27 protein-coding genes and 4 pseudogenes (1 of these 31 running past the window's edge) are annotated in these 57,671 nt (G+C 42.9%); 8 read left to right on the top strand and 23 right to left on the bottom strand.

Features of this window, described 5'->3' with window-relative positions; translation table 11 throughout:
• A pseudogene (locus tag DXZ20_RS37325) lies at positions 1-343 on the top strand (phosphotransferase); the annotation flags it as partial.
• A 113-nt stretch (positions 344-456) separates the two neighbouring features.
• Here the strand turns inward: DXZ20_RS37325 and DXZ20_RS09125 are convergent.
• From DXZ20_RS09125 to DXZ20_RS09230, 22 genes are all read right to left on the bottom strand, one after another.
• On the bottom strand, positions 457-915 hold the full coding sequence (locus DXZ20_RS09125) for a GlxA family transcriptional regulator (RefSeq protein WP_163697742.1): 459 nt from the start codon (positions 913-915) through the stop codon (positions 457-459).
• Positions 916-1,033: 118 nt separating this feature from the next.
• Positions 1,034-1,862 (bottom strand): IS1 family transposase gene (locus DXZ20_RS09130; protein ID WP_250565688.1). Its coding sequence is split into 2 segments (ribosomal slippage): positions 1,034-1,520 and positions 1,519-1,862, totalling 831 coding nucleotides; the frame shifts between segments, so codons are not numbered across the junction.
• 323 nt (positions 1,863-2,185) lie between these two features.
• Positions 2,186-3,928, bottom strand: coding sequence for an ABC transporter ATP-binding protein (locus tag DXZ20_RS09135; protein ID WP_163666368.1), 1,743 nt, complete (start codon positions 3,926-3,928; stop codon positions 2,186-2,188).
• An 11-nt stretch (positions 3,929-3,939) separates the two neighbouring features.
• Entirely contained in the window at positions 3,940-4,524 is a 585-nt protein-coding gene (locus DXZ20_RS09140; RefSeq protein ID WP_250565034.1) for a protein-S-isoprenylcysteine O-methyltransferase, read from the bottom strand.
• Positions 4,491-6,287, bottom strand: coding sequence for an ABC transporter ATP-binding protein (locus tag DXZ20_RS09145; RefSeq protein ID WP_163666366.1), 1,797 nt, complete (start codon positions 6,285-6,287; stop codon positions 4,491-4,493). Before DXZ20_RS09145 ends, DXZ20_RS09140 begins: the two co-directional genes overlap by 34 nt.
• Positions 6,288-6,680: 393 nt before the next feature.
• Entirely contained in the window at positions 6,681-8,777 is a 2,097-nt protein-coding gene (locus DXZ20_RS09150) for a TonB-dependent receptor (protein WP_163666364.1), read from the bottom strand.
• Positions 8,778-9,013: 236 nt separating this feature from the next.
• Positions 9,014-10,030, bottom strand: coding sequence for a helix-turn-helix transcriptional regulator (locus DXZ20_RS09155; RefSeq protein WP_163666362.1), 1,017 nt, complete (start codon positions 10,028-10,030; stop codon positions 9,014-9,016).
• A 284-nt stretch (positions 10,031-10,314) separates the two neighbouring features.
• A complete protein-coding gene (locus tag DXZ20_RS09160; RefSeq protein ID WP_163697743.1) occupies positions 10,315-12,786 on the bottom strand; it encodes a TIGR03118 family protein in 2,472 nt (823 codons plus the stop codon).
• Between the two features lie 359 nt (positions 12,787-13,145).
• Entirely contained in the window at positions 13,146-14,126 is a 981-nt protein-coding gene (locus DXZ20_RS09165) for a sulfite exporter TauE/SafE family protein (protein WP_163666358.1), read from the bottom strand.
• Between the two features lie 131 nt (positions 14,127-14,257).
• Complete coding sequence (locus tag DXZ20_RS09170; protein WP_163697745.1) at positions 14,258-15,790, bottom strand: 3-oxoacyl-[acyl-carrier-protein] synthase III C-terminal domain-containing protein; 1,533 nt, start codon at positions 15,788-15,790, stop codon at positions 14,258-14,260.
• Between the two features lie 850 nt (positions 15,791-16,640).
• Positions 16,641-18,053: an alpha/beta hydrolase family protein gene (locus tag DXZ20_RS09175; RefSeq protein ID WP_163697748.1), complete on the bottom strand. Its 1,413-nt coding sequence runs from the start codon at positions 18,051-18,053 to the stop codon at positions 16,641-16,643.
• A gap of 325 nt (positions 18,054-18,378) precedes the next feature.
• A complete protein-coding gene (locus DXZ20_RS09180) occupies positions 18,379-19,167 on the bottom strand; it encodes a 4'-phosphopantetheinyl transferase family protein (RefSeq protein WP_163697750.1) in 789 nt (262 codons plus the stop codon).
• Positions 19,151-19,900, bottom strand: a complete 750-nt coding sequence (locus DXZ20_RS09185; RefSeq protein ID WP_250565689.1) for a thioesterase II family protein — start codon at positions 19,898-19,900, stop codon at positions 19,151-19,153. Before DXZ20_RS09185 ends, DXZ20_RS09180 begins: the two co-directional genes overlap by 17 nt.
• Positions 19,901-19,958: 58 nt before the next feature.
• Complete coding sequence (locus DXZ20_RS09190; RefSeq protein ID WP_163697754.1) at positions 19,959-22,043, bottom strand: amino acid adenylation domain-containing protein; 2,085 nt, start codon at positions 22,041-22,043, stop codon at positions 19,959-19,961.
• A 510-nt stretch (positions 22,044-22,553) separates the two neighbouring features.
• Positions 22,554-23,708, bottom strand: a complete 1,155-nt coding sequence (locus DXZ20_RS09195) for an acyl-CoA dehydrogenase family protein (protein ID WP_250565690.1) — start codon at positions 23,706-23,708, stop codon at positions 22,554-22,556.
• A 107-nt stretch (positions 23,709-23,815) separates the two neighbouring features.
• Complete coding sequence (locus tag DXZ20_RS09200) at positions 23,816-24,067, bottom strand: acyl carrier protein (protein ID WP_163697756.1); 252 nt, start codon at positions 24,065-24,067, stop codon at positions 23,816-23,818.
• A gap of 62 nt (positions 24,068-24,129) precedes the next feature.
• The gene (locus DXZ20_RS09205) at positions 24,130-25,017 is read right to left on the bottom strand and encodes a 3-hydroxyacyl-CoA dehydrogenase family protein (RefSeq protein ID WP_163697758.1); all 888 of its coding nucleotides are present in this window, start codon (positions 25,015-25,017) and stop codon (positions 24,130-24,132) included.
• A 622-nt stretch (positions 25,018-25,639) separates the two neighbouring features.
• A complete protein-coding gene (locus DXZ20_RS09210; RefSeq protein ID WP_163697761.1) occupies positions 25,640-26,962 on the bottom strand; it encodes a salicylate synthase in 1,323 nt (440 codons plus the stop codon).
• A 62-nt stretch (positions 26,963-27,024) separates the two neighbouring features.
• Positions 27,025-28,590 (bottom strand): benzoate-CoA ligase family protein, encoded by a 1,566-nt coding sequence (locus DXZ20_RS09215; protein ID WP_163697763.1) that lies wholly within the window; start codon positions 28,588-28,590, stop codon positions 27,025-27,027.
• Positions 28,591-28,676: 86 nt separating this feature from the next.
• Entirely contained in the window at positions 28,677-30,389 is a 1,713-nt protein-coding gene (locus DXZ20_RS09220; RefSeq protein WP_163666338.1) for an NAD(P)-binding domain-containing protein, read from the bottom strand.
• A gap of 491 nt (positions 30,390-30,880) precedes the next feature.
• On the bottom strand, positions 30,881-31,069 hold the full coding sequence (locus DXZ20_RS09225; RefSeq protein WP_163666336.1) for a hypothetical protein: 189 nt from the start codon (positions 31,067-31,069) through the stop codon (positions 30,881-30,883).
• A 618-nt stretch (positions 31,070-31,687) separates the two neighbouring features.
• Positions 31,688-31,945 (bottom strand): acyl carrier protein, encoded by a 258-nt coding sequence (locus DXZ20_RS09230; RefSeq protein ID WP_163666334.1) that lies wholly within the window; start codon positions 31,943-31,945, stop codon positions 31,688-31,690.
• A 2,128-nt stretch (positions 31,946-34,073) separates the two neighbouring features.
• Between DXZ20_RS09230 and DXZ20_RS09235 the strand changes: the two genes are divergently transcribed.
• Positions 34,074-35,078: a helix-turn-helix transcriptional regulator gene (locus DXZ20_RS09235; protein ID WP_163659773.1), complete on the top strand. Its 1,005-nt coding sequence runs from the start codon at positions 34,074-34,076 to the stop codon at positions 35,076-35,078.
• Between the two features lie 544 nt (positions 35,079-35,622).
• Here DXZ20_RS09235 and DXZ20_RS38705 read toward each other — a convergent pair.
• A pseudogene (locus tag DXZ20_RS38705) lies at positions 35,623-35,760 on the bottom strand (ISAzo13-like element transposase-related protein); the annotation flags it as partial.
• 1,268 nt (positions 35,761-37,028) lie between these two features.
• Here DXZ20_RS38705 and DXZ20_RS37330 point away from each other — a divergent pair.
• From DXZ20_RS37330 to DXZ20_RS09260, 6 genes and pseudogenes are all read left to right on the top strand, one after another.
• Positions 37,029-37,250, top strand: a complete 222-nt coding sequence (locus tag DXZ20_RS37330; RefSeq protein WP_163659769.1) for a hypothetical protein — start codon at positions 37,029-37,031, stop codon at positions 37,248-37,250.
• 173 nt (positions 37,251-37,423) lie between these two features.
• A pseudogene (locus tag DXZ20_RS38710) lies at positions 37,424-40,378 on the top strand (non-ribosomal peptide synthetase); the annotation flags it as partial.
• 612 nt (positions 40,379-40,990) lie between these two features.
• Positions 40,991-42,040: pseudogene (locus tag DXZ20_RS38715) on the top strand (class I SAM-dependent methyltransferase); the annotation flags it as partial.
• Positions 42,037-48,693 carry a non-ribosomal peptide synthetase gene (locus DXZ20_RS09250; RefSeq protein WP_163697767.1) on the top strand — a complete coding sequence of 2,219 codons (6,657 nt, stop codon included), beginning with the start codon at positions 42,037-42,039 and terminating at the stop codon, positions 48,691-48,693. The pseudogene DXZ20_RS38715 and the gene DXZ20_RS09250, both read left to right, overlap by 4 nt.
• Positions 48,694-48,735: 42 nt before the next feature.
• Positions 48,736-54,672 carry a type I polyketide synthase gene (locus DXZ20_RS09255; RefSeq protein WP_163697769.1) on the top strand — a complete coding sequence of 1,979 codons (5,937 nt, stop codon included), beginning with the start codon at positions 48,736-48,738 and terminating at the stop codon, positions 54,670-54,672.
• A 51-nt stretch (positions 54,673-54,723) separates the two neighbouring features.
• Positions 54,724-57,671, top strand: partial view of a non-ribosomal peptide synthetase gene (locus tag DXZ20_RS09260; protein WP_250565691.1) — the 5' portion only. 469 nt of this gene lie beyond the right edge of the window; the window shows 2,948 of its 3,417 coding nt (coding positions 1-2,948); it begins with the start codon at positions 54,724-54,726; the stop codon falls past the right edge of the window.

Genomic DNA, 57,671 nt, shown 5'->3' on the forward strand with positions numbered 1-57,671 from the left:
CTTACACCAAGGTAATTACGTCTTCTACGATGAAGACGTTCGTCCAATAGACTTTTCACTCTGTGGTTTTGGTTTTTACCTCTACGATATCGCGTCAACGCTAGGAGATATTGAAGCATCATTTTGTTTGCATTTCTTCGAAGGTTACACAAGTTTTAAGTCATTACCAACAAATTATCAAAGCATTGTTGAAGCATTTTTTGTAAGTTCAACAGTAGAAAACTATGCTTTTCCCAGTGCCAACCCACAGGAGCACGAATGGCTTTCTCATGCTGTACCTTATGTTGTCAAGAACCATTTTCATTCATATTTGAATGGCGAGACCTTTTTGTTCTTGAAGTGAAGCAGTTAACCCTGGCATGTTTAGAAAGGAATGCAGGTTTGAAGGGAGTCGAAAAGCTGCAAATAGTGTTATTGGAATTCTAATCTTCAATCACAAAGCTGTGAACCAAAGGCTTAACTTGAGGTAAAGCGTGCACGGTAGTCACTTGGATTAATTCCTAACACTTTCTGAAAGCTGCGTCGCATCGATAGCTCGTTACCAAAGCCGCAAGCGTGTGCGATCTCATCTATCGACCTCTTGGTTTGCTCTAAATACTGACGGGCGATTTCAACCCGAAGCTGTTGCACATATTTTCCAGGGCTGGTTCCTACTTCAGCCATAAACACACGCGAAAAATTTCTTTCGTTCATACGAACATGACGTGCTAAAGCTGCCACCGAAAGGTCTGCCTCAGGGTGCTCGACCATCCATAGTTGCAGTTCACGTATGGAGGCATCTCGAATATCTTGGCGTCTAGATGCCACGCTAAACTGTGACTGCCCACCCGGTCGATGCAAAAACACAACTAAATCTTGTGCTACTTGAGTTGCTACACTGTGGCCATAATTTTGCTCAACAATGGCAAGCGCCATATCAATACCAGCAGTGCAGGGCTATTTCATTCTAGACATAATAGGACGAAAGTCTCTAAAGTAAAGGAGTGTGTCGATTGAGGTCGTGCCTCGCATGAGTGCGTTAGCGGGTCGTGCCTCAGAAAAAAGTGGGATAGGCAGCAATGTCATTCCAGGACCAAGGTTTCGTGGTTATCTCTGCTCTCTGAGCAGCCGTATCACCTGTGCGACTGTGCTGCCATATCCAGTTGAAATAGGTCACGACCAGTCGAGTAATACTCTCGGTCGTCTGCCAGACTTTCGCAAACTTATTCTGTCGTCGATGCCAACGACCGGTCTGTTGGCGAATGATACCATTGGTTCGTTCTAACCGTTGGGTGTTCTCTTTGCCAACCACATGGACTACCTCAGGCGGCAATACTCGCCCATAGCCAGCGCAATCATTGGTATACCAGACCTTACAATCTGTTTTGCCTTCGGTGCAGGTGATGAGTTCTTCTAAGACTGCATCCGTGTGCTTGCCCACTCGGGCAGTCAGGATGAGTCCACTTTGCTTGGCTAAACTTACCCCTATCCAGCAGTCTCCCAGATTGATATCCTCAGGCCCGCATCGTTTCTGTTTTTTTTACAAATGACCACATCTCATCGGCAATCACTTGCTCTGTCTCAATCTCCTTAACTTCTTCGTTATGAACCAACTGAGCTCGGTAAGCCGCCGCATGGACGATACTCACGACGGTATTGTAGGCGCGTTTATTGATTCGACTAATGCCCCGTAAACTGCTCCCTTCTGCTTGCGATTGAAGGATGCTCTCCACTTCATCGGCACTGACCTGACGCCAATAGTAGAAAGTATCAAAGGTTTCGACGAAGGTACGCGTACAGTGGGCGCATTTGTAGCGTTGAGTTCCTTTGCTGGTTTTACCGTGTTTGTGAGTCTTCGGATAGTCGCAATAGGGGCAATCCATTGGTTTCGGGTAGATAGCATCCCTTTACAGGACGTTTCCCACACTTCTTTGGTTCACGACCAAACAAAAAAAGAGATGACGAACTTTAAAGTACCCCAGCTGTAGAATGCGGTATATCCGGGATTTAATGCTGTGCAGCTGCCCAATCGCGGCGGTTTCTCTAGGTGATAGTGTACGATGCTCATTTTAGAGAGAACCCCGATGTGATGAAAGTCGCAGGCCTATGCTTAACCTAAGCCCATGACTGACAAGTGTGTTTCTTAAGAGGTATTCAAACATTCGCTAGATAGGTATTCTTGTAGAGTTCACCTCCCATACCTACCTCAAGCCATAATTCGCCACCCCAGGGATTGCTGCTGCACAGTCCACATCGTTGCATATCGCTCCTGCTGCTCTAACAATTCCCGATGGGTACCTTGTTCAACCACCTGGCCATCTGCCAAAACAAGAATTAAATCTGCCCCAACCACCGTTGAAAGTCGATGGGCAATCACAATGACTGTTTTATTCTCCACTAGTCGATTGATGGCAGTCTGAACCGCCACTTCACTTTCCGTATCCAATGCTGAGGTAGGCTCATCCAACACAACAATGGGCGCATCCTTAAGAATCGCGCGGGCAATAGAGATACGCTGACGTTCGCCCCCTGATAGGGCACCGCCAATTTCACCAATGCGAGTTTCATACCCATGGGCTAATCGAGTAATAAACGCATGACAGTTAGCCGCACGGGCCGCTGCCTCTACCTCAGCATTGGTGGCATTTGGTTTAGCCATACGAATGTTGTTAAGAATCGTATCGTCAAACAAATACACATCCTGGAACACCACCGAGATACACCGCATTAACTCAGCCGGTTGTACCTGTTGTACATCAACACCGCCAATGCGAATAGAGCCATTTTGAACATCGGCAAAACGACTAATCAGGCGCGTAATTGTAGTTTTACCACTGCCAGAGGGACCCACCAAAGCCGTTAGCGATCGCATCGGCAGTTGAAACGACACATCTCGCAGAGTCCATTCAGTGTGCTCAGCATAGCGAAAATATACCTGATCAAATTCAATATCAAAACAAGCCAGCTGGGCTAGAGGCTCCTGCACCGGCAAAGACGGAATCGCCATCACCGTCTCAATTCGCTCCAGGGCAATTTCCATCAGGTCAAACACACCCGCAAAGACGATGAGCAGCGATAGGGGTTCGCTAAATCTCATGGTAATTACCACCAGGGCAAACAAAGCTGCTACAGACAGACTGCCTTGCAAAATAAACAGAGCACCCAAACCAATAACAACCATCAGCCCCACTTCCACCAACGTTGCAATGGCCATTGAGGGTAAATTAGCCAACCGTTGTCCCTGTGCCTGTACCTGTCGCTGACGCTTAAGGGCCGTTTGTAAATGTTGTGATCTCACTCCCACCTGTTTTGTCGCCCGGAGTACTGGCAACCCCTGAGCATATTCCACTACCCGGGAAGCGGTATCTGCATTCGCCGCTGAAACAGCTTTTAAACTTCTCTTTCTCAGAGTTCGCATGTAGCGATAAATAGGTATTGCCAGAGGAAAACTCACCAATAATGTCAGTGCCAGCCGCCAGTCCACAAACAGCGTCACCACCACCACTACCAACGGCGTCACCAGGGTCTGAATCACCAGGGTACTTAGACTACCGATCCAGATTACACATTCGCTGACATTGCCACTCATCACCACATTGAGATCCCCTGCTCGCCGCCGATTTAGTTCCTGCAAAGGCATCTGCCGTAGCTGTTTTGCCAAGCGCAAACGAGTGTCATGAGCCACCTCACTAGAGGTAATCCAACCAAAATGCAGCTCTTGCCACCGAATGTATCCCTCAATAAGGATAAGTAGCCCCAAAATCACCAGTAGCGTCCATACACGCTGAGTATTGATAGGTTGGGCTATCAATGCTGAGAGCAACGGAAAGAACAAGGCGAAAATAATACCTTGAATGACAGATGCAATGGCAGATAAACAGAGAGTCTTTTGTAGTTGCGGTTTGTAAGGACCGGCAACGGTCATCATGTGGGAGTAGGTTTTGAACATGTTTTTGGCAGTTAAAAAAGAAACGGTACTAACCGCTTCGTCCTCTGTCGATATTCTCGATATTGCTCACCAAATTGTTCTAGCATCATTGCCTCCTCATTGCCTATTCTGAGAATGTACAGCGTACCAAAAGCAATGATGCCTGAGAGACCAGCAATCCAATTGGTTAATAACAACGCTTGAGCAATCGCCCATAGCCAAATAGATGTATACATCGGATGGCGAATGCTTTGATAAATACCGTTGGTAATCAAGCTATGGTCTTCTCGGACTTGTAATGTAGGTGACCAGTTTTTGCCGAGATCATGGTGAGAACGCCAAAATAGGTAGAGTGAGATCGCAAACATCACAATCCCTAAACTATTTGCCCAAATCGGTAGCGAATAATTAGCAAAATCAAACAATGGCGTAACTATATAAATCAGAGGTAAAACAAACATCCCCACAAGAACAAATGCTAACAAGCTATTCTCTAGAGGTGTTTTACGATTGTCGATGATGTTATTATCCTTAACCTCTCGCTGATAGGGTTTGCGGATAATTCCCGTTAATACGAAGCAAACTAAGAAGATGATTTTGAGAGTGAGGGTGTCCATGATTGACCTCTTACTTGCCAATTTTGAGCGGTTTGATGGTGTGACCAAAGTCTGGCGTATAGGCCATTAGCAGTCACTAACTGGTCGTGTTGCCCCAATTCTACTAATTGTCCCCGATCTAGAACGACAATTTGATCGGCTCCCATGATAGTGGCCAAACGATGGGCTACAACAATTAAGGTTTTACCTTGGGTGAGGGCGGCAATGGCCTGTTGAATTAAGGCCTCATTTTCAGGATCGGCAAAGGCAGTGGCCTCGTCTAACACAACAATGGGAGTATCTTGCAAGATAGCGCGGGCAATGGTGATACGCTGGCGTTGACCACCGGACAGTCGTGCACCCCGTTCGCCAACAACGGTGTCATATCCCTGGGGCAATGAGAGAATAAAATCATGGGCCTGGGCTGCACAAGCAGCTGTTTCTACCTCAGTTTGGGTGGCATCAGATTTGCCCAATTTAATATTGTTGTAGATCGTGTCATGGAGCAAAAACGTATCTTGAAATACGAATGACACCCAGGACATCAGCGTATCAGACGTTATCTGGCGAACATCAACACCGCCGATTTGCATCGAACCGGTGGTCACATCCCAAAATCGGGGAATTAACCGAGCCAGGGTCGTTTTGCCTGCGCCAGAAGGGCCTACTAAAGCAGTGACAGTACCAGCGGGAATGGTTAACGACACATTTTGTAAGGCAGAGCGATCACCATAGTAAGTAAATGTAACATTGTCTAGGACGATCGAAGCATTCTGAGGTTGTTGCGGCTGGCTCGGCTGGGGAAGTATGGGTTCCGCCAGTACTGAGCCGATGCGTAAGGCCCCGGCATTAGACTGATTGATAAAAGAAGACAGGGTAAGTATAGGTTTAAAGCCTCCACATAGTCGCGGTGCTAACAACAAAAATACCAACAGTCGTGGAAATGTTAGCGTGCCCTGCGCCATAAATCCTGTGCCCGCTGCTAGAACGATGAGTAATGTTGGCAACGGCTCAAACAACAGTGAGCCTAAGCTACCAGAAGTCCTTGTTTTTCGATTCCAAGCCCGCAGATTACGGGTAAAATCATCCAGGGCCTGTTGAAAGCGAGCAAAGGAACTACTGCCATCATCGAAGGTACGTACCACCTGCATCCCTTGTACAAACTCAATGATCACGCCGTTAATGGCCTCATTGGCACGATTATAGGCATCTCGCTGGTGGGCATAGTCTTTTAAGGCCAAACGAATAAAAATCATACCTACAGGCAACACCCCCAGGGTAATTAACCCCAAACGCCAGTCGGCAACAAATAAGGTCACCAGGGTTAGCAGCGGAATCGTATAGGCCTGGCCGATCAGGGGAGTACTATCGGCGACAAACGCATGTAGCGCCTTAACATCATCCTGCACCAGTTTCTTCACTGCTCCTGAACCCATCGTAATCACATAGCCCAGGGGAACTCGAGCCAGATGTTCTGTCAGTGCAGTGCGCAGAATTACCTCCAGCTTGAAGGCCGCCATATGAGAAATATTAAATGCCAGAACGCGCGAGGTAAAGGCAACAATTACTAGTCCTATGGCAACGGCCAGCCAGCGCCAAATCAAATCAGGCTGGGGGGAATCAGAAAGCAGGTTGGCAGCAATGGGCGGAAAAGCAAGCAGAGCTCCAAGACTGGTGAGAGAACTCAGAGCTGCAAGGATGATTGCGATCGCAATCTTGCCCTTAACCGGAGCCACGATGCTCCAGAGTCCCGTTGGCGGTTTAGTAAAAGGGCGATTTTTCATAAGAATACCAGTAATAAATTACCGGAAAGAATGGTGAAAGTTACGGTTAGTCTTTTGATTGGATATGAATTTTCGTACTAAATTATTTTTTATCCCTCCCTTAGACACAAGGCTTATTCAAAAATTTAGATAATAATGGTTCGTAAAACAGCTCCAAGCAGTATTCTTTAAGGCCCCTCTGGTATTTTCAGACTTCTAAATCTTCTAATGAGGTTGATTTTAGGGCCTTTGGGTTAATGCTAAACTTTTTCTTAAAGGTAGCGGCAAATTTACCGAGATGAGCATATCCAACCAAAGGAAATGATTGACGGAGACGCGACTTGTTAAACCCTCCCCCTCTTTCCGTATCTTCCTGTCTCCGCTTCCCCCTCACCCCTTATTCTCGACCACCACTCAAAATTGCGTCCTCACCTGTACCCCATAATTTGCTGGCATTCCATAGGATGCCAACGTACCGAAAGGAGGAAAGGCAAAGGCCTGATTGATATACTCTTGATCAAAGATATTATTGCCAAAGAGATAGATGCCAGTATTGTCAAACTCATATCCCAGACGAGCATTGAAAATGGCGTAGGGCTCTTGCTTTATGGTATTGGCATCATCAAAAAACGTAGTCCCCAATCCCTGAAGCTCTAACCGCCCAAACAGTCCCTGGGGGCTGCGATACTGGAGGGCAAGATTATAGGTAACATCAGGAGAAAACTGAAGATTATTTCCCTCCGCATCGTCTCCCGTAAAGGGATTGGTAAAGTTAGTAAATTCAGCATCGGTCAAACCCAGACCAGCAATAATATCAAACCCTGGTACAGGGGTAGCCCTAGCCTCTAGCTCAAAGCCCGTAATGCTCACATCGGCATTGTCAGTAAACGAGTTGCCGATTAGATCAAACTGTAGTATCTGAAAATCATCCACCGGAGTATGAAACAGGGCAAGATTAACCGCTAGACGATCATCTAGCCAGGAGGATTTCAAACCCACTTCATAGTTCCAGGAACGCTCCGCATCAAAGGTGGCAGAATCCTCACCACCGGGACCTAAATTGACACCCGAAGGGCGATAGCCTCGGGTAATACTGCCGTAGGCCATCAGGTCCGGAGAGAAACGATACTCAACTGCAAAGCGAGGTAATAATTCATCCCCATTTTGTTCAATCTCATCTAGAGAGATAAAAGGCATATCTGGCAGACCAGGAATCGCAATCGATCGATCGAACCTTTCCAGGGTGCTATTAGTTGACTCATAGCGGAGGCCCGTGGTGAGGGTAAGGGCATCAATGGGGCGATAGCTCATCTGACCAAAAATAGCAAATGTGTCGCTATTGACCTCAGCGTTGGCTACATTGATACTGCCAGGAGGGAGAGGAAATGTGGGGCCAAATATCGTCGCGATATCATCACCATTGATCAGACCATTATTAATTGAGTCAGTGTGATTTGATTCATAATATCCCCCCAGGATCCACTCAAATCGTTCTGCAGTTTCAGGAGACTGAAGCCGTAATTCTTGACTAAATATGGTGTTGGTTAGTTCTTCTATGGTCACCACAAAAGCATCTGCGGCTGTATAGTCTCCATCAAATTCAACATCATTTTTAGAAAAGCGACGGTTGGTAATGGAGGTGAAACGAAAGTCAGGATGGGTATAGGCAACGCGTAACGACTGGTCATTGGAGACCAGATCGGTAAAGCCATCAATATCTTGCTCAGTTTCAAATGGATCATCAGTATTGAGAATTACATAGGCATTTGCTCCATCTTGGTAGTTATTAAATGAAGTATTTAATGCAATCTCTAGATTATCTGATGGAGTCCATAACAACTGTCCTCGACCATTACCGCCAGATTGTTCATTAACCCCATCATCCAATAATGTGTTGCGGAGATAGCCGTCCCGTGAACCATAGTTGCCAGAAAGACGAAAGAACAGGTCATCATCAATGATGGGGCCACTGACACTGGCCCTTAAATCCAGGTCATTATAGTTACCGTAGCTAGCCACCCCGCTAAACTCAAAGGTATCGGTGGGTTTGCGGGTAATCAAGTTGACCACCCCCGCTAGGGAGTTTCTGCCATATAGAACACTCTGGGGACCCCGCAGTACCTCCACACGCTCCAAATCTGGTAGATCAAAATCTATAAAAGACGCAAAATTATAGGGAACGCCATCCACATAAAAATCAACCGGATCTCGATTTGAAATCGCAGTGCTATTGGACAGCCCTCGAATGCTGTAAAGCCCAAAGGAGCGATCACCGCTGGAGAAGAATGTAAAGTTAGGAGTATTGCGAGCAATGTCTTCTAACGATGTAATATCCGCATCTTCAACTTCCTGCTCAGTAATAGCCGTGATGCTAATGGGCACATCTTGAACATCTTCAGGCGTTCTTTCGGCCGTTACAATAATGCGCAGCGTTTCTTCTGCCATAGTCGGAGGCATTGTTGCTAACAGGGTAAACGCAGCTATGCCAAATACCCTAAGTTCGTTGAACATAAATTTTCGCACTATACTATTCCTCACACACACCAGGGCTTGTTGAGAAATTTATGCAATAATGGCCTACAGAACAGCTCCAAGCGGTATTTTTTTAAGCCCTTCCGGTATTGTTAGGGCACGGAAAGGGGGAGCCCCGCAGACACGGAGAGCTTGATCAATCAGGGATTCCCGCGTCTCCCTTTGCCCGCGTTTTCGCGTCACTCTACCCTCTCGTCCTCGCGTCACTCTACTGACTAGCAAGACTTAAGCATCTTTGGGCTAATACCAAACTTTTTCTTAAAAGCAGCTGCAAATTTGCCTGGATGATCATAGCCAACAGTTTGAGCAACTTGAGTCACATTCAACTTGCCCAACTGTAACAACCGCCGTGCTTCTTCCATCCGATAGGCATGTAGGTATCCAAATACGGTCGTATTAAAAATCTCACGAAATCCCTGCTTGAGCTTAAAACTATTGATGCCCGCTTGCTTTGCTAAGAGCAATAGGGAAGGTGGCTCGTTTAGATTACGAATCAGGATATCCCGAGCCAGATGTATGCGGTCGATATCGTCCAACTTAAGCGATGTGGATGCGGTCGATCGGTCTTCAGTAAGCTGATGTAGTTGCAGGGTAATCAGCTCCAACGCTTTACTTTCCAGATAGAGTTGTTTTGTTATTCCTTGATAGGGACACTGAAGAATTTGTTGGAGAGCAATGGACATTGCTGGAGTCATCGTTATCGTTAACCACGACTTTCCAGTCTGATAGTTGGAAAAGGTCTGGTGCAAAACCGATTGCGATGGGTCCGATACTTCTGTCGATAGGGTATTAATAAGCTCGGGCTTTACCCCTATTTGAACGAGGGAAACTGTTTGACCAGAATCCACTTCAGACGTAGTCTGCATATCGCCTTGAAAAAAGGCAATATGGGTATCACGAGCATGGGCTACAAATTCTTTAGCTCTACCAAATGGCTTTACGCTAAACCCGCCAGACATACAAAATGAGAAGCCAAATAACGGCTCTGTCTGGCTCTTCATTGTGAAGTTAAAATTCTCTTGGAAGGTCCATTCGGTTAAGGTTAGAGTAAGATAATCCCTTAGATGAAATGAATGGTTAAACCATTTACCAAAGGGTTTATTGAGGGTCCATACAATCTCACTATCGTTTGCTTGATAATGTTTACCGATATCTGGCTGCTCAGCCTCTTGCTGCAGCTCCGCCAGCATTTCTTCAAGATCGTGATCGGAAAGAAAGACTTGACTTGACATAATAACTGATGCTTCGCTAGGTGCGATCTCACCGAAGCAATCACGCCTTATAGCTGGAATATTATATACATGAATATTTTTACGTTATTGAAATTAATTGTCAATAGCCAGCAGTGTCTGCTCCATCAGGAGCGACTACAGATGGATAAGGCTTGAGATGGACAGGGCTTGAGATGGACAGGGCTTGAGATGGACGCGGGGACAGGGGGACATGGGGACGCAGCTTCAGATAGATCTCTGCATCCCCGCGTCTCCCTGTCCCCTTTTTCCAGCCTTTCTCTAATCTAAACTGCTAAGCTCAACCCACCGCTAGGGTCGGAAATATCAGGCACAATCTCAAAACTGTTCGCCCCAAGGGCAGAAGCTTGAACATTCTGCAGCACTGCCAGCGTTTCACCAGTACTGGTGACGCCCAGCAGAGTATTGTCACCATCCTGAGTCAGGCTAAGGTCAGCAAACACCAGCTCACCCTCCATCAGGCCGATGCGGTCAACGCCCACCTCAAAATCAAGAATGGTATCGGTGCCATCGCCATTGCCAAAGACAAACAAGTCGCTGCCGCTACCGCCAGAGTCGTTATCGCCTACGAGGATATCGTTGCCAGTGACACCCATTAGGATGTCATCACCGGCATCACCCCAAATGTAGTCATCGCCGGCATCACCGCTGAGGATATCGTTACCAGATTTGCCACCGATGCGGTCATTGCCGTCGCCACCAAAGATAATATCGTTACCGCCAGGTTCACCTGTTTGAGCATCGCGGGAGTTGCGATCTCCCCGCAGCACATCATCACCGCCGCCGCCTGTGATGATATCGTTACCTGATTCACCCGCTACGGTGTCATCCCCACCGCCAGCGTCAAGGGTGTCGTCAGCATCCCCACCTACCAGCGTCTGACCCAGTTCAAAATCACCGCTATTGATGGCGTCGGCTGACACATTTTGCAAAATGGCCAACACATCGTCTGTACCAGCCAGGGTGATAACAGTGTCTGCACCCTCCTGAATAATAGCCAAGTCACTAAAGCCAAGAATCCCGGAAAAATCTGACTTTAAGCCGACTAGCTCAAAACGATCGCTAGCATCATAGTTTGTAATCGTGACAATGCCCTCACCAGCACCCAGTCTAAAGGTATCGCTACCGCTGCCAGTGGTAACAGTGGTTTGACCAATGGATACTAGGAAATTGCCCTGGTTAACAATGGTATTAACCGTGTTGTTCCCCCCACCCAGGTCGAGGGTATTATTGCCTGCACCCGCATGGACAATATCATCACCACTGCCTGCTGTGACCATATCATCTCCAGCACCGGAGGTGATATGGTTATCGCCCTCACCGACATTAGCCGTCAGGTCACCCTTGACTAAATTAACCGTGTCATTACCTGCATCAGCGGTGACAGTAGTCGATCCGTCACTGGCGGTCACAAAGTTGTCACCGCCACCCAAATCAACGGTGCCACTACCGATACTCACAATATCGTCACCGTCGCCAGCAGTTACCGTTTGATTAAGGCCACGAGCTGTCAGAGTATCATTGCCTGCCCCTAGAGAGAAGGTGTTGTTATCTCCATCAATCACCAGCAGATCGTCATCGGCAGTCCCCGTAAAGGTTTGATCCCCCCCTGGTGCCGGGACATCCACATCGGTGGCAACTTCAACCTTACCAAAAACGCCATCTCCTGGATTGTTGCCGATATCATTACCGGCAGCAAAGTAGAGATCATTGGTTTCACCAAGGCTGCCTCCATTACCAAAGACTAAGCCCCAAAGACCGTCAATAACGATGGGGTCACCGTTGCCATCCCGTAAATAATCAACGGCTTCTTGCGTCGTAGGATCAAAAGCCACGATAGTGCCATCCCCAAAATTAGACACCAGCAGCATGTTGCTGTATTCGCCAAAATTGTCGGGGGCTGCGACAAATCCCCAGGGCGCATTTAAAAGCCCTTCATCATCCCAAATGGCGATCAGGTTACCGTCTAAATCAAATTCGGCTACTCTGCCCAGGCCAGGTTCAATGATTTCATCCCCTGGAATAACCGGCGATGGAATCGCGTAGGCAACCAATAGAGAGTCGTTAACGTTCTGAATGTTGTAGGGGGCATACCCTTCATCAATAAAGGGATTAATAAACTCAAAATTGTCCGTAATCTCAGAAAAGTTAGCGTCATAAACTTCAATCCCTGGTGTAGGACCAAAATCGACCACATACAGACGATTATCGCTTTCAAAGTTGGTAATCGCCGACCCGTAATAGATGGATTGTCCCAGTTTATCCACCACCACTTCAGACACTAGGGGGCGATCAACAGTGCCATCATCATTGCGGCGCTCGGTCCAGGCAGAAATACCGCCATCGCTAGATACAAAGATAAATTTGCTGGGAGCAGTGATATCACCATTGGGATGCTCCTGGGTGATGATAAAATCACCAGATCCATTAAATACTTGTCCCGTTGGTCCAGACAGCTCAAAGGGATTAAGTGGTGTGGGAGAAACCTCTACTACTTTAAGACTATCCTGATATATAGGAACACCGCCAACATCACCAACATATTCGGTCACGGTACCGGTACCGGAATTGTTGATCCAGAAGTGACCACCCAATCCTGCAGGTCGAATGGCAATTCCCCAACCTAAACTGACATAAGGATCTAGTAGTTGTGGATTGTTATCGGGATTATTGGACACTAAATTAGTGACCACATAGCCTGAGTCATTGTCAATTAGATTCAATGAATCGCTATTCATAAACAGTATTATCCTTCGTTGACTTGGAAACGAATTATTAGCTGAACTCTAAGGTGTCCCCCTGGAATCATATGAGTACCTTTCTCATAGTTGTTCCAACATTTTCTGGAGAGGCTATGCTGCGGTTGCAATATTTTGCAAACACAAGCTCTCGAATGTAAGGTTTGTTATGAAGCGTAAATAATAAGGGTCTGCAAAACAGCTCCAAGCGGTATTTTCTTAAGCCCTTCAGGTATTCTGGAGATTGAAAATACCCTAGGTAGTCTCATTTGAGAGCCTTTAAGTTAATTCAAAACTTTTTCTTAAAATTAACGGAAAATTTGTCTGGACTGAGCCTACTTGGATATAATAGAAAAGCTTTATTTGACTTGTGCGTGAGCAATCCAGATATAAAAGCAAAGAAAGCCAGTCAGAACACAGATGGAAGCCAAAAGACTATTCCAAGTAAGTGGAATGAGCAAAAGAGAGCTGACTAATTCAGTAAAAATCAATCCCAGTAGAACGATCGCAATGTGATGACGTTGGGCATAACTGCACAAAACCGCGCCGATAGGAGCCCCCACAACAACAATAGGCACCGAGGCCAGCCAATATTCTCGAACAGGGAAACCAAAGTCGTTAAGGAATAGGCCGTGCAGAACAAACCCTGCGATCGCATTAATTGCCATCAAGGCAACTGAAGTCGGCGTGCTAATACTCTCGCACATTTGAAACAGCAGCACCATCACCGAAAAGGCAAAAATATCAATTCCCGAACCCACCAGCCCACTAATGATCCCGCCGACAAAGCCCGTCGTCCACCAAATAGCCCGTTCTTGATGTCCCCAAAAAGGATGCAGAATACACCGTTCACTATTACGTAGTTGAATAAATACCATCACCAATCCAAAACTGCTTGTCATCATAGTGAATGACAACCTAATAAAATCAGGAGGCAGCCGAGGTTCCAGCAACAGCGTGCCAATTACGATACCTATCAAGCCACCGTTGCTGGCCCACCAAATGAGTCGCCAGTCTATCTTAGTTTTCATGGCGATGATGGTAAGCGTGGCAGCGGTCATGCCCACACTTTGAATGGCGAGGGCAAATATCTTAGCCTCGTGGGGTGGTACCTCCAAGAGTTTTGTCAGGACAGGGAATGCAACGGCTCCGCCACCCATGCTAGTACCGCCTGCCACCATCGAGCCAAACAGCATCGTCAATGTTATCGGCCAATAAGCCTGCAAAATATTAATAATAGAAGTCGGTCCTAAAAGGATAAACCAGACACTCCAGACGAATGAGGCAATCAAGAGACAGATGCTGAGTTTATGCTTAGCCGCACTTGCTAGAGCCTTCATCTTAAAAACACTCGCATGGATTGATGACCTCCGCGCTAGCACTTTGTGATGGAAGCAAGGAGCCGAATACTCCAACAGATAAAGCTTCACCCAATGACAAACACAAATAAGATTTAGATCGAAAAAGTTGTTTAAAAAAGGAGTTTTTTCCTGGATACTGTTTTTTCACTACTAAGTTTGTTCTCTGCAATAGATTCAGTTTCAATCAGGTCTACCAACAATAATTGCTTTAAAATAAATTCAATAAGCTGAGTCAAGCTACTATCATTAAAAAATTGTTCAATGGGAATTTGGATCTGGAGATGTTGCTCAATATGGGTCCTTAGAGTGAACACCATAAGAGAATCAAGATACGCAGCCATTGATTCCTGAGCATTGAAGTCAGAAATTGGGCGTTGAAGATAGGTCGCTAGCCATTCTAACAAAGCTATTTCTAAGATTTGCCGACTTTGATTAGGTCTGGCGTTTAAAATTTTTGAGCGGGAAATATAGCCCACCTGAGACAACGAGGATTGAGGAGCAGCCTCACAATAAGATGTTGCGATGTGCTGTGTAAGTTCTTCATCTAGGGGAGGAGCTGGAGTTGCTCCAAGTTTTACATCTCCCCATCGTATAACCATTGCTGCCGCTGTTGATGCTGCGCCAGTCGTATAAACAAGCACTAAATCATCTTCTTGAAACTTGGCATTTTGCATCCCGTGATACAGGTTTGCAATCGGCGAAACAGGACCAATATTTGCATAGTAGGGATAGAGATTTATAGTGTTATTGGAATCAATTTCTAGTGCTTGAGTACAAACGTTTGCATACCAAGCAGAGGGTGTATTAAATGAAAAAAACTTTATTTGCTCAAGCGTTACCCCAGCAGCAGTGAGCGCTCCCTCGCAACATATTCGAACAAATTTAACAGCCGTTTCAGCAAGAGAACTGGCGTTTTCACCTGTGCGCAGACAAATACGTGGCTGGTCTTGTGCATTGATAGCAGGCTCGTAAATATAGGCTCCTCTTGTTTCTGCAGTATGTATCATCTTTGTACCCAAAATCCCCTGATGTGGTTTCAGCGAACTAACGACAAATGCCCCTGCTCCGTCACCCAATGACCACGAAAGCGTATCATCGTCTGCTCTAACATTTGAACCAACATGTGAAACTACAACTAAAACATGTCTGTGCTCGTTAGCCTTTACTAAAGCACTGGCATTCTGCAATGCTACTAAAGCACTGGAACATGTTGCTTCCAAGTTCCAGGCTGGCGCTTTCAGCCCCAACTGTTGGGACAAGTCAGAGGCATCTTGTAAGCCTAAAGACTCTGAAAAAATAGAAGTGACTATTAGTAATTCAACCTCATCTGAAACTAAGCCAGCCGCCGACAAAGCATCTTGAGCCACACGATACTCGAGGGAGCGTGACGACTCTTTAGCTCCAATTACTCTTCGCTCCACACTGCCTCGAAATGGATCGGGCAAATATGGTGCAACTGCACGTGACCAGATATCAAGCCCATCTGCACTAGGAGTAAATTGACGAGGGCGTTTAATTCGAACCCGTTTTGGTGCACTTAGAGGTGCCTCAGATGACAACTTTTCCTGCCAATATTCATTAGTTCGAATTGTATCTGGAAAACATAATGCTAAGGAGCGGATTCCAACTGCATCCATTACCATGATATAACTCCTTTTAATGATCCTTGAATCTCTTTTAAAGGGAAATACTTGTCAAATCCCGACACTGTCACATCAGGAAAAAAATTCAAAGTTTCCCAAAAAGTATTTTCAGCTTTTCAATATGCCCCTAGCTGAGACGATAAATGCTCTTATGCAACCAAACCTAGGTATGAGCTTATGCCGAGAAATTTCAGTTAGGGCAGAAGTTATAAGCCCCTTGGATCCTAAATCCACAGCTGGTCAGGATTTTCTAGCCCAAACAAATATCCCGAGACTATTTGACCTTAACAAGGTCTAAAATCTAAACAGTCTAAAGAATTGCATAACTTGAGTATCTCGCTTTGTATCAACCAAATTGAAACAGCGTACCCTTTGACTTCTCCAGTATTTGGTGAATATTTTTATCGCTCTTCAGAGGCGAATATATCAGTGTTGATAATACTCTCATTATTAACAGAGAAAATGACTGATTGCAATACTTTATCTTTCTAAAAGCTCAAATTAATCGAGCTAGGTTGAAAAATATTAAAATCATCTCGCATCTAACAAATTATCCTATGGTCCTTCTAGATATAGATTTATAGCCTTGGTCATATTGGTTAAGGCAGTTCATCTCCCACGAGGGCATTCAGCTACAAAGCCAATATGACGAGCAAACTTCTTAATGCATCAGAATTTTCTAACCCTATTCACCATCAGAGTTAACATTTCCAGACAAAATAATAATATTGTCGGTAAATCTATAAAAAAAGGTCTGTATCTGTTTGGACAGAATACAGACCCTTGGCAATTTCTTGAAAATTACGATTATTTACGCTGGTTAAGAGGTCTTGACCAACATAAATAACTCTTACACCGTACTTACGACGACATCTGTTGTCAATGCTATATCTGTTAGCGCACCACTGCCAACAAATGTGACGTCCATCCGCGCAATCTCAGACACTCCCAAGATAATCTCTTGTATACTATTATCAGCTAAACTTGGAATATCTACAGCTTCAATTAAGTGATTATTTTCGTCAAATAACTGAATAGAACTGCCTGACTCTTCTATATCTAGGAAGCCAACACTGGCAACATTGACTAGCTCATCCCACTCAAAACGTAGAGTGCCACCTCTGGCATTGTCATCGGGGTCATTACTATCCCCATCTTCGGAAATAATTAGCACGTTCCCCAACTCGGGTGCCAGTAGGTCGTTATCGCCGCCTGTGGGCTCAGCACTGTCGAAGATCATTGCTCCATAGGGATTATCCGGTGTTGAAACCTCTAGCCCCTCAAATTGATCAGTGATAATAGTGCCAGCCGTTAATACGAGGTCATCAGCCATCTCAAAATCGATGACACTGATAGAACCAGGATTCACATCTGGTAACTGACTAATAACGGTAACGTTTTGATCAAGAGAATCACCTGTGCTATAGACATATTCAAATGCAGCCTCATCTTCAAATAAATGTGCTCGTAAAAATAAGGCACTCCAACGAGCAATTGTCTCTGTTGCAATGGCTTGATCTAACGTGGAGCGGCTTGGCTCACGTAAAGGATTATCCTCATTTGTGATGCTGTAATGGTTAGCGCCCTCAACAGTAATTAAGGCTTTCGGTGGATTAAGAATCAGGTCGTAGCTTTCTTCACTAAGAATAGATGGAACTACACCATCCAACTCACCGACTATCAAGCCAGTCGGTATATCGTCGTTATTAACTGGCAGAGCCTCTTCCGTGAAAGTGTCTCTAAAGCTTGCCGCATAAAAGATGCCTGCCATTAATTCTGGCGGTCGAACATAGTCTTCGTCTTCAGAACAAAATTCGAGTAGGCAAATGTCTTCTTGAATAGCACTTAATCCAGCTGCGCCACCAAAGGAGTGCCCTAGCAGTCCCATCTTATCTGTATCAATAATCTCAAAAACTGGAGACGAACTGTCTGTATCCTCTAATAGCATTTGTGTTAAAGTCTCATTCACTTGCTGCTGCTCGGCAAGCAAGCCAGATAACGAGTCCCCAGTCGGAGCAACTATTGTTCGTTCGTTATTAGGAACTACGACAACAAATCCATAACTCGCTACTGTAGAAGCGTAATTTGAGTATTCTGCCTTATCCAGAAAAGCCCCCTGAAGCATTAAAGCGATAGGAAATTCAAGACTATCTTCAACGGGATCAGGTAAAACGGGAAAATAAATATCTACGGGATCCTCTGCCGCGATCATCGTAGTGTAACTATCAACTTCATAATCAGAGAACTGTGTTATTGTTGCCATATTGCGCTTCTAGAATCAATATTCAGAACGACTGGATAAGTTTGTTGCCGATAAGCCTGCTGATAACTTTATTTAGGCTCGAATATTGGCTTAACACCAAGGAATGACAACACACCAATGCATCAGGTCTTAAAGGTAGTAAAAGAGCGTAGCAGTATATCCAAAGAACTTGTTTCTAGCATCCTCCAGAACCTTTCATGGAAAAAGATGTCTCTACTACATTACCAGTATTACCCATACTGCCCAGAAAACCTAATAAATAAGTTAAGGAAAAAATTTGTAAGTTGTAGCACCCTTAATAACAGTACTCGCCATCCCTAGGGCACTAATGCCCAGGAAAAGACCGAATCACTACCTGAATCTTTGATTGACCCACACACATAGCTGAGATCGCGCCATCAGCAGGATACCAAAGCTTGACTGTCCAACCTACAGGGGCTTGGTCAATCTTGGCCGGAATCACTAATTTGGGTTCGGGAAGCCATGCAATCTCTATATCTGTCATGGGATAGCTCAAGCCCAACCCAATAGCCTTGAGGTGAGACTCTTTCAAGGTCCAGTATTTAAAGAAGCCTTCTAATCTTTCGACATGGGATGTTGGTAAAGTAATTTGTTCATTTGATGTGAGGCAGTACTCGATTAACCCCTCCAAGCGAGTTCGGAATTTATCCAAGCGAGTTCGCGAGGAGATCTGTTCAATATCTACGCCCAGTAGTACTTTGAATCCGATCGCATACACGACCCATTCGCCGCTGTGAGATAAATTAAATTGTAAAGACCCATCGGGAATTGCCAAACGAGGTTTTCCGTAAGAATTGTAGGCAAAAACCAGCGATTTGGGTGCACAGTCAAGATAGCAGGCTAAGAGATAGCGTAATCCGCCTCGGCTTAGAATAAAGCGTTCTCGATCTTGGCATCTGAAAAATCTCTGGGCACGCTCACATTCATCATTAGATAGCCACTTAAACCAGCGATCAAGTTCAAAGCGAAAACAAGGTATGTGTAGCTGCCAAACGTGAATATGCGAGCAAACCGGTAACGTCAGATTCATTGGAGATGATGGACTGATGGAGTCATCTGTCTTATTATTGAGTTTTTCAACTAGGAGACTCAACGCAGTTAAATTTCATCAGTTTAGATAATAATCTTTTGGGAAACAGGGGATCATGGGGAAAGAAATGATTACCCGGAACGGGTTCTAGGCTAAATGTATTCGTATGCTGCTGCCAGGCTGCCACATCTGCCTGAATCGCAATGTCATCCCATTGTCCCCAAAAGCAAGTAATTGGACAATCTAGTGGAGCACTAGGGCGATATTGATATGTTTCCAGTAATGAAAAATCTGCCTTCAGAGCAGGGAGCATTAAGCCCATGAGCTCAGGATTATTCAAAACCTCTTCAGACGTGCCACTATATCGTCTTAATTCAACAATAAAGTCAGGATCAGGCAAACCATGTATTGGTTTAGTATCCGGTGGTAGATGAGGGGCGCGGGCTGCTGCTGCCCAAAGATGTTGAGGAGTAAGCTGAACTGTCTCTTGTAGCCATCGACAAAACTCAAAAGCAATCCGTGCTCCTAGACTATGGCCAAAACACGCAAAGGGAACATCTAAAAAAGGTAATAATTCAGGGCCTAAGGCTGACAGCAATAAATCAATGTTAGTAAATGGAGTTTCCAATAGACGCTTACCTCGTCCAGGCAACTCAAGTGCACATACCTCAACTGTCGACGGTAATAGTTCAGACCATTTATGAAATACTCTGGCCGAACCACCTGCATGTGGAAAACATAGCAATCTCAGCTTAGGATGAGATCTTGGATGGAAACAAACCATCCACTTATTCATCAAAAATGTCTCTCTCATAAGCTCAAGCAACAAAAATGTACCCTATAGGCATGATTGTTTATCGAGTAATTCTCCCTTGTGACAACATGAGACGATCAACCTTACCATTTGCTGTCAACGGAAAAACATCCAAGACCTGAAAGTCTGATGGAACCATGTATGACGGCAATTTTTTTTCGAGAAAACTGCGAACTTCTTCAATGTTAAAAACGTGCCCCCGCTGAAGAATTATATAAGCTATTAAATATTTTTGATGCTGTTGCGTTTCTGCAACTGTAACTACGGCATTTTGTATGGAAGGGTACTCTGTAAGTACGGCTTCAACTTCTCCGGCTTCGATGCGGTAGCCCCGCAATTTAAGTTGAAAGTCAACTCTACCTAAAAATTCGATATTACCATCTGGTAAATAACAACCTAGATCTCCAGTCCGGTATATCCGCTCACCAGTTCGAGGATGATTAATAAAGTTAGCAGCTGTTTTTTCATAGTTGCGCCAGTAGCCTCTAGCTAACTGAACACCGGCACAATACATTTCTCCTGGAACCCACACCGGACAGTCTTCAAGATTATCATTTAAAATATAGTACTTCGAATTAGCCATAGGCTTCCCATAAGGAATACTCTTCCAATCAGGATTGACTGAGCGAATTAGATAACCAATATTCCAGATTGTAGTTTCAGTGGGTCCACCAATACTTAGAATACTTAAATCAGGTGAGAGTGCTTTTAGGCGATTCACTAAGGAAACTGGTAGCCAATCGCCGCCCAAAATTGCTAAACGTAAGCTCCGCGGTAGCTTTTCAGACGTAATATCAAGATAATTGACTAGCATTTCCATCATGGCAGGCACTGAATTCCATAGAGTTACCCGCTCTTTGATCAACAAATCAAGCCAGTGACGAGAAAATTTAACAGCAGCAGCATCTGGCATCACAATGGTTCCTCCAGCTACTAAAGGACCAAAGATATCATAAACAGATAGATCATGGTTGAGGGCAGTGAGTGCTAAAACCCGATCTCTGGAATTCACCTGAAAAAGCTGATTAGTATGGATAACCACATTGACCACATTACGATGGGTAACCATTACCCCCTTAGGTAAACCTGTGGATCCAGATGTATAAATGACATAAGCCAGATCATCAGGACTTTGGATTAGCGATAATTGAGAATAATTACCCTGATGAAAATGTTCTTGATCAAGGGCTAATCGACGGATCGACAATGGCCAGGATAGCTTCTCGTCTAGCCATGACTGAGTTATAGCAATGTCTACACCGCTATTCTCTAAAAGATATTGGAATCTTTCTGGCGGTAACTCAGGATCAACTGGAACATAGGCAGCGCCAGCAGCTAAGATACCAAGCACCGCAACAATCTGTTCCCATCCTTTCTCCATAACAATTGCTATTAGATGATTAGGTCGGACATCTAACTGTCTTAAATAATGACCTAATTGGCTAATGCGTTGATATAAAACTTCATAAGTGAATGATTGTTTTGGGGTAACAATGGCAATTGATTCGCCCTGCTGCTGAACCCGTGTAACAAATAAGCTATAAAGTGTCTCCTCAGATAACGAGGTGGATGTCTCATTAACTGTATCCCTCTGCTCAAGTTGAGTGCAAGGAATCATCTGCAATGTATTTGCATGCCAAATGTCTTCCTCATAAGCCAGGCGTTGTAATAAATGGCAGAGAGACACTAGCATATCTTTAGCCATGCCAGGTGGAAAGAGACCTTCATCAACATTTAAACTAATAGTTAGCGTGTTGTTTTCTTCCCGATATCGACATTCTAAATGAGCAGGAACTGTCACAGCTGGGATGGCTATATCATTCTTTGTGGCCACATCTTTTTTAATTTCTGTAGGCTCAATAAAAAAGGATGTAGCCAATATAGACTTTAGCTTTTCTAAGGAGTTTTCAGACAATGAGGTTAGTTGTTGAAACTGAACTTCTGATCGATGTTTTGGATTATCTCTCAAGCGTGTTGCGATATGCCTAGCTTTATTCCCAAAAGAGTCAGAAGCAGAGTGATTGATCTCTAGTAAGGTGAATGAATTATTACCTGGCTTGAATTGATTAGCTGCTAACCCGAATTCGGCTTTTGCACCGATACCTGGAGCTGACTGTTCAACCACATTAATGGTGAAGTGAGAGTTTTTACTCCAGGCTGTTAGAACTTCAACGTAGCTTGCTAACACAATCTCACTAGGCATTAACCCAGACTGCACAGTCTGTTCTCGCAGCCGAAGCCAGGTTGCAGAATCAACTTGGTGACTATACTGGATCAGCTTGGGATTAAGCTTATCGAGGTTTCGTGATAAAGGTAGTTCTGGCGCTAACGGTAAAGCTTCAATACGATGTTGCCATAAATCCAGCCATTGATTATCAGACTTAAGACCCTGATAATCATTTTCTTGATAAAGTGAGACCAAAACAGATGGACTGTTCATACTCATACTTCTTTCCTTAAGCCTAAATGATAGAAAATCTTGATTAAATAAAAGGTGGAGATCAATTTAATCTGGGAAATTTTGGTAGGTGGAAATATAGAATGCAAGAGCTAGAAGTATTAGTCCTACTGCATTCTATATGCTATCTCCTTTTCCCAGAATTACTCCCCACCTTGAATTGATACTCATAAAAGATTAAATACCTATGAGTGTAGCGATCATATTGCGATGGATTTCAGACGTACCAGCATAAATAGTACCAGCAATAGAATCTCGGAGTTCCCTCTCTAATTCATAGTCAGTCATATACCCTCTAGCACCATGAATTTGGATGGCATCCTGACAAATTTGAAGCAAACTTTCACTGATAAAAACTTTAGAAATCGAAGCTTCCAAGAAAGCTCGTTTACCTTCTTTCTTCAGCCATCCTATTTTATATAGCATTAGCTTTGCTAGCTCTAATCTCATCTTCATATCAGCAATTTTGTGGGAAATTCCTTGAAAAGAACCAATGGACTGGCCAAACTGATGCCGTTTTCTAGCATAGTTGACACATTGTTCCAAGATTCTTTCCATCACGCCCACCTGGCTAGCAAATAAAAATCCTCGTTCCCAAATAATTGTTGACTGGAAAATATTATAGCCTTGCCCCTCCTGACCTAAGCGATGGTCAACCGGTACCTTACAATCTTGAAAAACCAATTCACCCATCGGTGCCGTACGAAGCCCTGACTTTTCCCACTCTTTCTCGATCGTCAAACCAGGTAAATCTTTGTGGATGATAAAAGCAGAAATTCCTTTCTGAATATCTACCTCTGAGTCAGTACGAACAAATGTAACATAGACATCAGCAATAGGGGCATTGCTAATAAACGTTTTGGTGCCGTTTAAGATATAGTAATCTCCATGACGGATAGCTTCAGTTTTCATCTCAAAGGCTGCTGAACCGGACGTTAACTCTGTTAAAGCATGTCCTCCAAGAGATTTTCCTTGACAAAGAGATGGTAGATACTGTTGCTTTTGAACCTCAGTGCCAAAATTGGCGATTGAGACGGCACAACTCCAAAGATGATTGTTGATGGCAAATACTAAGCCATTATCTTTGCAACCATAACCTAACCCTTCTAAGCCCAATATAATCGTCAAAAAATCTAGATCCTGTCCGCCATACTCCTTAGCAATTGGCCAACCTAAGATGCCAAAGTCGGCACATTTTATCCAACCTTCTTGATTAAATTTACTATTCCGATCTCTCTCAATTAACCTTTGATTTAATTCCTTTTGAGCAAAGCTAATGACTGACTTACGGAAGTCAAGTTGATCTGAATCCCAAGCAAAACTTATACTCATTATGAGAAATAACTGGCAATTATGATATGCATAAACTTTGTAGTACTCGACAGCACAAGTTAATACACTGTCGCTGATACCAAAGGGGCAGAGAATACATCAAAACATTAGTGACTAGTGGTGACAGAGACTTTGTTCTCGATCAATCGAGTCATCGCATTAACCGTCCTAAAATTTTCAAAATCAAGTTCCTCATCCCTGATAGTCAACTGAAATTCTTTCTCAATGAAGAGAACCAGCTGCATGGCAAACATAGAATTAATAAAACCGGTTGCGAAAATATCTTCATCTTCTTTCAATTGATAATCGCTAAAGTGACCTGATAGAAACGAGTAGATTTTTTTTTTGATTTCTTTCATTTTTGTTAACCTTATTCAGTAAAAATGACCTTAAAACTTCGTGAATATTCAAGGATAAAAGCTTAATCAGATACCTTTTGCCCTTGAATGTAGGTGTAAAAACCTTTACCGTTCTTACAGCCATATAGCCCCGCATCTACCATCTTCTTGAGTAGGGGACAAGGGCGATACTTGTCGTCATTAAAACTTTCATACAAAACCTCAATCGAATAAAGAATAGTATCCAAACCAATGAGATCTGCCGTCTCTAAAGGCCCCATTTTATGGCCAAAGCATCCTTTAAATAACCGATCGATTTCTGCAACAGTAGCAACCTGATCTTGTAAGATAAAAATTGCCTCATTGATGGTCAACATCATGACTCGATTAGTTACAAACCCTGGGGAATCATTGACAACAATCGAGTCCTTACCCATTTGTCTTAACAATGTTTGAGCACTTTGAATCGTCGCGTCAGCGGTATGGTAACCGCGAATCACTTCCACCATGGGTTTAATTGGAACAGGATTCATAAAATGCATACCAATTACTCGATCTGGCCGCTGAGTTACTGAACCGAATCGTGTAATGGAAATGGCTGATGTATTAGCTGCAAAGATAGTCTCAGCAGGACAAACTTCATCTATTTTTTCATAAATAGTTTGCTTTAAATTCCATTTTTCTGTGGCATTTTCAACGATAAATTCAACATCTTTAAGTTGTTGATAATCTGTGGAAAAAATAATTTTATCAAGAATTTCTATAGTACTCAGCTCAAGAGAAATGTTAGATTTAGAGGCTGAGAAAAAATTTTGCATGCGTAGATTTTTTCGTATTTCGGCTTCAGCTCTTTCCAAAATCCGATCAGCAACATCTAACAACGTAACCTGATGACCTGTCTGGGCTAAATTTTGGGCAAGACCAATGCCCATTGTGCCAGCACCAATAACACCAACTGATTGAATCTTCATAACTGCTATTTCAGAACTCAGTGAGTATATGAGGTAATGTAGACTCGCCATCACTAATCACTCATCGTCCAACATTTCCCCAAAGTGGATTGGAATAATGTTTTTTACCCTAACCCCTTGGTTTGAGCCAAGGACAATCGCATTAGTTAACGCATAGGATGGCGTGTGACTCTATGCTCTAATTCTTCGCCGATCAGCAACATTTTACATCTCTCCGTTAAGGACTACTAATAGCTGATCGTTAGGCCGCTTTTGAATATCCATGCTCTGCTAAGGATTTTCAGGAACATTGTCTTGACCAAGTACTTTTACAACAACAATTTTCCAGCTAAACAGTCTACCAAAAAGTGAAGGTGGCGTTCTCCAGAGAATGAGTTGCAGTGCGCTCTGTGCGTGAAACAATGATGATCTAAAGATTCTCTCAGCTCATTTCTTAGTTGTTGAAAGCGGCTGATTTCTACCAAATAAATTCCGTGACCAACTACATCAGGATAGTTAACGTCATGACCAGACTAGCTTTAAGATAGTTGGCGTTTAATATCTCAAGGCATGAGAGATAGAGTCGTATGAATATCAAATAGGCTTGAGCTTGAACGATTAGAGCAGTCACTCAAGCTTCTTCTCAAGATTTCAAAACTAAATTGGTTAACATTGTATTCATCTTATTAACAGACTCAGTGTACTCATTTTGAGGAATTGATTCAGCTACAATTCCTGCTCCCGCATTCAGATAAGTACGTTCACCATATTGATAGGCTGAACGAATTGCGATCGCTAGATCTGCTTTGCCACGACTATCAAACCACCCAATACCTCCAGCATAAAGACCTCTGGGCTCGGATTCCAAATGATTTATCCATTCCAGAGCTTTATCTTTGTTGATACCGGAAACTGTAATTCCTGGAAATAACACTTTTAAGGCATCCCAAAAGGTTTTATCAGGCTGCAGCTGGCCACCAACTTTTGATGACAAATGTTGTACACATCGGTACCTTTTAACCTCCATAAAGTTGAACACCTGCACTGTACCTGGCAAACAAACGGATGTAATTTCATCCTGTGCTAGCCACACAGATAAGGCATGCTCTTTAACCTCTTTGGCATCTGTAAAAAGTTCCTTGCTCAGCTTGATATCTTCCTCTAAAGTACTGCTACGAGGTCGAGTCCCTGCTAAAGGATTAGTCGTTACAAACCCATCTTGACTCACCTCTACAAGGGTTTCAGGGCTAAAACCAACAGCTTTTATGTCCTTAAAATCCAAACAATAGGAACGAGCTGCATTATTTACTTTTGAGCCAACCTCGTAGGTTCCTAAGACATCTAAGGTACCAGAAATCTCACGTGATCGAGCAATAATAGCTTTATGCAAGTGTCCTTCTTTAATAACATTAACCATTTGATTGACAGAGCTTTGATAGGCCTCTTGATCGCTATCATCACATATCAAAGATGCTGATTCAAAGCTGGGCATCTGACCATCAAAAAAGAGTTGGTCTCTAATTGTTTCTAGAGGTTTAGTTGTTTTAATCCTGACCCCCTCTTTGGTAAAGCGTAACTCAGTTTCAGGAATAAAAAAATGGCAAAGCGGTTGGTCAATTGCCTTAGAATAAGAAGAATAAAATCGGGCTATATCAAAGGCAACATAGCCATAAGCTGTCCAATCTTCAAAGCGTAAGGAATTCAAAAGATTCTCGACTTGTTTAAGGGGATCACTAACAGGTTCAGATTTAGATGCACCTAATCCCTCTAAAGAAATCTGTTCCTGAGTGACTAAAACTTTTGCTAACTCACCCCCAGCTATACAAGTCTCGTCCTTTGACTCGTACATCATATACTTAGAAAATATTCCGGTTTGGAGAAGATTATGCAAAATAATCACGGGTTCTCTTTTGCCAGGAATAAATGTTTCATAGTACTTGGTCGAAGGTTTAAAATCCAGTACCATTCATTTTCTCCTTTTGGGGTTACATACTTTTCAACAGACTAAATTAGAATTCCTGGTATTGCTTAATTGGCAATAGCTAATGGAGGTTCAGAAAGCATATTTTTCAACACCTGTCGATGAATTTTTCCTGTGGATGTGCGAGGTAGGCTATCCAAAAAGAACATACGTTTAGGTGTCTTAAAATGGGGTAGTCGCTGCTTGGCGAACTGATAAATCATTCTTTCTAATTTTGGGGAAGAGATTTGCTCTGGCTTGAGACTAATATAGGCGACAATTTCAGTTAACTGCTCACCATGGGTAGAGGAGGACACCACGGCAACTTCATGGATGTGTGGGTGCTGATGCAAGACCTCTTCTATCTCCAAAGGTGAAATCCACTGCCCTTTAACTTTAAACAGTTCATCCTTCCGTCCTACGAACCAAAAGAAACCATCACGATCTCGTCTATACCTATCTCCAGTTTTCATCGTAGAACCATGAATTGCCTTACGAGTCTCCTTCAGGCGATTCCAGTAACCTAACATCAGGCTAGGACCGCTAACTTGCAGCTCACCAATCTCGCCAATAGAGCAAGGAAGCCCTTTTTCATCGACAACTTGAACTTCGTAACCAGCCACAGGGTATCCAGAGCTACCTAGTCTTGACTTTCCTAATTGATTAGAGAGAAATATATAAAGAAATTCAGTTGTGCCAATTCCCTCACAAATTTCTAGATGATGAGTATCAAACCACTTCTGCCAAATACTGTTAGGGAGTTTTTCAGCAGCCGATACACACAAACGTAGACATGAAGAATCAAAATTAGAAATGTCCTCCACCTCTAAAAGATCGGCATATACACTGGGTATTCCAAAGAAAACTGTAGGTCGATAGCGTTTAACATCATCAACTATATCAAAAGCACTTTTAGTAGCAGAAAGTACTGAAGCAGCCCCCATCGTCATGGGTAGGTATAGGCTATTGCCTAGCCCATAGGCAAATGCCATACTGGCAACCGAATAGGTAATATCATCCTGACTTAAACCAATAGTACTTTGACCATAATTTTGGGCACAGAAAAGAAAGCTTTGATGTGCATGAATGACGCCTTTAGGCCGCCCTGTACTACCCGATGTGTACAGCCAAAAAGCAGGCTCATTGGGAGATGTTTGAGCATGAGTCATCAATTCACTTCTATGTTCAAGCGATGACAAGAAGGGATTTTCACCATCCACAAGCAGGGTATGACACAAATAGTCTAATGGGAGAGATACTATTTCTTCTTGCCATACCTGAGCTGTTAGCAAAACCTTACTCCGAGAATCCTGAAGGATATAACCAATATCTTCTACGGAACAGGTGGGGTTAATAGGGACAGGCACAGCGCCCAACCAAATTGCACCTAAAAAGAAAAATATCCATTCAGGTTCATTTTCAAGGAGAATACTCACTCGATTTTCCTGCTCTACACCTAGATCAGAAAGTAATTGAGCACTACGCTTGACCAAACTATTTACTTGGGTATAAGTATACGTTCCAAGTCGAGTATAAAAAGCGATCCTATCACTATACTCTATGTTTAGATTACCCTCAATGAGGTATGCAGCAAGATTAAAAACATCAGGTAACTCTTCGTTGACGCTTTTCATGGCAATTGTCCTATGGTTCCTGCAATCATTAGCTAGCTGATTAAGCTGAAGTCAACTTTAGGCTCACCAACACAAAGGTTTTGTCGTTACACAGGGCGAACACACTTTGCAATAGAATCAGTCGGTGGATTGTTTAACTTCCAGTTTTCAATCTCTTCTTGAGACCATCTACGATAAGGGCCTCCTTCTACAGGCTCTGGCAGGTTAAGGTCAATTCCTAACTGATTTTCGAGCCATTTTTGGAACAAGTAGTGATACGACATAACGGCACCTCCGTCACCATGGGGACGATCCCACCGGGCCAGCAATGAATCACCAAAATGAAACTCGGTTTCCTCTCCGTTGTAAATGTGTCGAATGACGGGATGCAAAAATGCCGCACAGGAAGTGTCTACCGGATCAGAGGGGCCCATAAAGGTAATAGCTGGGTCTTTAAAGTTATCGAAACCAAACTCAAGCGTAAAAACCAGGACATGTTTTCCGTCAAAATGGCGTTCTCTTACATGATTGAAGGGAAGTTCCTCAAAAATCGTCGCTTCCGTCATATCATCGGCTAGGACAACAACATCCGAAAGAACACCAAAAAGCTGAAAGATAGCAGACGCGATGCTAAATCGTTCGTACATCCAGTCCAAAAGTTTATCCCAATCTAATGGTTTTATCGTCTTGCTGGGCAGAGGAATATTTTCATAGCGCTCCTCTATAAGCTTGAACAGTGTTCGTATAGCATACCGGAAGCCATGTATGAAAGCAGATGAAGCTTTTCTATCAATGCTCTGCATGGCCGCACCGATAAAGAACATGTTAGGAACATTTTCCGATTCCCAGATGGGAGTCATCTTTGGAAACTTACCTCGTTTCCAAGATAATGGCATGGCCGATTCATCAAAGAGTTCTTCATCAAACCAGCGCCAACCAGAACAACAGATTATGTGGTCATACTCACGAGTCAACTCAAGAGAGCCAGGAATGTCTGAATTTGGATAATCATAGCTATGATTAGTTTGCAAACAACCATTTTCCAGACGAGTAATTCGCTTTAATCGAGGATTTAGTACAGCATGTAGCGACTTTAACTGATACATATCAAAGATGTTATTGTTAACAGCCCTCACATCTCCGACAAAATGAGTATTCCATGCGAACTTGATAGGTTCTTTAGCAAAGACGTGAACGAAGCTAGCAATCCCTGATAAAAACTCCGCTGTTTCAAACGCTGAATTACCTTGTCCAATAATACAGACTCTCTTGTTCCGATAAGTTTCTGGATCGAGGATCTGATCATCATAAACTGTAGCCAGCTCAATGCCTTCAATATCATCTGGCAACAGCGCTTTCACTGGGCCTAATCCAAGAAAAAGAGCTTCACACTCATAATGGACCCCATCCTCTGTTGCGAGATGAAAGTGCCCATTGTCATAGCGCTTGATTTTAGAAACCGTAGTGCCGTAAGTAATATTTAAATCAAAGTGTTTAGCAAAATCCTGAAGATACTCGTAAAGTCGATCAGCACTTGGGAATAAATCATCTGAGTACTCAGTAAAGCGCATCTCTGGATCATCAGACAATAATGAATTCCAATCGTGACGCAAATTAAAATCATCCTCAGGGAAATAATTATTCTTCTTATTGATGGAGATAAGCTTGCGATGTAGCGGATATTTAGAAAAAAAGGACCCTGCAGTTTGATTACGCTCTAAAATGACATAATCTTTCTGATTTTTTTCCATAAAATAGCCAAGCTGCAAGCCACTCGGACCGGCACCTACAATAATGTATTTATGACGTCTAACATCCATAACTATCTCGGCTCCTTGCTTCTTGGAAATTCTTTCAACTCGAACTGAGCAGATCTACAGAATTAATCACAAAACAGATTTACTGAAACTTCACATATCTTTTGGTACAGTAGATCTGTTTTGCGATTTTCATTGATTAGGGAATTAATCTAGTTACGCCAAGAACTTGTCACACGCTATCTTAGATTAAATCAAAACTGCCTTAAAGCCTCTAAAATCCCGAACCAATCCAAATAAAGCGATAGCTTTATAGAATCCTAAGTCAGATGGCTTTTCAAAACAGATTACATATCCAATTGCCTAAGATTTATCCTAATAAAATCTTAGGCAGAATCTCTAGAAGGAAAAAATGTCTTACGCTTAGTTGAAATTCCTTAAGCGAAAACAAATTATCAAAGCACAAACAGCAACTCATATTTTAAAGACTTACCAAAAACAGCAACACCGAAAAGAAGTGCTTTGAAGACCGACTTTACACCGTATGATCGTCTTTAAGTAATCACTCCTGGGATCATTTGCTTGAACTTCTCAATCTTAACCTGCTTGTAAACCTCCCAATACGGATCATCTTTAACAAAGTCGCTTGCTTCAGAGTCTGACTCGACGTTTAAGCAAATACAGATCACAGTGGTATCAGAGTCTTCATCATAAGCAAGTCCACCAAAAGCAATCTGCTCCAAGTGATTTCTCATGTAAACACGATGTTGAGGTCGCAACGAACTCATTAGCTCTTGCCTATCTTGATCTAGCAGGCAGTGAAGAAAGTAAGCGATGATAGCACCTCCTAATCTCAAATCTTGATCTACTACAAAAACTTACTACAAGAATTATGTACTCTCCAAAAATCTTGAGAATCGTCCAAAAATAATTGAAAGCTAATCTTTTTCAAAAAACATTCAGCAGCTATATCACTTAACAACACAATAACCTAAACTAAGCCATTGACTGTAACAAAGTGTGTTCCTCTATATTCTATTATAAGAAAAGATTCTCTCATAACAGAATGGTAGTTGACTCTACAGAGCAAGTCAACTATTTAAATATGCAGAAAGCCTGGAAACATCAAACAACTATTCATCAATACTGACCATAATAGCCTTTACTCATGGATTGAGAACTTTTTAAATGACGATGGATATGAACTAAGACAATCAATCTTAGCTATCACTAATCTAGAATCACTCTGTACCCGTCTGTCAAAATCTAGGCTTGAAAACTAATTTTCCATGTAAACAATCCTCAACAAGCTAATCCCATCCACATGATTCACAATCTCTCCAAAAACAAGATGAGTCTGCTTAACTAGCATTTTCAGAATCTTTAGATATGGATGAATTGATTAAATCGCAAACCTCACTTAAAGTCTTATCTCGACGGCCTTCTAGCTTAATCCTGACACCAAATTTCTGCTTCAGTACAACAGCGACTTCGACTATTTCTGTCGAGTCCAACTGTAAATCCTTATAAAGGAAAGAATCTGGATTAAGCTCATCTGTTGGAATACCTAGCTCATATAAAATATCCATGAGCACATTCATTGGTTGTAATGCATTCATAAATTAAATACTTCGATAAGTCAATTAAATCTTTTCTAAGAGGTGAACAAGTTGTTTAACTGTTTGATGCTTCCATCTCAATTCTGAAAAAAGTGGAGTATGGTTCTCTCAATCTAGTGCTTTAGGAGGGTTAAACTCCAGTACGTATCTTCTAGATATATGTTATCCAGCTTTCGTTATTGTCACTTCTACCCATGACAACAAGGAGCCCTCCAGATTCTCAAGTCAAATAAGGAAAAGCTTGACCCCAAAAACCTTAACCAGGAAACCAAGGCGTCTCATCAGCAGGAAAAACGATAATATCGCAAACGTAACATTATAGATTGAACATCTACTGCTTCAATCGACAGGGATGCTAAAATAAACAACTTTCCCCATTCAACGATCAACTCTAAACTTCAAACATACAATTCAGAGAGATTGAAAAACGAACAGCTAGTTTAGATAAACCTAGAAAACAGATGAAATATTCAAGCCGACCAGGAAAAGTTAAGTAACGGTCCATTTCCATGTAGCCTGAATTTTAAAGTATTTCATTCCTCTAAACAACATAAGTGTTGCAAAAGCTTTTTCAAATCACTTAACCTTCAGAATTGACTCTTTAAAGGTTACCTAGACTACTTATGACAGATGAATGAGTGACTTTTTTCAGATAGACCAATCAAGAAAGATTACCAGTAGCTAAAGAACCTTTCAGTGGATCTATCTACTTAATAATATACTCTATATCATACTTTATGACGTAAATCTCATTGCTTTACATTCCTTTGCTATTTGATTAGCGTTATCAGACTCCAAATAATTCTGGCAATGAGCTTAGATTTAGCAAGTTATCAATCCTATCGCCATTTGACAGCGCATCGGTTATATATGATTCCGCCGCATTACAGTGCCGATTTAGCAATTGAAAGCTATCTCAAGCGATATGTAATATAAAGGGGGTATGGCATCTATTGACATAAATTCTCAATAATGCTTTATTACTATTGGCAAGCAAAGAAAGTATGGAGATAGAATCTAGGATAAACATAGAAAGCTAAGTCAACCTGAAAGGCTACAGTCGGGGTGTTGTCCTAACACAACGATTCATGGCTTTTGGATGATGATTTTAGCGATACAACAGAAGGTTGAAGACGTGTACCACAATTGATACGTTCGGTTTAACGTTTTGTGCTGCAATTACGACTACCAACGTTCCTGAATATGTTTGAGACAGTAGGTTCTTGAAAAAGTCTCTTACACAAGTAAAGTCACTGCAAGTGAGTATCTCTTTTGGGGCAATGGAGTTCATCGGAGGGGTAAACTTTATCCAATGAGCTATGGATTTATTTGATGGATTGTTCAGGTCGCTTTATGCCATAAGGAATCAAAAGTCCCATTCTGCCAAAGGATGCTGGGTCATCGAACGGGCCTTTGAGGATGGAAATGTTACCGACCATTGATTAGAAGCTATAACTCCTAAGAAACACAAACTAATCAACCCTAAAATAGACTGATTGTCGACAGAATCACGACAATTGTGTTTCTTGCCGGTTGAGCGAACAGCCCTGCTATTCGTAAAAGGCTCAGATCTTGCAACTGGCGAGGCAGCGTTAGCTCACCATGGACTCAAAGTTGCACGGCTAATCGAATCAAAACCCACTAAAGGGGTTGAGAGATCGGTAAAAGCTCTATATCCAGAGCCCTACGGCCAAGTTTTCACCTTAGCAGACAGCCCTTAATTAGCGTTGGATTTTGAACCCGACGTGGGTTATTGCCTCATCACCAACATACGTGCAAGAGCTGAGTATAAGAATTTAACCGAGTCATCCAAAGTGATGGTTCACAAAAGTGATGGTTCACAAAAATGATGGTTCACATTTTAATGACTCAATTGATTCTTCGGAAACGGGCATAATTTCATAGCTTCCCTCTCTGCTCGTTAAAATAGTTTCTTACGCTAATCTTGCTGGCTAACAAAGTGATTTTAGAGAAATGCTCAGCATTCTTCAGGCTTCCTCCGAATAAGTAAGTGTAAAAGAGAGTAAGTTCATACATATGTTAGGAACATATCAATAAGTATGACCTTAGACTGAAATCTCTTATTGAACTTACTCATTGACAACATCAAACTTTGCACACAGACGTCATGAAAGTAAATTTCTCTGTTCGAAATATAGACGAACTATTTGCCGAATTGAGTCATCAAGAAGATTTAGCGATCAGTTCAGAAGAATATGAGCATACGTTGATATTTCCGTCGCGTATTTGCAATGGTTTGGTAAAGAGTTATAAGTTACGTCCAGGATTTGAGCTATCGGTACAAAATACTTTATTTCCAAAGCGTCTTATCTTAGAGACTGAATTTAGCCACCCGGCATCTTTGACTCTCGGCTTCTGCGTTTCAGGCAGTTCCAGGGGAACGATCAAAGGGGTCAAAGAGGAATTGAGCTTCAAATCAGGGCAAATTGGCTGGGGTGTTACATCCGATACACTTGGGACAATTGAGTATTGTGCTGGAAAACCATTTTCATTTATCAATATCTCCATGGATACTGAAGTGCTCGATACTTTATTGAATGGCCGTGCTGAGTCGCTCCCTACCCAATTTCAGCGGCTTATGAAAGGGAAAGATAGGTCCCCTTATTTACAAACTGATTGGATGACGCACACAATGAAAATGGCCATGCAGCAAGTCTTAAAGTGCCCATACCATGGCCTCACAAAACGTCTTTATCTAGAAAGCAAAGCACTTGAAGTATTCGCCTGCTTTCTAGATCATCTTTCATCTAGTGCAAAGACAAAATCTCGAACTCCTGCCCTCAAACCTACTGATATCGATCGAATTCATTGGGCCAAAGAGATTCTGTTAAATGATTTAGCTCATCCACCTTCATTAGCAAGCTTAGCTAAACTAGTTGGTCTAAATGATTACAAGCTCAAGATTGGTTTTCGTCAAGTTTTAGGTAAAACTGCTTTTGGCTATCTTAGAGAGCATAGAATGCATCATGCTAAAGACTTACTTGCCACCAGGGCGCTCAGTATTGTTGAAATTGCACGAGCTGTCGGCTATGCTAGTGAAACGTCTTTTAGTGCTGCATTTAAAGAGAAATTTGGTGTGCCCCCGACTGTTTATAGAGCATCGATCTTTTAGGGAGCCTGAGAAAAGAGGTGTTGCTGAATTAAGGGGTGAATCTAACGGGCATCGGTAACACCGCCAAACTCCAGGTAGTGAGTCAGCGACCAGTGGGAATGTTTCAATATATCCAGCAACTTTAACTAGTAAAGGGGGTTGTAATGAGGTTGAACGATGTAATGTCGTAATTCAATATACCCTCCTATAGGTATTGTGTATACTCTAATGCACATCTGAAATGAATTGAAGATAGCTCTCTTGAGCCAAATAGTGGACGCAGGCCAAGTCTATCTATTAAGCGTTGAGAACGGAACAAGGTTGTTGTTTTATCGAGAAAGCCTTGGGGCGGTTCAGAAAGGATCATTGTGCTAACGTCTTAGTAACCTGGAACACCTAAGGGTCCACACTAACTGTTCTTGAACGGTATAGTAACCGCTCAAGAAAAAGGATTTGATAAACTCCAATTTTAGACCTGTTGTGCTTGAGCAACATAGTTCCAATGAGCAATCCGAATCTCGAGACCCAAGTCATGGGCCAACAGCTGTAAATCTTCTTGGAAGATCTAGTGGCTAGCACTATTGCTATCGCCTGCATCACACAAGGGGCTAATTGAGGTAGCCGTGGGATAGTCGTTGATGCCATGCTGAGTCCACCAATGATAGATGGAGTCACAGGCAAATTCCAAGGTGTCTCGACTGGTCCCAAGGACGACTCAAGAAACACAAACATGTCATTGCTATCGATACCCCTTTTCTGATGCCGGTCATTGTACGCGGTAAGCAGGGGGACCAGGCAACTGCTCAAAGAGCGGTGTAGCTATGTCACTGAGTATCTCTTGACCGGCTCTCGGTACGGGACCGTCCCTTGTGAGATACGCGTGATTTGCACCTATAACAGGCGAATGTTTCCGCTCGCGACCCTGCTGGAGTTTATAGCCCATGCCGTTAAACGATACTGTCCCCTCATCCAGGCTGTTTTCTTATCTACTGAACCATAACAGTGTTCATTTATGCTCTACTGAGGATAGATGATGATCCGTTTGGGATAGGAAATATGGAAATATTTATTGTGATGAACTGATTACTGCTTTAGTCCTGTAGTATTAACTTGGGTCAGATAAGAGAGGATAAGGTTAGTTAATGAACAAACATTTGCGGCCTAAGTAGCTGGGTTTTGAAGCATAAATGCTTTTTCAAACCCTAGGCTTAGCGAATTTTTAGATTAACCTGATAGCAAGATGCATGGCTCACAATTTAAATTCTTGACTGCTTATACATAGATGAATACCATCTGAGAATCGTTACTATTGCACTCTGTAGATAATCCTGTTGGAAAAGGGGGGTATCTTGAGAAGAAAGACTCAGACGAAAGATAGTCTTCTAATAGTTAGAATGACTTTGCTAGCTGTGGAGTATACGGCTAGAGTAAAGAAATTGAGCCTACTCAATAGGTGAATCAACTGTCTGGGTTTCTCCATGTAATTTTTACGGGAGCGAAGGTATGGAATATCTATCCATTGCCTTCAGAAAAGTATTGTATGGATGTTAGGAAACAAGTGAGAATTATAAAATTTAGGCGGATGGCCTTCCACAACCTAACGTTCCATCTGTTGTTGCAAGCAACGTCCTAATCTCTGTGGTAGCAATTTTTGAGCTGTCATTGAGGTAGCTCTATGCAATTGAGAACTTTATATTGATGTAGGCATGTCTTCTATTGAATACAAGGATAGGTAAATCCAGAAATTAGAACTCCATTCTTCTATTGACTGTGTAGAACGTCAGAAATATTTAGGGCTCTGTATTACTTAATCCTAATACCATTGCAAACGATAGGTTAAGGGTACGGAGACATCCTTCCTATGCTGATGACACAACTAACCGGGGCTCCTCGCACCCCACAATTTTTACGTTTAGGGGAGGAGCTGATGAACATCAGCGAGAGAATAGGCTGTTTTGTAATCCTAGAGCTATGGAATGGAGGCAGAAATTAAATTGGGCTGCTGACTCGGAGGATTGGTATAGTTGGAGTTATCAAGCGGGAATTGCTATTGGAACAAAGCTGATTGATGATGTTGTAGTGAACCATATTACGACCCATCCTGATGCTTTAGTTATAGAGCTAGGCTCGGATTTATCTTCTTGCTATGACCAGGTAGCATCGGAAAAATTGATATTGTTCGAGGTAGATTAGAATCGTTGGAACAGGCCTCGAAAGATTAGTTCTAGTTTTCTGATGTTCGAAACGAAATAGCCTAGTAAAATAAACACATTAAGTATTCCTTTTTAAAGCTTGCAGGAACAAGAGTTGTAATCTGTTTGGCTCGCAATGAGATAAGTAGATCATCAATTTACTTTGGTGTAATTATGGATCTGTATTCGTTGTTAAATTATTTTTCCAGTCATGGAGTAAAATTATCTCTTTACGGCGATGCGTTAGAAGTTGACGCACCTAAGGGAGCTATTACTCCAGATATAAGTTGTTCTATTACGCAGCATAAAGCAGAGTTACTTTCGCTATTACATCAATATAGTGAGGTTTTGAATGTTAACGTCAATCAGCTACCTAACGTAGCACCTCGGCCAGAAGATCGCTATAAGCCTTTTCCTTTGACAGATATGCAGCACGCCTTTTGGGTAGGGCGCAGTGGTGCGTTGGAACTGGGTGAGGTTGCCAATCATGGCTATTACGAGATTGAGTCATATGATTTAGATTTAGAAAAATTGAATTTGGCATTGCAACAGTTAATTGATCGCCATGATATGTTACGGGCAATTGTTTTGCCCGATGGGCAACAGCAAGTTCTGAAAAAAGTTCCTCCTTATCAAATTGAAATATTAGACTTACGATCGCAGCCAGATCCTGTAGTAAAGGCTAGAATCAACGACATTCGTCATCGAATGTCTCATCAAGTATTACCTGCTGACCAATATCCGCTGTTTGAGTTTCGGGCGACGCGCTTAGACAAAGGCAAAATTCGGCTGCATATTAGTTATGATTTGCAAATATTTGATGCTTGGAGCCTATTTCGACTGTTTGATGAATGGTTTCAGCTTTATCAAGCATCTAACGCTGAATTAGTCCCCCTTGAAATTTCATTTCGGGACTATGTCTTAGCTGAGCAATCTTTACAGGAGACGCAACAGTATCGACAATCACAAGACTATTGGTTGAATCGCTTGGATACCCTACCGCCAGCGCCAGATTTACCTTTAGCAAAACGTCCTAGCGATCTTCAGCATCATCGATGTAGACGATACGAAGGTGGGTTAGAACAGTCTGTTTGGCAAGCATTGAAGCAGAAAGCAGCTCAAGCTGGTTTAACACCCTCTGGATTATTGTTATCAGCCTTTTCTGAAATCTTGGCAGTTTGGAGTAAAATTCCTCGGTTCACTATAAATCTTGCCCTTTTCAACCGTTTGCCGATGCACCCCCAAGTTAGCCATATTTTGGGGGATTTTACGTCTGTTACCTTGTTAGAAGCCGATCACTCAGTGCCCAAATCTTTTGCGGACCAAGCAGTGCAGCTTCAGCAGCAATTATGGAGAGACTTGGAACATCGCTATTTCAGTGGTGTCCGTGTAGTACGAGAATTATCCCGCAAGCGAGGCACTGCGCCCAGTGCTATGCCGATTATCTTTACAAGCACGTTAGGTTTCAGTTCACTGGGACAGGACACTCGTACGTTTAGTCACTTCGGCAAGTTAGTGTATGGCATCAGCCAAGCGTCACAAGCTTGGATAGATGTTCAAGTTTGGGAAGAGAATAATACTCTAACGTTCAACTGGGATGTTGTTGAAGAGCTATTTCCACAAGGGTTGGTTGATGATATGTTTTCAGCATATTGTCGATTCCTGCAAAAGTTGGCATCATCTGAGTCAGCTTGGACTGAGACAAGTCGTCAATTTGCCTTACCAAATCAACTTAACCAACGCTCTAAGGCCAATGCTAAATTAATCCCCATTCCTGAAATCACTCTGCATCAGCTATTTATAGAACAAGTAAAACTAAGGGACAAAGAGGTTGCGGTTATTTCTTCCCGCCGCAACCTCACTTATCAAGAGGTGTATGAATTATCAAAGCAAGTTGGCCATCGATTACGTGCCTTAGGCGTTCGCCCTAACCAGCTAGTAGCCATTGTGATGGAAAAGGGGTGGGAACAAATTGTTGCAGTGATGGGGACTTTGTTGGCTGGTGCAGCTTATGTTCCGATTAGTCCTGAGCTTCCTCAAGAGCGGTTATCTTACCTATTAGAGAATAGTAAGGCGCGGATTGTCCTCACTCAATCTTGGTTAAAACAGTTGCAATATCCTTCAGAAATTCACTGCTTGGATGTGGATGATATTGATCAGTTTTCCTTGGCAGATGAATCTACAGAGGATCTCGAACTTGTTCAAGGTTCTGATGATTTAGCTTATGTGATCTACACGTCTGGTTCTACAGGCAATCCGAAAGGTGTGATGATTTCACATCGTAACGTTATCAATGTGGTTGTTAATACTAACCAGCGCTTCAACATTGATGCCTGCGATCGCATCCTAGCTCTTACGGCACTTAATCATGACTTATCAGTCTATGACATCTTCGGACTTTTGAGTACTGGGGGAGCAATTGTTCTACCTGATGCAGCCTTAGTTAAAGAGCCGGCTCATTGGGCCAGCCTATTGCAACAACATCGGGTGACGTTGTGGAATTCAGTTCCTGCCATGATGGAGATGCTAGTTCGCTATGCAGATAGCCATTCTAGAAGTCTACCTGACAGTTTACGGCTAGCAATCTTAGGGGGAGACTGGCTACCCGTTTCGCTCCCCAATCAGGTACGTGCTCTCGTGCCACAGATACAAATACTAAGTATTGGTGGTCCAACAGAAACAACGATTTGGAACATTGGCTATTTAATTGAGGAGGTTGATCCTAATTGGCAAAGTATTCCCTATGGTCAGCCAATGGCTAATTCGCAGTACTACATTTTGAATGATGCACTAGAAGACTGTCCCGTATGGGTTCCAGGTCAGATGCACTGTGCTGGAGTTCAGTTAGCCCAAGGGTATTGGCGAAATAAGGAAAAAACAGAGGCTAACTTTATCCAACACCCTCGTACAGGTGAGCGAATTTATCAAACAGGTGATTTAGGGCGCTATTTACCTGATGGAAATATTGAATTTTTAGGGCGAGTCGACTTTCAAATAAAATTACGCGGATATCGGATTGAACCTGGGGAAGTTGAAGCTACCTTAATGCAGCATCAATCCATCAAAAATGCCGTTGTTACGACATTAAAAAATACTCATGAGAACCAGGCTCTAGTGGCTTATATTGTGCTTCAACCTGGCGAAGAATCTGGCTTATTGCAAATAGAGCGGGCAAACTCTTCAAAGCATCAGCAACAATGGCAAGATCTTCTCCGAGCAGGATATAAACAGGCTGAACAAACCTTCTGGACGCTTGATCGATCTACTTTCTCAGCCTATTGGGACTATCAAAATCATTTGCATCTGATTTCAGTTTGTAAGGCATTGAAGAAGCTAGGTATTTACCAATCGATAGGAGACGCGTACACACTGGATGAAATCATAGTGCAATGTCAAATTGCGCCTCGCTATCGCAAGTGGTTACTTCGCGGTCTCAAGACACTGATTAAAGCAGGATTGTTAGAGCAACAGGGCCAGCACTTCAAAAGCATTGCAGATCTGCCAGCAACGGTCTTCCAACCTTTAACAGCAGAGATTCAATCCAGCTTATCTTGCAGTGACGAATTCATGCAAAACTGGATTGCCCTCATGCCAAAAACTCCCTTAGAAGAATTAGCAGACATTATCACTGAAAAAATTCACTCGGCAGAGATTTACACATCTGATAACACTCAGACGATATATCAGTTAATGTTTGCCGATTGTAATGCGATTTCTAAAGCTGTTATGAGTGCTTACCTTAACACTTTAGAACCAGATCGACCATTACGAGTTTTAGAAGTTGGCGCTGGCTACGGAACAACAGCAATTCACCTGTTGCCATTATTTTCGCCTGAGCGCACAACTTATGTCTTCACCGATATTTCTAACTTCTTTCTACAGAGAGCTCAAGAATGTTTTGCCGACTACTCCTTCATTGAGTACAATCGATTTGATCTTGAAAAAGATCCTTACCAGCAAGGCTATGCCCCCCACTCGTTTGACATCATCATTGCTGCAACAGTTTTGCATAACACCCGATCAATTGAAGAGTCGTTGCGGCATATTCGTGCTTTGTTAGCTCCCAATGGATTGCTTTTAGCTATTGAGAAAACAAGATTTCATCCTGCGTTTGATTTGAATATGGGTCTACAGCAAGGCTTTGAACGGTTTGAAGATAATAGTTTACGGCCAGAGCATCCCGTTCCTTCTAAAGAACAATGGCAGAGCGTTTTATGTCATCTTGGATTTGAAAACAGTACCTTCCTAAATCGTCCCGATTCAGTTGCCGATGATATTGGCTTTGATGTCCTGGTTGCCCAAGGCCCATCCTCAGTGAAGCAGTTTAAACCCGAAAGGCTACAGAATTTCCTTAACAAAAAACTGCCAGAATATATGGTGCCGCATCAATTTGTTCTCCTAGATGCATTACCCTTGACCGCGAATGGCAAGGTAGATCGCCTATCGCTGAGCACATTGAAGGGGCGTCATTCCCAAGCAAAGGCCACGTATGTAGTGCCTCAAAATGATATGGAACAGTTAGTTGCCAGTGTTTGGCAAGAAATTTTACAAATTGAGAGAATTGGGTCCCAAGATAACTTTTTTGCCCTAGGAGGCGACTCTTTACAAGCGACTCAGGTTCTCTCTCGACTGCGTGAGAAATTGAAAATCAATTTGTCTGTACAACGTTTGCTAGAAACGCCTACGCTTGCAGCTTTAGCAGACTCTATTGAAAAATTTCAGCAAATCACTCAAAAATTACAAGCCCCTATTGATGTTGCATCATCTCAACGGATGGAAATCAAATTATGAGTTCGATACAGGAATTTCTGCTCGAATTGAGTGAAAAGGATATTAGACTCTGGTTAGAGGGCGATAGCTTGTGCTGCAATGCGCCTCATGATGTCCTTACACCTGCTTTGCGCGACAAACTGGCACAGCATAAATCCGAAATCATCTCGTTTCTGTCTCAAACGATGACGGCTGCTGCTGTCAAAGTGAACACTATTTCACCGGCTCCGTCTGATAGTGTTTTACCATTAGCTCCTAATCAACAAGGGCTCTGGTTTATCGAACAGTTGGACAATAATCTAGCGACCTACAACCAAACCTTTGCAGTGGCGTTGGAGGGGCAGCTTGACGTTCATGTTTTAGAGCGCTCTCTACAGGAAGTTATCGCTCGTCATGCAATTCTGCGCACAAACTTTGTAAGTAGAAATGGAAAACCAGTTCAGGTTATTCAAGCGCTCAATGATTTCCAGTTATCTCAGGTAGATATTTCACATCTTGCAGAGGTCGATCGACGGGCAGAAATTGAGCAATTTACCATTGCCGAAGTTCAGCGTCCATTTAATCTGGCACAGGAGCAACTTTTCCGTATTTCGCTTTTCCGCCTGGAAAATAAATCCCATGTTTTGATCTTTATCATGCACCATCTGATTGCAGATGGTTGGTCCAGTGGCGTCATCATCCAAGAGTTAGGTACTCTCTACGAAGCATTTCTTGTCGGTAACCCTTCACCCCTACCAGCACTCTCTGTTCAGTATGCCGACTTTGCCTATTGGCAACAGCAACAGCTTGAAACGGTTCTAGAAAAGCACTTGAATTATTGGTTACAGCAGCTTAATGGTGCTCCTCCCCTTTTACAGCTACCGACGGATCGTCCGCGACAGGTTATTCAAACTAATCGTGGAAAGGCAACTACGTTAACGCTTGGAGCGGATTTGACGAGATCCCTCAAGCAATTGAGTCAGCAGCATGGGGTAACTCTCTTCACATTGCTTCTTACAGCATTCCAGGTGTTGCTGCACCGTTATACACATCAGACTGATCTGTGCGTTGGTACAACCATCTCAAATCGTGATAATCGTAGCCTGGAATCACTGGTCGGTTACTGTGTGAATACTGTTGTTATCCGTACTCAACCATCAGGGAACTCTTCATTTCGAGACTTTCTCAAGCATGTACAGCAGATTGTCTTTGAAGCCCAAGAACATAAAGATCTTCCCTTTCACACATTAGTAGAAAAACTTCAACCGCAGCGGGATCGGTCTTATACACCGTTATTCCAAGCTGTATTTGTTTTAGAGAGTTTAGGAATCGAGCAGATAGAATCAGGGGGGCTTACCCTTAGTCGATGGGAAACTCCAGTCGCCATTGCTAAGTTCGATTTGAGCTTATCGATGCAAGAAACTACGGGTGGTTTAATTGGTAGGTTTGAATATAATACAGAGCTATTTGACGATGCTACAATTAGGCGCTTGATCGGCCATTTTCAAACCTTACTAACAGCAATTGTGGCCAATCCAGCTCAGTGTCTTTCCAACTTACCTTTATTAACGAACGCTGAAAGACAGCAATTGGTAAAGTGGAATAATAATACGTTTACTAATATTTCCTATGAGCGTTGTATCCATGAGTTATTTGAAGAGCAAGTAGAAAAGACACCGGATGCGATCGCAATTGTCTTTAGGAATCAGCAAATCACCTACCGTGAGTTAAACCAACGTTCAAACCAGTTGGCTCATTACTTACAAACATTAGGTGTAGGCTCCAATAGCTTGGTCGGTATTTGTCTTGAGAGATCGCCTGAGTTAGTGATTGGTTTTTTGGCAGTTCTCAAAGCCGGCGGGGCTTATGTCCCCCTTGATCCAGAGTATCCCCAAGAGCGCTTAAGATTTATGCTGTCTGATGCCCAAGTCAGCATCTTACTAACGCAGCAAACATTATTGCCTAGCCTGTCATTCTTCCAGGAACGGATCCTTTGTTTAGATGCTGTTGTTCAGGCTTTTGACCAAGCAAGTAACGCTAATCCAGATAGCAAAGTCACTGCCGAAAACCTGGCTTATATTATCTATACATCCGGATCAACCGGGCAACCCAAAGGAGTTCTCATACCACATAAAGGGCTGCTCAACCTTGTATTCTGGCATCACTCTACCTTTAAGATATCCACTTGCGATCATGTCACACAGATTTTTGGGCTTGCTTTTGATCCCTGTGTTTTAGAGGTTTATCCCTGCCTAACAGCTGGGGCAACGCTCTATTTGGTAGAGCCAGACATCCTCCGCTCTCCTAGAAATTTACAAAGCTGGCTCCTAGAAAATTCAATTACAGTGACAGCTGTTGTCACGCCCTTGGCAGAAGCCCTACTTTCTTTGGACTGGCCCACTCAGACAGCATTACGCGTTATGTTAACTGGAGGAGATAAATTAAAACAATATCCATCTGAGAACATACCTTTTACAGTCATAAACAACTATGGTCCAACTGAGAATACGGTTGTGACAACATCTGGCATAGTGACTGCTAAGTTAGAACAGCATTGGGCTCCCTCCATTGGAAAAGCCATTAATAATGTACAAACCCATGTTCTTGACAGCCAGATGCAACCGGTTCCCATTGGTATTCCTGGGGAACTCTATATCGGTGGCACTAATCTTGCTAAAGGTTATTTAAATCGGCCTGATTTAACTGAGAAATCTTTTATTTCAGGAAAATCTATAGCTCACTTAACAGAGTCTAGTTCTGCTTATCTTTATAAGACAGGAGATCTGGTTCGATATCGACCGGATGGCAATCTTGAATTTTTAGGGCGCATTGATCATCAGGTAAAGATTCGTGGTTTTAGAATCGAGCTAGGAGAAATTGAAGCAGCTTTGACAACGCATCCTGCTACGGAGCAGGCTGTCGTTATTCTTAGGGACGATGAATCTAGCAATCAGCAACTTGTTGCCTATCTTGTCTATCAAGGTGTTGCAATACCCAATTCCTCTGAACTGAAGCAGTGGCTGAGAAAAACTTTGCCCGGCTATATGATTCCATCGATTTTTATATCTTTAGAATCCATGCCCTTGACACCGAATGGCAAAATTGACCGTCGGGCTTTGCCCACTCCTGATGCCATTCACCATAACCTAGGGCAATCGGTTGTTGCTCCTCGTGATGAAATCGAAGAATCCATTGACAGGATCTGGGCTCAGGTTTTAGGAATTGGGGAAATTAGTATCCATGATAATTTCTTTGAACTCGGTGGACATTCCCTAATAGCGACTCAAATTATCGCTCGAATTGAAACCACATTGGGAATCGAATTATCTCTTAGCAATTTATTTGATACACCAACGATTGCCGAACTTGCAGTTGCCGCTAAAGCAGCACTGCAAATGACGCCCCACTATAATTTACCCCCTATTCAGAAGAGTCCCCACAGCGATCAGCTACCGTTATCGTTTGCTCAGATTAGATTAGTATTTCTACAAAAGTTGCAGCCCAATAATCCCTTCTATAACATCGCTACATCAATACGTTTACAGGGAATACTCAACGTCGATGTTTTAGAACAAAGTCTGACTGAAATCCTCAGGCGTCACGACATTTTACGGACTCGATTTCTTGACAAGGATGAGAAAACCTATGCAGTTGTTTCTCCCTTTTCAAACTTTGAACTACCACTCGTGGATTTGAGTAAGTTCTCTAATATTGAACAAGAGACCAAGATACAGCATTTAGCAACAGAAACAGCCTGTCAACCGTTTGACTTAAATGTTGATCAACTTTTTCGCTTTAAACTTCTGCGATTGAGCACAGCCGACCATCTGATGGTACTAACCATGCATCATAGTATTGCAGATGGTTGGTCAAGCAATATATTGATGCGTGAACTGTTGGCACTTTATAACGCTTTCTCCACAGGTCGGCCTTCATCATTACCAGAGCTACCAATTCAGTACGTAGATTTTGCACTTTGGCAAAAGCAGTACTCACAGGAAGCTTTTTGGGAATCTGACTTAGCTTATTGGAAACGACAACTCGCTGATGCGCCAACTCTATTAGCATTACCCACGGATAAGCCACGACCCTCAGTTCAGACATTTTCAGGTAACGCGCAACTATTCACACTATCCAAGAAGCTTGCTAAAGCACTTAGAACACTCAGTCAACAGTTTGAAGTGACACTCTTTATGATGCTGTTAGCAGCATTGAAAGTCTTACTTTATCGCTACACTAGCATGACGGATATTCTGGTGGGAGTTCCCGTTGCCCACCGGAATCGAATTGAGATTGAACCGTTAATCGGGTGTTTTGTAAATACGTTAGTATTGCGAACTGATTTATCTGGAGATCCTAGCTTTCAAGATTTATTGGAGCGAGTACGAAAGGTTTCTTTAGAGGCCTATACTCATCAGAATTTGCCCTTTGAAAAATTACTAGAAGAACTAAAGTTAGAACGAAATCTAGGACATTCTCCATTATTCCAGATAATGTTTTCCTTTGAAGATACGCTGGAATTGAATTTTAACGCGGCTGACCTGTCCATTGATATTTCACCCATTGATACCAATACTTCAAAGTTTGACCTGAGTCTTAATATGGTTGAGACCGAATCAGGTTTGATGGGCAGGTTAGAATACAATACAGACATTTTTGAGATAGATAGGATAGAACGTCTGATTGGGCATTTTGAAGTACTGTTGGAAAGCATTGTAGCGGCACCTTCTCAACCTATTAGTGAGCTATCGCCATTAACTTCTGTTGAAAAGCAACAGTTTCTTAATTGGAATAATACTAAAATAGACTTTCCTCGTAATTCATGTATTCATGAGCTGTTTGAAGCTCAAGTTGAGCAATCCCCTGACTCAATTGCAGCTGTATTTGATGGTCAGAAACTGACCTATAGTGAATTAAATCAGAGAGCAAATTATCTGGCGGACTATTTGCAAACTTTAGGTGTTAAACCCGATATGCTAATTGGGGTGTATCTGGAACGCTCTCTAGATATGTTGGTAGGAATGCTAGGTATCCTCAAAGCTGGTGCAGCCTACTTACCGCTCGATCCCAGTTATCCCCAGGAGCGACTCTCATCGATTGTATTAGACTCCCAGGTTTCAATCCTACTAACTCAGCAACATCTCATCGGACAATTACAATTGCTGGATCATCCTGCCCATGTACTTTGTCTAGATACGGAGTGGGATCTAATTAGCCAAACAACTCCCTACAGTGAAACGAAACCCAAGCATTCTGATCATTTAGCCTATGTAATTTACACATCGGGCTCCACAGGAAAACCTAAAGGTGTAAAAATCACCCATCAAAATGTGGTCAATTTACTGGTGGCAATGCAGCACGAGTTCCAGATTATCCCTACAGATATCCTGCTGAGTGTAACCTCTATATCTTTTGATATGTCTGTTGTGGAACTCTTCTCACCCCTGATAACAGGTGCCTGTGTTGTTATTGCCAGTCGTCAGGTTGCCATGGATGCTCAGCAGTTGAAGCAATGTCTTACAACTTCTAACGCGACCTTGATGCAAGCAACACCAGCAACTTGGCGTTTGCTCCTGGCTGCTGGATGGCAAGGTCATCACGTCCAGCTTAAGATTCTTTGTGGTGGCGAAGCTTTATCTCGTAATTTAGCGAATCAACTATTAGATAGGGCAACCGGTGTCTGGAACTTGTATGGTCCAACGGAAATCACTGTTTATGCTACGGCTCATAAGATAGATGCTTCACAGTTGTCCAGTCACACAGTTGCGATTGGTCGGCCGATTGCGAACACACAAGTATTGGTGTTAGATTCCTTAGGACAGCCAGTGCCCGTTGGTGTACCTGGTGAACTGCATATCGCAGGGATAGGAGTTTCACAGGGATATTTGAACCGCCCCGAACTGACAGCTGAAAAATTTATCTCTCACCCACAGGCCGGTAGGCTCTATAAGACAGGCGATTTAGTACAGTTCTTGCCAGATGGAACTCTTGAATACCTAGGGCGCAACGATCATCAGGTCAAACTACGCGGTTTCCGAGTCGAGCTAGGGGAAATTGAAGCAACCCTACTTACCCATGTCGCTGTTCAGGAAACAGTTGTCGTTGCTCAAGGAGATTCGAGCGACAACAAACGGTTGGTCTGTTATGTTGTTGCGGCTAAAGACCTCTCAACGTCTGGCACAACCATTATCAACGAACTACAACAGTTTCTTAGAAGCCAACTGCCCGACTACATGGTACCGTCGGCATTTGTCATGTTGGAGGATCTCCCGTTAACACCCAATGGTAAAATAAATCGTTTAGCTTTGCCTCAACCGGATAAGCAAGCAACTTCAGACGCACCTTATACAGCACCTAAAACATCAATTGAACGTAAGATTACCTCGATTTGGCAAGAGGTTTTACAGTTGGAAGATATTAGTACAAATGCTAATTTCTTCCATTTAGGGGGACATTCTTTGCTTCTGGTAAAGATGCAAATTCTCCTTAATAAGGATTTAAATCAGAATCTTAAAGTCGTGGATTTATTTCAATATCCGACTATTAAGTTACTGGCAAATTACATTAGCCAATCGCATCATGCCATCACTTCTGGGCAGCAAGCACAAGATCGAATTATCGCTCGTCAAGGGCGTCGATTTGCGATCTCACAAACCCGGCAACTGAGAAAACAGTATAGAACAACTCAACAGTGAGTGAGGGCAGATTAGCTATTTATTTCCAAAGGAGGTTATTCAATGAATCCAGTCCAGTCATCAAACTTTAATGGTTCCGAAATTGCTATTATCGGCATGTCCTGTCGATTTCCAGGCGCACCTAATATTGAAGCATTCTGGCATAATTTGTGCCATGGCATAGAATCTATTTCTCGATTTGATACTCAAGAATTAATAGACGCTGGAGTGGATGCAAAGCTAGTCAATCATCCAAATTATGTTAAAGCTAATAGCATTTTGTCAGATGTTGAATGGTTTGATGCTTTTTTCTTTGACACCAGTGCCAGAGAAGCAGAAAGGATGGATCCGCAACATCGTCTCTTTTTGGAACAAGCCTGGGCAACGTTAGAGAATGCTGGCTATAGTTCTGAGAACTATTCAGGTGCCATTGGTATCTACGCTGGATCTAGCACCAACACCTATTTGCTAAATAATCTGTATCCCACTGTTGATACCTCAGACTCTGCTAGCATCTTTCAATTAATGATAAGTGGCAATAAAGACTTTTTACCCACCCGTACCTCCTATCACTTAAATCTAAAAGGTCCAAGCGTTAATGTTCAAACAGCCTGTTCGACCTCGCTAGTGGCAGCCCATTTAGCATGTCAAAGCTTGCTCAATGGTGAGTGTGATATGGCATTAGCTGGGGGAGTTACGGTTCGTGTTCCTCAGATAACAGGCTATCTTTATCAGGAAGGTCTTGTCCTATCACCGGATGGCCATTGTCGTGCTTTTGATGCTGAAGCAAAGGGTGCTATCGGTGGCAATGGCGTCGGTTTAGTTCTCCTTAAGCGCTTAGAGGATGCCCTTGCCGATGGTGACTATATTCATGCTGTTATTAAGGGGTCTGCAGTCAATAATGATGGCTCGCTAAAAGTCGGTTTTACAGCACCGGGTGTCGATGGCCAAGCAAATGTCATCAGAGAAGCACAGGCCATTGCCCAAGCTGCCCCTGAAACAATCACCTATGTAGAAGCCCATGGTAGTGGAACGCATTTAGGTGATTCAATTGAGATTGCTGCTTTGACTCAAGCCTTTGCTGGATGTTCTAAAGACAATCAGCCTTGTGCGATTGGCTCCGTCAAAACAAATGTAGGGCATTTGGATGTTGCTGCAGGGGCGGCAGGGTTAATCAAAACAGCCTTGGCACTCAAACATAAATTAATTCCCCCCAGCTTACATTTTAAGCAGCCTAATCCACAGATTGACTTTACGAACAGCAACTTTAAGGTTAATGCTCAGCTTTCAGAATGGGAAACCAATAACACACCTCGACGGGCAGGTGTAAATTCATTTGGTATTGGCGGCACCAATGCCCATGTGGTGTTAGAAGAAGCGCCATTGATGGAAAAGTCTAGCTCATCTCGTCCATGGCAATTAGTTATGCTGTCTGCCAAGACCAGTTCTGCCCTGGAGACGATGACGGCCAATTTCACCGACTTCCTAAAACAGAACCCTGATGTGAATTTAGCCGATGCTGCCTACACACTTCAAATGGGGCGTCGAGTCTTTGATTACCGCCGCATGGTGCTTTGTCATGATGTTGAAGATGCGCTCAGTGCATTTCAAAATCCTCAACGGATATACAGCAGCATCTCAGATAACAACCAGGCTGATGAGGCCACTATTGCCTTCATGTTTACAGGCTTAGGATCCCAATACATCAATATGGGATGGGATTTATATCAATCTGAAGAAGCTTTTCGGGAACAAATTGATCGCTGTTGTGACTACCTCAAGCCTCTCCTTCAACTTGACTTGAGAGATGTGATCTATCCCAATCGAAATCAAGAGATGGATACATCTAAAGATCCTGAACCACCGGTAAACGTATCATCATCTCAGTCTGGTATTAATCTCCGTCAGATGCTGGGGCGAGGGGAAGAGAAACCTGATGAAGCTACCCAGACTTTAAATCAAACCTATCTTACCCAGCCGGCAGTTTTTGTCATTGAATATGCGTTGTCAGCCCTATGGCAATCATGGGGCATCAATCCTACGGCGATGATGGGATATAGCATTGGTGAATATGTTGCTGCTTGTTTATCTGGCGTTTTGTCCTTAGAAGACGCTCTGACCTTAGTAGCGAAACGAGCCCGGTTGATTCAAGATTTGCCGAACGGAGCAATGCTGGCTGTTCCACTTCCAGAGCAAAAGGTTCATCCACTACTCAGTGAAAAGATTTCTTTATCCGCTATTAACGGATCTTCAGCCTGCGTTGTCGCTGGTGAAACCGAAGCCATTGATGCATTGGCAGAGCAAATAATGAGCCAAGGTATCGCCTGTCGTCGGCTAGCAACATCCCATGCTTTCCACTCCCATATGATGGAGTCAATTGTCCCCTCTTTCACTAAAATATTTAGGAATATTAAGCTCAATACGCCTCAAATTCCTTATATATCAAACCTAACCGGAAACTGGATTACTGCCCAACAAGCAACCGATCCCAATTATTGGGTCCAACATCTTTGTCAACCCGTCCGGTTTGCAGATGGCGTTACGGTATTACATCAACAGCAACACTCGGTGTTATTAGAGGTTGGACCAGGACAAACATTAAGTAGCTTGGCATTGCAATGTTTAGGTACGCAGAAAAATCAAGTAACCGACATCTTATCTTCATTACGTCATGCATACGATCGGCAATCCGATACTGCGTTCTTACTAAACAACCTTGGACAGCTTTGGCTGTCAGGCATCGAAATCGATTGGTTAAGCTTCTACAGCAATGAACGTCGCCATCGGCTTCCTTTGCCAACATATCCTTTTGAACGCCAGCGATATTGGGTTGAACCTCAAGCAGTAGCATCCCCTCAATTACTCTTGTCCGCATCAGACAGATGGGCATTACTAGTACAAGCTGGTCAAATACAGGCAAAGAATGGATTAGCTACTGTGGATGAGTCCACCCACATAGCTAATAAACAAGCCTTGGATCAGCTCTGTGTTGCTTACATCAATATGGCGTTTAGACAATTAGGCACTTTCCTGGACGCAAAAAGTCGATATACGATGGCGGATTTAGTGGAAAAAAGCCACACAATTCCTCGTTATCATCAACTATTAGAGCGTTGGCTGGCGATATTATTAGAATCTGGCCAGTTAGAGCAGGAGGATAACTATTTCACTCATCTTGCTCCTTGCTCAAGGAACACCATTCAGAATCATCTGGCTGATGTCAAAGCAAAATGGGCAAAGAATCTAAACTTTGTAGAGCTTGTCGAAAACTGCGGTGAAAATTTAGCAACAGTCTTCACAGGACAAAAAGAACCCTGGGATATTCTCTCAAAATTAGTTAACCAAATCCAAGATGAGTATAGCTTAGAGCTTCCAGAGGTTTATTATTATAAATCAATTATCCGCGCTATTTTAGCTCAGTTGATAAAATCATTGACGCCTCAAACAGAGCTTAAAATTCTAGAAGTTGGAGGTGGTGCTGGCATCACAACAGCTGAATTACTACCAGTATTACCCCCAAAACAAACCAGCTATACATTTACTGATGTTGGTCGTTTATTCTTGACTCAAGCACAAGAGAAGTTTAAGGATTACTCATTTGTTGAATATGATTTCCTAGACATCGACCAGCCTTCGCAAGAGCAAGGATATTCATTACATCATTTTGACGTTATCATCGGCTCAAATGTTCTCCATGTGGCCCGCAATTTAGAGAAAGCCCTTGAGAATGTTCGATCTTTGTTGGCACCTGGGGGTATCCTTGTTATCTGGGAATTTACTCAACCTCAGCTTAATTTTGATATTGCTGATGCTCTGTTGATGAATCCGGTTGATGAGAACGATAACGATCGCAACATGGGTAATCCCTTTGTGTCAAAAGAGCAATGGCAGGCTGCACTAAAGCGCCATGGATTTGTTGAGGTGGAGGCATTCTCTGCAACCGAAGTATTTGGGCAACAAATATTTGTTGCCCAAGCAGACTCACCTAGCACATCCAGTACGCCCGATGCTTTTACGACAACGTCTACAACTACTGCTCAAAACACGTTTAATCCACTGGGTAGAAAATCGGATATTGCTGATTGGTTTTATATCCCTGCTTGGACACGCTCATCATTATTGCGACCTGCGATCGCGACAAAATCAGCTGTCGATCCAGAATGCTGGCTTGTATTTGCAGATGACTATGGCTTAGGAGTTCAGTTAGGACAATCGCTCCAAGAATCAGGCCATGATGTTGTGATGGTTAAGGTTGGCGATTACTTTGACTGTCCGCAGACTACAGATGCAGAAGGCAAACATCATTACAGCTATACACTCAATCCAAATCAGCTAAACGACTACAGCTCTCTATTCCAGGCTCTCCAACAGGCTAATTTAACACCCACAAAAGTTCTACATCTTTGGAGCATCACTTCATCTGAACAGCCGCTAACGTTAGCGATTGAGAACTTTCAGGCAGTGCAGCATTTCGGACTTTATAGCTTAATGTGCATTGCCCAAGTCATGGGTAAGCAGACTAATCACTCTAATCCTTTACAGCTAACGGTGATCTCTAACCAGATACAGTTGGTCAATGGAGACGAAAAACTACAGCCAGAACAAGCACCTCTCCTTGCCGCCATCAAGGTTATTCCTCAAGAATATGAGGATATTGGCTGTCGCCTCATTGATATTGACTTACCAGAAAATAATCAGCCAATAGTTGCAGAGCGCGTTTCTCAACTATTGCAAGAGATTACCACCCCAAGCATGGAAACTATAGTTGCCTATCGAGAGCGTCACCGTTGGCTACCAATTTTAAAGGAGACACCTCTAAAGAGCATTGAGGATGGGCAAACTCGCTTCAGGCATCACGGCGTTTATTTGATCATCGGTGGACTGGGATATCTTGGGTCGCTAATAGCAGAACACTTAGCACAAACTGTGCAAGCCAAGTTGATTCTGACGGGTCGCTCAGCCTTACCAGCCAGGGAAGAATGGGCTGAATGGTTGGCAGCCCATGAAGATGAAGATGATATCATCAGCCGTAAAATTCATAAGATACAGTCATTAGAAGCATTAGGAGCCAACGTATTATCGATTCAAGCCGATGTCGCCAACCTTCAGCAAATGCAAGTCGCTTTAACCCAGGCTGAACAAGCATTTGGTCCGATCAATGGCGTCATTCATGTAGCTGGTCTCAATACCTCCGAAGGTGGCTTATCTCTCATCGAAGCAGGCATTAACCAAAATCAATTCGAGCAAAACTTCCGGCCCAAAGTCTACGGAACTTGGGTGCTAAGCGAAATTTTACAAGATAAGGATTTAGATTTCTGTTTGCTAATGTCCTCTTTATCTTCTGTTTTGGGCGGCCGAGGTACAATTGACTACACAGCAGCAATGTTCTTTGTAGATACATTTACACATTGGCACAATCAACGGTCTTCTATCCCCTGGATAACAACAAATTGGGGATTTTGGAAAATAGGTGAGGCAGAAGCCTCGCGTCAGTTTTTAGCTCAAAATTGGGGTGACCTCGGTCTGATGCCACAAGAAGGAATCGAGGCATTGGAACGCATTCTTCTCTGGGAAAACTTAAATCAAGTATTGATCTCTCCAGGAAACTTAAAGGAGATGATCAACAAGTGGGGAAACCCTGAGTCTTCAAAGGAAGATGCTGCGCAAGCTGTAAATACATTAACTCAGCATACGCGACCCAATCTAAAGACTGCTTATGTTGCTCCAGAAACCGATCTGGAGCATAAATTGGCTGATATCTTCAAAACAGTTTTAGGCTTTGAGCCTATCGGTATTCATGATAATTTCTTTTATCTAGGGGGCGATTCACTCATTGGGATTAAATTAATTTCCCAAATCAACGAAGTATTTGAAGTTGACTTATCTCTTCGTCTGCTATTCGAGGCACCTTCCATTTCAGAACTCGAATTACTAATCGAAAAGATGATCATTGAAGAACTTGCATCACTTACAGAGGAGGAAGTCAAATCAGCCCTGTAAAACTTAGATTTTGCCCTTTCAATCAACTCTTGATGGATAAAAGTATTAACGATGCATAATACTAGTAAAGAACAAATTCTTAAACAAAAATCGGATCTTTCGCCGACTAAACTAGCCCTGCTTGAAAGACGGTTGCGGGGCAAGAATCTGTCTGGTGATGAAAACAAGTTAACGACTGATGAGCTTTCTCAAATTACAGTTGATCCTAGTCAGCGTTATCAACCGTTTCCTTTGACAGATGTTCAACAAGCTTACTGGATTGGACGTAATAGTGCCTTTGAATTGGGGAACGTATCCACCCATGGATATCTGGAAGTAGATACTATTGATTTAGATTTAAATCGCTTCGAAAATGCCTGGCAGAAAATAGTTGAGCGGCATGGGATGCTACGCACTATTATTCTTCCCAATGGACAGCAGCAAATTTTAGAACGAGTCCCCCCTTATAAAATAAAAGTTTTAGATTTGAGGACCCATAGTCCTGAGCAAGTTGAGACTCAATTACTAAACCTTCGGGAACAATTATCTCATCAAGTATTATCTGTAGATCAGTATCCCCTGTTTGAAGTTCAGGCTGCTCGCCTGGACGGCAATCGGATAAGGCTCTATCTTAGCTTCGAAATCTTGATTGGCGATGGGCGAAGTTGGACAATTGTTAGTCGCGAGTTAGCCCAACTGATGCAAACGCCAGAATATCCTTTACCCCCCTTAGAACTCTCATTTCGAGACTATGTACTAAAGAAAATTTCCCTGAAAAGTTCAGAATCCTATAGTCGCTCGCTAACATATTGGCAGGATCGTCTTCTTACTTTACCACCCTCCCCTGAGCTACCGATAGCTAAACAACCTGCCCAAATTAAACATCCCCAATTTGCACGCCGCAGTGGTCATTTAGACAATGATGCTTGGAATCACCTCAAGCAGCGGGCTAAAAGCATTGGCCTGACCCCTTCGGGATTATTGCTATCTGCCTTTGCTGAAGTTCTGACAGTTTGGAGTAAAAATCCCAAATTTACGATTAACTTAACCCTGTTTAATCGTCTGCCACTACATCCTCAAGTCAATCAGATCGTAGGCGACTTCACGTCATTGACACTATTAGCCATCGATAATTCTGGACAAGATTCTTTTACAAACCGGGCAAGGCGCATTCAAAAACAGCTTTGGCAAGATCTGGACCATAAAGACGTAGGAGGCGTCTACGTCTTACGGGAACTGGCCCACATGCAGAAAAATTCGTCAAAGGCTTTCATGCCAGTTGTTTTCACTAGTGCGCTAATTAGTGAACGGGTAACAAATGATGCAACCAAAGCAAAAGCGTTGACAATGGGTTGGTTAGGGGAGCACGTTTACAATATAACCCAAACTGCTCAGGTTTATTTAGATCATCAAATTGCCGAACTTGACGAAGGATTATTCTATATCTGGGATGCCGTTGAAGAGGTTTTTCCTCCGGCACTACTAGATGAAATGTTCTCTTCTTATAATCTATTTCTTCAACAATTGGCTGTTTCTGAGGATCTTTGGAAAGTCCCTATTCGTAATCTTTCCAAATCTGCTCAACAGCAGGCTATTATCAATGCAACTAATGTTTCTTTTTCGAAAAATGTTTTATTACATACATTGTTTTTTGAAAAAGCTGAAACGTTTCCAAATCATACTGCTATCGCCACATCCCAACGTATACTTACATATCAAGAGGTAAGTGAGCGAGCTGCTTACATCGCTCAATACTTATATCAACAAGGTGTTCAGCCCAACCAACTGGTTGCCATTGTTATGGAGAAGGGCTGGGAACAGGTGGTTGCAGCTTTGGGTATCCTGGCATCTGGTGCAGCATACGTGCCAATTGATCCCAAGCTGCCAACTGAGCGCCAGCATTATCTTTTAAAGGAAACCAAAGTTCAATGGGTATTAACTCAATCGCGACTCGATAATACTCTAAACTGGCCTGAAACGGTCAAACGTCTCTCCATAGACGATAGCTTGCCTCAAGTTGCCAGCAAAGTGCAGTGTGTACAAAGCACATCCGACCTGGCATATGTTATTTACACCTCTGGCTCCACTGGCTTACCCAAAGGCGTCATGATTGATCATCAGGGTGCTGTTAATACCATCCTCGATATTAATCAACGCTTTAAGATCACCTCTTCTGATCGTATATTTGCACTTTCATCCCTAAGTTTTGACTTATCCGTATTTGACATCTTTGGAACGCTAGCCGCTGGTGGAACCATTGTTATTCCTGATCCTGATGAGATAAAGAATCCAGCTCATTGGACAGAATTGATGGTCCAACAGCAAGTGACCGTTTGGAATTCAGTTCCAGCCTTGATGCAAATGTTAGTAGAATATTCAGTCGGGTTTACATCACTGTTTCCACAATCTTTGCGATTGGCTCTAATGAGTGGTGATTGGATTCCTCTGTCTTTACCAGACCAGATTCGGTCACTATGTCAGAATATCAAGCTAGTCAGCTTAGGTGGAGCAACAGAAGCTTCAATTTGGTCTATTTTTTACCCTATCGATCAAGTTGATCCAAACTGGAAGAGCATTCCCTATGGTCGTCCCATGGCCAATCAAAAAATTTATGTCCTAAATGAAACGCTAGAAGCTTGCCCAACTTGGGTTACAGGACAACTTTACATTGGTGGCATTGGCATAGCAAAAGGATATTGGCAGGATGACAATAAAACAAAAGCAAGCTTTATCACCCATCCTCAAACTCAGGAAAAATTGTATAAAACAGGTGATTTAGGGCGCTGTTTGCCTGACGGCACTATTGAATTTCTTGGGCGAGAAGATTTTCAAGTCAAAATTAATGGTCATCGAATTGAACTCGGTGAAATTGAATCTGTACTCAGTTCACATCCAGCGATTGAAACAGCGCTTGTTTTAGCTAAAGATGTCGATGAAAAGAGCAAGCAATTAATTGCCTATATCATTTGCCAAGAAGAGAACGCGCCATTAAAAAATCAGCGCAGATTATTTGTTGATTT

It is taken from the genome of Adonisia turfae CCMR0081 (assembly GCF_011009555.1).
Lineage (GTDB): Bacteria > Cyanobacteriota > Cyanobacteriia > Phormidesmidales > Phormidesmidaceae > Leptothoe > Leptothoe turfae.

Bases quoted from the DNA above. Each gene is read 5' to 3' on its own strand.
- DXZ20_RS09235 (WP_163659773.1), top strand. From the start codon at position 34,074: ATGAAAGTAAATTTCTCTGTTCGAAATATAGACGAACTATTTGCCGAA.
- DXZ20_RS09255 (WP_163697769.1), top strand. From the start codon at position 48,736: ATGAATCCAGTCCAGTCATCAAACTTTAATGGTTCCGAAATTGCTATT.
- DXZ20_RS09135 (WP_163666368.1), bottom strand. From the start codon at position 3,928: ATGTTCAAAACCTACTCCCACATGATGACCGTTGCCGGTCCTTACAAA.
- DXZ20_RS09165 (WP_163666358.1), bottom strand. From the start codon at position 14,126: ATGAAGGCTCTAGCAAGTGCGGCTAAGCATAAACTCAGCATCTGTCTC.
- DXZ20_RS09160 (WP_163697743.1), bottom strand. From the start codon at position 12,786: ATGAATAGCGATTCATTGAATCTAATTGACAATGACTCAGGCTATGTG.
- DXZ20_RS09210 (WP_163697761.1), bottom strand. From the start codon at position 26,962: ATGGTACTGGATTTTAAACCTTCGACCAAGTACTATGAAACATTTATT.
- DXZ20_RS09185 (WP_250565689.1), bottom strand. From the start codon at position 19,900: ATGAATAAGTGGATGGTTTGTTTCCATCCAAGATCTCATCCTAAGCTG.
- DXZ20_RS09205 (WP_163697758.1), bottom strand. From the start codon at position 25,017: ATGAAGATTCAATCAGTTGGTGTTATTGGTGCTGGCACAATGGGCATT.
- DXZ20_RS09195 (WP_250565690.1), bottom strand. From the start codon at position 23,708: ATGAGTATAAGTTTTGCTTGGGATTCAGATCAACTTGACTTCCGTAAG.
- DXZ20_RS09220 (WP_163666338.1), bottom strand. From the start codon at position 30,389: ATGGATGTTAGACGTCATAAATACATTATTGTAGGTGCCGGTCCGAGT.
- DXZ20_RS09250 (WP_163697767.1), top strand. From the start codon at position 42,037: ATGAGTTCGATACAGGAATTTCTGCTCGAATTGAGTGAAAAGGATATT.
- DXZ20_RS09215 (WP_163697763.1), bottom strand. From the start codon at position 28,590: ATGAAAAGCGTCAACGAAGAGTTACCTGATGTTTTTAATCTTGCTGCA.
- DXZ20_RS09175 (WP_163697748.1), bottom strand. From the start codon at position 18,053: ATGGCAACAATAACACAGTTCTCTGATTATGAAGTTGATAGTTACACT.
- DXZ20_RS09140 (WP_250565034.1), bottom strand. From the start codon at position 4,524: ATGGACACCCTCACTCTCAAAATCATCTTCTTAGTTTGCTTCGTATTA.
- DXZ20_RS09150 (WP_163666364.1), bottom strand. From the start codon at position 8,777: ATGTTCAACGAACTTAGGGTATTTGGCATAGCTGCGTTTACCCTGTTA.
- DXZ20_RS09170 (WP_163697745.1), bottom strand. From the start codon at position 15,790: ATGGTAATGGATGCAGTTGGAATCCGCTCCTTAGCATTATGTTTTCCA.
- DXZ20_RS09145 (WP_163666366.1), bottom strand. From the start codon at position 6,287: ATGAAAAATCGCCCTTTTACTAAACCGCCAACGGGACTCTGGAGCATC.
- DXZ20_RS09125 (WP_163697742.1), bottom strand. From the start codon at position 915: ATGGCGCTTGCCATTGTTGAGCAAAATTATGGCCACAGTGTAGCAACT.
- DXZ20_RS37330 (WP_163659769.1), top strand. From the start codon at position 37,029: ATGGAATGGAGGCAGAAATTAAATTGGGCTGCTGACTCGGAGGATTGG.
- DXZ20_RS09230 (WP_163666334.1), bottom strand. From the start codon at position 31,945: ATGAATGCATTACAACCAATGAATGTGCTCATGGATATTTTATATGAG.
- DXZ20_RS09200 (WP_163697756.1), bottom strand. From the start codon at position 24,067: ATGAAAGAAATCAAAAAAAAAATCTACTCGTTTCTATCAGGTCACTTT.
- DXZ20_RS09155 (WP_163666362.1), bottom strand. From the start codon at position 10,030: ATGTCAAGTCAAGTCTTTCTTTCCGATCACGATCTTGAAGAAATGCTG.